Source organism: Micromonospora sp. B11E3 (genome assembly GCF_039871625.1).
GTDB lineage: Bacteria > Actinomycetota > Actinomycetes > Mycobacteriales > Micromonosporaceae > Micromonospora.
The window spans coordinates 1-54993 of sequence record NZ_JBDPMC010000019.1 but is presented as its reverse complement, the minus strand read 5'-3'; the positions used below and the strand labels follow the sequence as shown (position 1 = coordinate 54993).

Below are 54993 nucleotides of genomic sequence, written 5' to 3'. Positions count from 1 at the left end.
ATGTCGATGGTCCGGCTGATGGCGAAGGTCCCCACCATCGCGTCGTACGCGTACAAGAAGTCCATCGGCCAGCCGCTGCTGTACCCGGACAACTCCCTCGGGTACGTGGAGAACTTCCTGCGGATGACGTTCGGCGTGCCGGCGGAGGCGTACGAGGTCGACCCGGTGGTCGCCCGGGTGCTGGACATGCTGTTCATCCTGCACGCCGACCACGAGCAGAACTGCTCCACCTCCACCGTGCGGCTGGTCGGCTCCAGCAACGCCAACCTCTTCGCCTCGGTCTCGGCCGGCGTGAACGCGCTGTTCGGGCCGCTGCACGGCGGCGCCAACCAGGCCGTGCTGGAGATGCTGCAGCGGATCCAGGCCGACGGCGGCGACGTCCGGACCTTCGTGCAGAAGGTCAAGGACCGGCAGGAGGGCGTGAAGCTGATGGGCTTCGGCCACCGGGTCTACAAGAACTACGACCCGCGCGCCGCCATCGTCAAGCAGGCCGCCCAGGACGTGCTCGGCCGGATGTCCAAGCCGGACCCGCTGCTGGACATCGCGGTGCAGCTGGAGGAGATCGCCCTCGCGGACGACTTCTTCGTCTCCCGCCGGCTCTACCCGAACGTCGACTTCTACACCGGCCTGATCTACAAGGCCATGGGCTTCCCGACGAAGATGTTCACCGTGCTCTTCGCCCTCGGCCGGCTCCCCGGCTGGATCGCCCAGTGGCGCGAGATGATCAACGACCCGGAGACCAAGATCGGCCGGCCGCGGCAGGTCTACACCGGTTCCCCCGAGCGGGCGTACGCCCCGCTCGCGGAGCGCTGACCCGCAGGCTCACGACGACGGGCCGCCGACCCCAGCCGGGTTGGCGGCCCGTCGCCGTTCCGCCGTCCCTGTCCGGGTACGACCGCCGGCGCGGCCAATACCGGATAGCGGAGCGGCTGTCGCCCGGTGAGACTGTCCCGGCGATCCGGCCAGGCGTCCGTCGATGTCTTGCCGAGTCCGTCCGAGGTTCTCACGGGGAAGAGGTTTCATGACCACTGACAGATCGTCGTCACGCCCCGCCCGGGGCGTGGCCTACCCGGGCGCGCTGCGCCTGGCCGCGGCCTGCGCCGCCGTGTTGCTGCCCCTCGCCGGTGGCGCCGTGGCGTACGCGAAGCCGGGTACCGCCGTCGCCTCCGACCGACCGGCGCCCCCGACGGCGTTGTGGGGGCTGGAGGCGTACCCGGGAACGACCCAGGTGCAGGCGCTCGCCGACCGCAACGCCGCGCCCAGCGACACCCCGCTGACCGCCTCGGGCGTTTCCTGGCAGGGCGACGCCAGGCTGCTCGGCGCCCAGACGGTCGCCTTCGACGGCGCCTCGTCGTACCTGTCGGCGTCCCCCTCGGCCCTCAACACCGCCGGCACCTTCTCCCTGGCGGCCTGGGTGCGGCTCACCGACACCAGCGTCAGCCGGGTGTTCGCCAGCAAGGCCAGCTCTGGCCAGGCCACCCTCTCGGCCGGCTACGACAGCGAGACCAACAGGTGGCTCGTGCTGATGCCGTCCAAGACCGGCAAGGGCGCCAGGTGGTCGGCCGCCCGGTCCGTCTCGGTGCCTCAGGTCGGGCTCTGGGCCCACCTGGCGGTGGTGCACGACGCCTCCGCGCACACCCTCACCCTGCGGGTGAACGGGGTGGCGGAGGCGACCGTCGGCAACGTGACGGCGGTCGACGATCCCACCGGCCAGGTCCGGCTGGGCCGCGGTGACACCACCTGGTGGCAGGGCAACCTCGCCGACGCGCGGGTGTACGACCGGGCCCTGGTCGACCAGGACTTCACCGGCTGGCTCGCCTCCGACCCGGGCTCCGGCGGCTTCGACGAGCCCGGCCTGCTCCGGCCGGTCCAGGTCGGCAGATGGGCGTTCGAGCTGGCGACGCCGTGCTACGAGGAGAACCTCGACCCCAGCCTCTGCTACGCCGGGGACGCCAGCGTGTTCGGTCGCCGTCTCGCCCTGACAAAGGGCGCCGACGTCACCGCCGGGCAGCGGGGCAACGCCCTCGCCCTCGACGACACGCACTGGATCGAGGACCCGACCGACCCGCACTACGGCGAGGCCACTCAGGAGTACGGGCGGACCCAGTCGGACGTCCTCGATCCGGAGACCTTCGCCGGACAGGACGTCCCGGTGCTGCGGACCGATCAGTCGTTCACGCTGTCGACCTGGGTCCGGTTGGACCCGACGCGCGGGGCGCAGACCGTGCTGTCCCAGGACGCCGTCGACCGTAGCGTCCTGCGACTGTCCTACGAGCCGGCGGACGGCGGCCGGTGGGAGTTCGGGATGCTGGCGACCGCGACCGCGGACGAATCGACCGCCACGTACGCGACCGCGCCGGCCGCCCGGCCGGACCAGTGGCACCACCTCGTCGCGGTCCTCGACGCCACGCACCGCGAGGCGCGGCTGTACGTCGACGGGACGCTGGCCGAGGCGGTCGGGCTGAACCCTGCCTGGCAGCCTTACCAGGCCACGGGACCGCTGCTGGTCGGCCGGTCCACCACGCTGGCCGGACCGGCGGGCTGGCTGTATGGGCAGGTCGACGACCTCGGCCTGTACCAGGGCGCCCTGAGTGCGGCCGAGGTGCAGCGCCTCTTCGACGCGGAGGCGGTCCGGCCCGTTCCGCTCCCGTCTGACGGCCGTTGGCCGGGCCCGGCGCGCTGACCTCCGGCTCCGCGACGACGGTGGGCCGCCCATCCCGTACGGGGTGGGCAGTCCGATTTCCGTCTCCTGCCGGCGGAGGCGTTGTTGACAGGGGGGCCTGCCATACCGGAAGCGTTGGCAGGGGGCCTTCGCTCACCGCAGGCCCGCGGCGGCGAGCAGGTTGCCCTCGGCGATCCGCGGCGCGGCGCGGCCCTCGGCCATCCGCCGGGCGGCCCGCTCGGCCGTGAACGCCGGCGCCGAGGCGACCGCCGCCGCGTACGTCGCCGCGGTGCGCTGCGCGATCGACGCCCAGCCGTACCGCTGGTGCACCAGCGCGCGGGCCCGCCGGGCCAGTGTCCGGGCACGCTCGGTGTCCGACAGCAGCGCGTGCACCGCCTCGCTGAGCCCGTCCGGGTCCTGCGGGGCGAACGTCATCCCGGTGACGCCGGGCTCCACGATCTCGGCGAGCCCGCCGGTGGCGGAGACGGCCAGCGGCGCCCCGGCCCGCCGCGCTCCCGCCGATGTGGACCGAGTGGAACGGCAAGTACCGCGACACCGTGCGGGACTTCTGGCGGGGCGAGCCCGCCACCCTCGCCGAGTTCGCCTCCCGGATCTCCGGCTCCGCCGACCTCTACCAGGACGACGGCCGCCGCCCCTTCCACAGCATCAACTTCGTCACCTGCCACGACGGGTTCACGCTGGCCGACCTGGTGTCGTACGACGCCAAGCACAACGAGGCCAACGGCGAGGAGAACCGGGACGGCGAGAGCCACAACCGGTCCTGGAACTGCGGCGTCGAGGGGGACACCGACGACCCCGGCGTGCTGGCCCTGCGGGCGCGGCAGCGGCGCAACCTCCTGGCCACCCTGCTGCTGTCCCAGGGCGTGCCGATGATCGGCCACGGCGACGAGCTGGGCCGCACCCAGCGCGGCAACAACAACGCCTACTGCCAGGACAACGAGCTGGCCTGGGTCGACTGGGAGCACGCCGACGGGTCGCTGCTGGAGTTCGTCCGGGGGCTGGTCGCCTTCCGCCGCCGGCACCAGGTGTTCCGCCGCCGCCGGTTCTTCACCGGGCTGCCCGTGGGTGGCCGGGCCGCCGGTTCCGGCCTGCCCGACCTGGCCTGGTACACCCCCGACGGGCGGGAGATGACCGGCGAGGACTGGGGCAACGACTTCGGCCGCTCGGTGGCGCTGTTCGTCAACGGCGACGGCATCCGCGAGCGCGGCCAGTACGGCCAGCGCCACCGGGACGACTCGTTCCTGCTCTGCTTCAACGCCCACGACGGGCCGCTGGACTTCACCCTGCCCGGCCAGGAGTTCGGTCGCCGCTGGGAACTGGTGATCAGCACCGCCGAACCCGACCCGGAGAGGTCGACCCTCGTCGAGGCGGGCGGCGCGATCTGCGTCCCGGACCGCTCCCTGGTCGTCCTGGAGCGGGCGGCGTGACCACGCCCTCCGCCCCGCGACCCGCCGCGCCGGACGCGCGGGTCGGCGTCACGTACCGGTGCAGGTGCGCCCCGGCTTCGCCCTGGCCGCCACCGCCGGACGGGTCTACAGTGGCGGTGAGCTGCTGCTTTCCGACCTCCTGGCCACCTTCCCCGTCGCGCTGCTGGCGCCCGCCGAGTCCGTGGAGGCACGATGACCGAGTTCACGGTGTGGGCGCCCGAAGCCGCCCGCGTCCGGCTGCGCCTGCCCGGGGGGCGCGACCGCGAGATGATCTCCGTGCCGGGCGGCTGGTGGCGGGCGGAGGCGCCCGGCACGGGCCCCGGCACCGACTACGCCTTCGTCCTCGACGACTCCGACCGGGCGCTGCCCGACCCCCGCTCCGCCTGGCAGCCGGCCGGGGTGCACGGCCCGAGCCGGCTCTACGACCACGCGGCGTTCCCTTGGACCGACGCCGCCTGGACCGGCCGCCAGCTGCCCGGCAGCATCCTGTACGAGCTGCACGTCGGCACGTTCACCCCGGAGGGCACCTTCGACGCGGCGATCGACCGCCTCGACCACCTCGTCGACCTCGGCGTCGACATGGTCGAGCTGCTGCCGGTCAACGCCTTCAACGGCGAGCACAACTGGGGCTACGACGGCGTCTGCTGGTTCGCCCCGCACGAGCCGTACGGCGGCCCCGACGGGCTGAAACGCCTCGTCGACGCGGCCCACGCCAAGGGGTTGGGGGTGATCCTCGACGTCGTCTACCACCATTTCGGGCCCTCCGGGGCCTACGCGCCGACGTTCGGCCCGTACCTCAGCGAGCGCAGCAACCCGTGGGGGCGCGCCGTCAACCTCGACGGCCCGCAGTCGGACGAGGTACGCCGCTACATCGTCGACAGCGTGCTGATGTGGCTGCGCGACTACCACGTCGACGGCCTGCGGCTGGACGCCGTGCACGCGATGCCGGACACCCGCGCCACCCACCTGCTGGAGGAGCTGGCGATCGAGGTGGAGGCGCTGTCGACCCACCTGGGTCGGCCGCTGTCGCTGATCGCCGAGTCCGACCTCAACGATCCCCGGCTGATCACCCCCCGCGAGGCCGGCGGGTACGGCCTGCACGCCCAGTGGAACGACGACGTCCACCACGCCCTGCACACCGTGCTCACCGGGGAGCGGCAGGGCTACTACGGCGACTTCGGCTCGCTGGAGAGCCTGGCCGACGTGCTCACCGGCGGGTACTTCCACGCCGGCACCTGGTCCAGCTTCCGCAACCGCAGCCACGGCCGTCCCGTCGACCGGCAGCGCGTCCCGGGGCACCGCTTCGTGGCGTACCTGCAGAACCACGACCAGGTCGGCAACCGGGCCACCGGCGACCGGCTCTCCGCGACGATGTCCCCGGCGCTGCTCCGGGTGGGGGCGACGCTGCTGCTCACCGCCCCGTTCACGCCGATGCTGTTCATGGGGGAGGAGTGGGCGGCCAGCACACCCTGGCAGTTCTTCACCAGCCACCCGGAGCCGGAGCTGGCGGCGGCGGTCGCCGCCGGCCGGCGGCGGGAGTTCGCCGCCCACGGTTGGCCGGCGGGCGACGTGGCGGACCCGCAGGACCGGGAGACCTTCCTGCGCTCCCGGCTCGACTGGGCCGAGCTGGACAAGCCCGACCACCGCCGGATGTACGACTTCTACCGGCGGCTGATCGCGCTGCGCAGGAGCCGGCCCGACCTGTCCGACCCCCGGCTGCACGACGTCGACGTCCGCCACGGCGACCAGTTCCTGCTCGTGCGGCGCGGCGAGTGCCTGGTGGTGGCGAACCTCGCCGGCAAGCCTCAGCGGGTCACCCTGCCCGGCGTGGTGCGCAGCGTACTGCTGACCACCGGCACCGGGGTCACGGTGATGCGCGACGGACTGGAGCTGCCGGCGGAGACGGCCGCCGTCGTCGCCCTCTGATCCTCTCCCGGCGTATCCCGCCCGCTGTTCGGAGGCCATCCGCCCCGTGGTGTCGCCGACGTGAGCGTACGGTGACGGTGTCGACACGCTCCTGTCGGGGGCGTTTCACGGAGGGAACCACGGGGATGACGTTCTCTGCCCGACGCCGCGCCGTCCTGGCGTGCGCCGCCCTGGCGCTCGCCGCGCCCGCCGCCTGCACGTCCACCGACACCCCCACCCCGTCGGCCCCCGCGCCGCCCGCCTCCGCCGCCGACGCGTCGGCGGGCCCGGCCGCCACCGGCTCGTCGGACCCGGGCTTCGGGCGGTTGGAGGCCCGCTTCGGCGCGCGGCTCGGCGTGTACGCCGTGGACACCGGATCCGGCCGCACCGTCGCGTACCGCCCCGACGAGCGGTTCGCCTACGCCTCCACGATCAAGGCCCTCACCGCCGCGGCGGTGCTGGACGAGACGTCGTCGGCGCAGCTCGACGAGGTCGTCCGCTACAAGATGAGCGACCTCGTGCCGTACTCGCCGGTCACCGGCAAGCACGTCGCGGACGGGATGACGCTGCGGGCGTTGGCCGACGCGGCGGTGCGGTACAGCGACAACACCGCCGGGAACCTGCTGCTGGCCCGGCTCGGCGGGCCGGAGGGGCTGGAGCGGGCGCTGCGCGACCTCGGCGACCGGGTCACCGAGGTCGCGCGCGTCGAGCCCGACCTCAACGAGGCCGCCCCGGGCGACGTCCGGGACACCAGCACGGCGCGGGCCCTGGCGACGGACCTGCGGGCGTACGCGCTCGGTGACGCCCTCTCCGGCGAGGACCGCGCCGTGCTGGTGGACTGGCTCAGGGGCAACCCGACCGGAGCGACGCTGATCCGGGCCGGGGTGCCCGCCGGATGGGAGGTCGGCGACAAGAGCGGCACCGGCGGGTACGGCACCCGCAACGACATCGCCGTGGTGTGGCCGACCGGCGGCGACCCGATCGTGCTCGCCGTGCTGTCCCGCCGCGACGACAGGGACGCCTCCCACGACGACGCGCTGATCGCGCAGGCGGCGAAGGTGGCGGTCGCCGAGCTGCGCGGCGAGCGGGTCTCCTAGTGACTAGCGGGCGCGGTGCGGCGCGACCCCGGGAGCCGTCACGCCGGCACGCCCGTCACGGCGTCCGCGACGTTGCCCCGGTAGCAGGTGGTGGTGGAGATGCTGGGGGCGGTCACCGCCGGGCCGTAGACGACGTACCGCTGGCCCGTCTGCACGTTGCGGCACTGGATCTGGACCCGGTAGGTGCCGGTGTCGCACTGCGCGGTCCCGCGGCCGTAGTAGTGGTAGTTGCTGCCCTCGTGGACCCACTCCGCCCAGCCGATGCAACCGGTGACGCCGACGGTGGGCAGCGGGTCCTCGACGGGGTACACGCGCTCGGCGACGTTGCCGCTGTAGCAGAGGGCGGTGGCCGTGCCGGGCGCGTTCACGGCGTAGCTGCCGTAGACGACGTACCCCACGCCGGTCTGCAGGTTGCGGCACTGGAGCTTGACCTTGTAGCGGCCGGTGGCGCACTGCACGTTGCCGCGGCCCTGGTAGTAGACGTTGTAGCTTTCCTGCACCCACTCCACCCACGTCGTGCAGCCGGTGGGGGCGACCTGGACGCCGACGTCGGACTGCGCCACCGCGACGGCCGGCGCGGGGGCGGCGCCCTGCGTGGGGGCGGCCTGTGCGGGGGCGGCCACGGCGGCGAGGCCGAGGACGGCCGCCGCGAGTACCAAAAACGCGCGCTTGATCAAGTCTGTCTCCTTGTGGCCGGGGAAATTTGCCGAGCGGCAGGGACCATATTAAGAAGCGCTTCGAAAAGCGTCTATGGGTTGGCGGAAAGGTAGTCGTTCGGTGCCCTGTGGAGCTGCCCCGCCCATGCGCCCAGGCCCTTCGCCCCGGCGGGCGCGAGAATTGCGTCGGAATACGAACTCCGGATGACAAGAACCGCTTTGTCGCCAGGAGTGGCCGGAGAAGGCGCGGGGGCGGCCGGGTGAGGCGTCGGGCGCCAGGGCCGCCCATCCCGGGCAGGGGCCGGATGACCAAGAGGTTCGGGTCACGTGTGGCCGCGAATCCCGACACAAAGCTCTTGATCGACAGGGCCGAGCGGGCGGTCGTCAGGGGATGGGCCACTCGTGCACGGGGCGGTTGCTGTGCATCAGGGTGACGTAGTGCCGCACCACCTCGCGCAGCGCCTCCGGCCGGTCCAGGTGGTCGGCCGACTCCAGCCGGTGCAGCGTCTCCACCTGCCAGGTCGCGCCGTTGCGGCCCGTCAGGCAGCGCCGCTCGACCACGCCGAGCAGCCGGTCCCGCTCCGCCGGGTCGAGCCCCCAGCGGTCCAGGCCGTGGTGGGCCAGCGGCAGCAGCCGGCGCAGCACCAGCTCGGTGACCGGCAGGTATCCCAGGCCGGGCCAGAACACCTGCGCGTCGATGCCGTACCGGGCGCAGCTGGCGAAGTTCTCCTCGGCCGCGCTGAACGACATCTGCGACCACAGCGGCCGGTCGGACTCGGCCAGGGCCCGGACCAGCCCGAAGTAGAACGCGCCGTTGGCGATCGTGTCGAGCACCGTCGGGCCGGCGGGCAGCACCCGGTTCTCCACCCGCAGGTGCGGCCGGCCCCTCGACACGTCGTACACCGGGCGGTTCCAGCGGTAGACGGTGCCGTTGTGCAGCCGCAACTCGGCGAGCTTCGGCACGTCCCCGCGGGCGAGGGTCTCCGCCGGGTCCTCCGGGTCGCAGACCGGCAGCAACGCCGGGAAGTACCGCACGTTCTCCTCGAACAGGTCGAACACGCTGGTGATCCAGCGCTCCCCGAACCACACCCGGGGGCGTACGCCCTGGGCCTTGATCTCCTCCGGCCGGGTGTCGGTGGCCTGCTGGAACAGCGGTACGCGCGTCTCCCGCCACAGCTCCCGGCCGAAGAACAGCGGCGAGTTCGCGCCCACGGCGACCTGGACGCCGGCGATCGCCTGGGCCGCGTTCCAGTAGTCGGCGAACTGGGCCGGGCTGACCTGGAGGTGGAACTGGGTGCTGGTGCAGGCGGCCTCCGGGGTGATGGTGTCGGCGGTGACGGCGAGCCGCTCCACGCCACCGATCGAGATCCGCAGGTCCTCGCCCCGGGCGGCGAAGATCTGCTCGTTGAGCAGCCGGTAGCGCGGGTTGGCCGACAACGCGGCGGCGGTCAGGTGCTCCGGACGCAGGGTCGGCAGGATGCCGATCATCACCATGTGCGCCCCGATGCCCCGGGCCTTCGTCTCGGCGGCGTTCAGGCTGGCCCGGACGTTCTCCTCGAACTCCGCCGTGCCGGTGCCGGCCAGCCGGCGCGGCGCCACGTTGATCTCGACGTTGAACTGGCCCAGCTCCGTCTGGAAGCTCGGGTCGGCGATCGCGGTCAGCACGTCGGCGTTGCGCATCGCCGGCATCGAGTCCTCGTCCACGAGGTTCAGCTCGATCTCCAGCCCGGTCATGGGGCGCTCGACGTCGAAGCGGGACTCCCGCAGCATCTCGGCGAAGACGTCCAGGCACCGCCGCACCTTCTCCCGGTACCGGGCCCGGTCCTCGCGACTGAAGGTCCGCACGCCGACGTCCTGGCCCATGGTCACCACCCTGTCACCGTTGGTTCCTCTAACCTTGCACGCGGGGACTGGCCAAGGAAGACCCGAGGCTCCCTCCACGTACCCGGTGCGGCCCGGGTGATCCCTGTCGCCGTCCGGCCCGTACGCGCCCGGCCCGCGGGCCCCGCTGGATAGCATGGCCGCCGACCGGTGGGGGAGTGGGGATGCGCGAGAAACTGACCAGGCTGTTCGTCGCGGCGGCGGTCGCCGAGGCGGGTTCGTGGCTGGCGTTGCTGGCCGGCATGGCGGTCAAGTACGGCCCGCCGGCCAACGAGATCGGCGTCAAGATCTTCGGGCCGATCCACGGCGGGCTGTTCGTCGCGTACGTCGCCCTGGTGCTCGTCGTCGCCCGGCTGCACCGCTGGCGCCCGCTGCCCGTCCTCGGCGCGCTGGTCTGCGCCGTCCCGCCGTTCGCCACCCTGTTCTTCGAGCGCTGGGCCCGGCGTCGGGGCATGCTGCGCAGCGCGCCGGAGCCGGCCCGCCCGCTGACCCGGGTGGGCTGAGCTCAGGCGGCGGCCAGGAACGCCGTCAGCACGGCGGCCAGTCGCTCCGGGGCCTCCTCGGCCATGTGGTGCCCGGAGTCGATCGACGCGGTCCGCACGTCGTCGGCCCAGTCCCGCCAGATCGCCGCCGGGTCGCCGTACAGGTCGACCATGTCGTCCCGCTCCGACCAGCAGAACAGCACCGGACAGGCGATCCGCCGTCCGGCGGCCCGGTCGGCGTCGTCGGCCGCCCGGTCCGGGCCCAGGCCCGCGCGGTAGTCCTCGCACATCGCGTGCACCGTGGCCGGGTCGTGGATCGCCCGGCGGTAGTCGGCGTACGCCTGCTCGCCCATCTCGGCCGGCGACCCGCCGTACCAGGCGTCGGGGTCGGCGTTGATCACCCGCTCCGCGGGCTTGTCCGACTGGCCGAGGAAGAACCAGTGCCACCAGCGGGCGGCGAACCGGGCGTCGGCCCGGGCGAGGGCCTCGCCGATCGGCACCCCGTCGAGCACCCCGAGCCGGCTCACCCGGTCCGGGTGGTCCAGCGCCGTCCGCATCGCCACGTAGCAGCCCCGGTCGTGGCCGACCACCGCCGCCCGGTCGTGCCCCAGCGCGTCGAGCAGGCCGACCACGTCGCGGGCCATCGCCCGTTTCGCGTACGTGGTGTGTCCAGCGTCGCCCGGCGGCTTCGACGAGCCGCCGTAGCCGCGCAGGTCGGGGCAGACGACGGTGTGCGACGCGGCCAGCAGCGGCGCGACCCGGTGCCAGGTCACGTGGGTGCGCGGGTGGCCGTGCAGGAGCACCACCGGCCGGCCGGACCCGCCGTGGCGTACCCGCAGCCGGACCTCGCCGACGTCGATCTCCTCCAGCGCGAACCCGTCGAACACGCCTCCCACGGTGCCCGCCGCCGACGCGTCGGAAACCCCGCCGACGGGGAGTCAGGCGAGCACGACCAGCGCGGCCGCCGCGAACGTCAGCAGCGCGCCCAGCGTGGCCTGGATGAGCAGGGGCGGGCCGAGATGGCTCCACAGGGTGGCGTGGCGCGGTCGCAGCAGCTGCCCGGTGGTCAGGTTGACGATCCGCTCGACGCGGGGCGGCAGGTCCGGGTCCTGCGGCCGGAGCGTGACCTGGATCCAGTCGGACGGGTGCAGGGCGCTCTGCGGCAGGTGCCCGTGCAGTTCGACCTCGCAGAGCCGGTTGTCGGAGTCGCGCAGCCGCATCGGCGTCACCAGGAACTCGGGGCCCTTGCGCAGCTCCTTCCAGCTGCGCCGGGCGCCGGCCCCGCCGGTGGACAGCAGGGCGCGCACCGCCAGCAGCAGCAGGCCCATCACGGCGGCGGCGGTCACCACGGCCACCAGCACCGGCTGGCCGATCCGCAGCTCGCGGGGATAGCCGTCGAGGAGCCGGACCACCCGGCCGGTGACGATCCGCTGCGTCGGGTGGGCGATCCGCCGGTAGTCGAGGTCGCTGTCCATGTTCACCACCCAGAGTCCGGTTCCGTGCGCCGATGGTAGCCGCACCGCTGATTGAACCACATGAATGAAATCTCGTCACGTTCGCGGCCCGCCAGGTGACAAGCCCACCGGCGCGGGTAAGCGGGGGGCCGAGCTGGAAAGGGGTCGAGCATGCAGCTGTCCTTCCTGCGCCCGCTCTACGACCGTCCCGGGCCGTGGTGCTCGGTCTACCTCGACGCCTCCCGGGACACCCAGGACTCGCGCCCCGGGGTGGACCTGCGCTGGCGGGCCCTCAAGGGCGATCTGCTCAACCAGGGCGCCGACGCGGCGACGGTGGATGCCGTCGAGCGGGTGGTCCGCGGCCATGATCCGCTGCCGGGAGACTACGGCATCGCCGTGTTCGCCGCCCGGGGCCGGCCCGTGCTCACCGAGTACCTGTCCGCCCCGCCGCTGCGGGACCTGGCGTCCTGGTCCGAGCTGCCGCACACGATGCCGCTGCTCGCCGAGCGCGGCGAGCAGGTCGCCTGGGTGCGGGTGCTGGCCGACCGGACCGGCGCCGACGCCGTCGCGGTCAGCGCCGGTGGGGTGCCCCGCAAGGCGCACGTCAAGGGGCGGGAGGACTTCCAGCTGCGGCGGGTCAACCCCGGCGGCTGGTCGCAGTCGCGCTACCAGCGGGCCGCCATGGAGGCGTGGCACCACAACGCGGGCGACACGGTCGCGGCCACCGTGGAACTGGCCGAGAAGGTCGGCGCGGAGGTGCTCGTGGTGGCCGGCGACGTCCGGGCCACCGGGATGATCGCCGCCCAGCTGCCCGAGCGCTGGCAGGACATGGTGGTCCGCACCGACGCCGGGTCGCGGGCCGGCGGCGCCGACCCGATGCGGATGGACGACGTCACCGTGCAGACCATCGCCGAGGTGGCCGACCAGCGCATCAGCACCGCGCTGGACCGCTTCGGGATGCAGGAGGACGTCGGCGCCGGGCTGGACGCCGTCGTCTCGGCGTTGCGGCGCAACCAGGTCGACACCATGCTGCTCGTCGACGACCCGTCCTCGACCGAGCAGCTGTGGATCGGCCCGGAGCCGACCCACATCGCCACCGACCCGGCCCAGCTGTCCGCGATGTCGGTGCCCGACCCGCACCGGGTACGCGCCGACGCGGCGCTGGTCCGGGCACTGGTCGGCACCCACGCGGAGCTGGCCGTGCTGGGGCCCGACGAGGCTCCGGACCTGACCGACGGGGTGGGCGCCGTGCTGCGCTACGTCGACGCCGCCACCCCCGGCCGGGGCCACGACGTGCCCGGCACCTGACGGGTGGGCGGGGAATGCCCCGCGGGGTGGCGGATGCCCCGTTTAGACCCCATCGGGACGGGAAGCCGGCCCGCGTGGTGAGTGAACGAGGGCGGCCGGGACCGGCACACACGGTGCGCGGGGGACACGCGGCGGACGGGCTCGGGCTGGCCGGCGACCGCGTGGTGGTGGCCGGCAGCACCGGCCGGCTCCTGGTCGCCGCGGCCGCCCGGGCGTTGCGCGGGGAGGACTGCGCCGACCTCGGGCACCACCCGGGCACGCCGGCCCGGTTCACCGGCGCGCCGGAGCCCGTACGCCGGGCCGTCGCCGCCCGGGCCGCCGGGCGGACGGCGCTCACCCCCGACCAGGCCACCGAGGTCGACGCGGCCGGGGTGGCCCGGTGGCTCGTCGACCAGTACCCCCGCCGGAGCTACCCCGGGGCGGTGCTGGGCTCCCCGCACGGCGCGGCCATGCACCTGGCGGTGGCCATGGGCGTACCCTGGCTGCCCGCCGCCTTCGAGACGGCCGTGCACTGGACCCGGGGCGCGGTGGACCGGCCCGGGGCCGCCCTGGAGCACGGCGCCGCGCTGACCACCCGGCTGCTGGCCGGCAACCCGGACGTACACGTCCGCCAGGTGCACTGCCCCGCCAGCCGCGGACCGCTCGCCGGCGCGACCGTCTGGCTCGCGCTGCGCTGGCGGTCGCTGCCGGCGGCGTACGCCCGGTTCCTCGCCGACCGGCTCGACCCGGGCGCCCCGGTGCTGCTGCTGCGCGACGCCCGCACCTGGCCGGTGTACGACGCCGGCCCGGGGCACAGCTTCCAGGCCGGCTCCCCGGTCAGCGGCCTCGATCCGGCGGACTTCCACCCCGACTCGCACGCCCTGCGGCAGGTGCTCCGTTCCGCCGGCGGGGACGGCGCCCGGTGGGAGTCGCCGCGAATCTCCGGCCCGCAGGACCACGCCGAGCATGCCGTGGAGCCCGGCTTCGAGCTGTCCCTGCGGGACTGGGCCGCCCGGCGCGGGCACCCACTGCACCGGGTGCTGTCCCCCCGGCCCGAGGCGCTCAGCGCCGTGATCGCCGACCTGTACCGGACCTGGCTGCGCCGGGCGGGCAAGACCGGCGACCGGCTGGTGGTCGAGTGCGGCCGGCTGCTGGACCCGTGGCAGGTGGTACGCGCGGGGCTGGTGCCGTACTGGTGCGAGAACGCGGCCCGGCGCAGCGTCGAGGCCGTCGAGTGGTGGCTCGCCGGCAGTGAGCCCTTCAGCTCGGTGGACGTGCTGCCGGAGTCGCCGGGGCTGCGCTCGCCCGCGCTGGCGGGGCTGCCGCAGTGGCTGGCCGTGGCCGCGTTCGGCCGTCGCCGCCGGGCGCTGGACCGCACGGCCGCCCGGGGCTACCCGGTCGCGTCGGTGCCCACCCGCCGGGCCACCGAGGTGCTGCGGGCCCAGCCGTACGACCTGCCGGCCCCGCCGCCACTGCCCGCCGCGGCCGCCGTCGCGGCGCTGCGTGCCGGCGCGGCCCACCAGGGACTGGTGGTGTGCTGACCTGATCCGCGCGCCCCCACGGCGCGCCCGTGGCCGGTGCCACCAGCCGGCCGAAACATCCTCGCGAACCCGCGGTCGCGTGATTGAGTACCTACGGAGCGGGAACACCGCTGGCTCGACGGCCCGGCCAGGCCGCGCGGCCCGCGGTCGCCGCCCCGTCGACGTTCCCGTCACGACCCATCTTTTCCGGCCCGGTGCGTGGCCAGACCATGCGCACGACCGGTTTCCGAACCGGGCGGGGGACCTTCCTGAGGGAGGCGCGGATGTTCGGACAGACCACCACGACCACACCACCACCCACCGATCGGGGCCTGGAGGACCTCGACGCGGCGGCGCTGGCGTACGCGGCGCGGATCGAGGGGCTGCCCCCGGAACGGCGGCAGGAGGCGCGTGACGACCTGGTGCGTTTCGCGCTGCCGTTCGCCGGCCGGCTCGCCCGCCGGTACCGGGGGCGGGGGGAGCCGTTGGAGGATCTGGAGCAGGTCGCCCGCCTCGGCCTGGTCAACGCCGTCGACCGGTACGACCCGGAACGCGGTTCGTTCACCGCGTACGCGGCCATCACGATCGTCGGCGAGATCAAGCGGCACTTCCGCGACCGGACCTGGGGTGTGCACGTGCCCCGCCGGCTGCGCGACCTGATCCTGGAGGTCGGGCAGGCCACCGCGGCGCTGACCAGCGAGCTGTCCCGGGCCCCCACGGTCGCCGAGCTGGCCGCGCGGCTGGAGACGCCGGAGGAGGAGATCCTCGCGGCGCTGGAGTCCGCCGCCGGGTACAGCCCGGCATCGCTGAACGCGCCGGTCGGCGGGGAGAGCTCGGCCGAGTTCGGCGACCTGGTCGGGGAGTCCGACAACGCCCTGGAGTCGGTCGACGACCGGGTCACCGTCAGCGGGCTGCTGCACCGGCTGCCCTGGCGGGAGCGGCGCATCCTGGCGATGCGCTTCTACGGCAACCAGACGCAGGCGGAGATCGCCGCCCGGTTCGGCATCTCCCAGATGCACGTCTCCCGGCTGCTGTCCCGGGCGTTGACGTGGCTGCGCCAGGCGATGCTGGCCGACGCGCCGCCGCCCTGGCACAACGCCGCCGAGGTGGCGCCGACGAAGACCCGGAACGGTGCGGCCGCCGAACCGGTCCGCCGCGACTGAGGTGCGGGGAAGGGCCCCTCGGACGAGGGGCCCCGTCACGTCGCGGGAAGCAGTGCCCACACGACCTTGCCGTCGCCCACCGGCGCGCTGCCCCAGCGGCGGGCCAGCTCGCGTACCAGCAGCAGACCCCGGCCGCCCTCGGCGCGCACGTCGGGCGCGGCCGCGGGCCGGACCGTCCGCCGGCTGCCGTCGGCGACGGCCACCTGCAGGTACGGCCGGCGCAGCGTGAGGGTCACCTGCATCGGCGTCCCGGCGTGCCGGACGACGTTGCCGACCAGTTCGCTGAGCACCACCGTGGTCGGGACGACCAGCTCCGGCAGGTGCCACCGCGCGCAGGCCTCGGTGACCAGCTCCCGCGCCCGCCGGCAGGCGCCCGTCACCGGCTCCAGCCGGGCCTGTAGCCGGGGCGCGGCGGCGGCCCCAGCCGTCCGGGCGGCCTCGGCGACGTCGCGCCGCACGGGCAGCGCCCGCCCGGCGCGGGACCCGGCCAGCCAGCTCGCCGCGTCCGGTGACGGGGAGCACAAGACGAACGGCACGGCCGGCCAGTCGGCCGCCCGGCGGGCGGCCGCGGCGAACACGGACAGCGCCAGCCGGTCCCGGACCGTGACGTCGGCCAGGTCGACCACCAGCGCGTCCGGCTGGGCCGTGAGGCACCCGTCCAGGACGTGGTGCACGGACCGCATGGTCCGCAGGTCGAGGCCGCCGCGTAACCGTACGACCGTCACCGGCGACCCCTCGCGGACCTCGCAGGTTATCCGGCTCGGCATGCCTGGTCCTCGTCTCATCCTCCGGGTTAACCGCAGGTACCCGGCGGGCCGGAGGGCGAAACGGAGGAACCGGCGGGCCGCAGGGACCGGCGGGCGGGAGGGAGGAACGGCGGGACCGGCGGGTCGCGCGCCGCTCAGCGGCGGCCCCGGGTGGTGGCCACCCCGAGGGCGATCATCCCGACGCCGAGGCCGAGGTGCAGCCAGTTGTCGGCGCTGTTGACCGGGATGAAGTTGGCCGCCGTCCTGTGGTCGACGACCAGGCCGTAGAGCCACAGCACGAGGTAGATCGCGCCGCCGCCGACCAGGAACGTCCGGGCGTTGTGCACGGTGCGCGACAGCACCAGCCCGGCGACGCCGAAGGCCAGGTGCACGATGTTGTGCAGGACCGAGACCTGGAACACCCCGAGCAGCTTCGCCTCGGAGGTGTGCCCGGCGAAGTACAGGTCGTCGTACCGGGTGGTGATGCCGGGGACGAAGCCGAGCACCCCGATCAGCAGGAACACCACCCCGAAGACGGCGGCCGCCCGCTGTACGGGGGCGCGGCCGTCCGCCGGGTTGCGCCGGGCCCGGGAGTGAGCCATTGATCCGGTCACCGCGATCTCCTCACTGTGCGGGAAGCTCCCGCCGACGACGACGGTCGCGGCTACCCGGCGCCGGGCACCTCGAAACCCGCCGGCGGCCGTGCTCGTCGCCCGGTGGCGTGTTCCCCGGTCGCCAGCCTCAGGCGGCCTGCGGTTGGCGGGCGGCGGCGAGCCGGCGGACCCTGTCGTACAGCCCGACGTAGCGCTCGGCCATCACCGCCGGGGTGAACCGCGCCGCGGCCTCCCGCCGGCACTCGCCGGCGTCCAGCAGGCTCGCGGCCAGGACCAGATCGGCCAGTTCCCCCTCGTCGTCGGTGAGCAGCCCGGTGCGGCCGTGCTCGACCAGTTCCGGCAGGCAGCCGCGGGCGGTGGCCACCACCGGGGTGCCCAGGGCGAGCGACTCCACGACCGCCGTGCCGCCGGGCTCCTCCCAGCGCAGCGGGAACAGCGCGGCGCGGGCGCCGGCGACGAGGTCGTCGCGCTCCTGCCCGGCGACCGTGCCGACCCAGCGCACCAGGTCGCCGTCGACGTGCGGGGCCACCTCGTCGTGGAAGAACCGCACGTCCGGGTTCTGCCGGGCCTCGTCGCCCGCCGCGGCCAGGTCCTCCGGCCGGTGGTACGGCCCGAGGGGGCCGGCCAGCACCAGCGGCACGCCGACCGCCCGGGCGATCCGGGCGGCCAGGTCCTGGCCCTTGCCCGGGTAGATCCGGCCGAGCGTCACCAGGTAGTCGCCCTTGTCCACCGGACGGCGGCGGTCGGCGTCCACCGCGAGCGGTGTGGACAGGTGCACGTGCCCGACCGAGTGCTGGCGCAGCGCCAGCGGGGCGCGCGCCAGCTGCGACGCCGAGACCCCGTTGACCCGGACCCGGTCGCCGCCGTCCAGGTTGCCGTAGAGCGCGGGGTGTTTGGCCAGGTCCCAGTGCAGGGTGTGCAGCACGGGCGGGGCGTCCGGACCCATGGCGGCGAGGGTGGCCAGGCCGACGGCCTCGACGTGGTCGTGCACCAGGTCGATGTCGTCGCGGCCCTGCAGCAGCCGCACCACGCCGTTCAGGTGCGCCTGGGAGACGCCGCACACCTGGTTGTACGGCCGCTGCAACGCCGGGAACTGCCCGTCGCCGAAGACGTGGAACCGCTCGTCCACGGGCAGGGTGCTGGTCGCCACCGAGGCGAGCACCACCCGTACGCCGAGCCGCCGCAGCTCCGGTACCAGGGTGGCGATGACGTTCTCGATGCCGCCGTAGCCGGGCGGCGGCACGGACAGCCACGGGCCGGCGTTCATCAGGACGGTCAGGCTCATGCTCGGTCCTCTCCTGGCGCGCTCGCGCCTCACGCCGCCGCGACCCGCCGGCGGGGCACCCGGTGGCGGAGCTGCGCCAGCGGCGGTCGCTCCTGCACCGAGACGTCACTGACCACGATCTCCCGCTCCAGGCTGGGCAGCGCGTCGGAGCCGCCCCGCCGGAACTGGGTGAGCAGGGCCGCCGGGACGGTGCCCGGGCTGGCCCAGCCGCGCCGCTGCAACCGCGACCACGCGGTCAGCATGATCTGTGCCGACATCCGGCCCAGCGCGGCGGTGTCCTGATGGCGGTGCTTACGCTCGCCGAGGTCGACCTGGGCCAGCGCGTCGAGCCCGACCAGGTCGAGCAGGTCGATCAGCATCGCCGTCTCCACCCCGTACCCGGAGACGAACGGGACCTGCTCCAGCACCGCCCGCCGTCCGGCGTACTCGCCGGCGAGCGGCTGGACGAAGCCGGCCAGCTCGGGCCAGAACAGGTTGAGCAGCGGGCGGGCCATCAGCTCCGTCACCCGCCCGCCGCCGTCGGCCTCCACGCTGGCCGCGCCGACCAGCGGCCGGTGGTAGAAGCCCTTCACGAACTCCACCGAGGGGTCGGTGAGCAGCGGCCCGAGCAGCCCCGCGACGAAGTGCGGCCGGAAGTCGCGCAGGTCGGCGTCGACGAACGCGACCACGTCTCCCTCCGCCGCCGCGAGCCCCGCCCACAGCGCGTCGCCCTTGCCGGTGAGCCGGGGCAGCCCCCGGGTCATCTCGTCCTGGCTGACCACCTCCGCGCCGGCGGCCCGGGCCACCCGGGCGGTCTGGTCCGTCGACCGGGAGTCGACCACGATCAGCTCGTCGACCAGGGGCACCCGGTCCATTAGGTGCTGGCGGATGGTCGACACGATCGCGCCGACCGTCGCCTCCTCGTTGCGCGCCGGCAGCACCACGCTGACCCGGCTGTCGCCCTTGGCCCGCAGGAGCCGGCCCGGCGTCCAGTCGGCCGCCGAGCTGGTCCGGTACGTAGCCCATGCCTCCACCACCGGCGTGACCCTCGCATCTGTCTTCCGCACTGAGACACCCCCAGATCGTGGCGGAAACCGGGAACCATGTTCCCGGTGTGGTCCGCGCGCTAACCGGATTACCTCTACCAGCTTGATCACGGGCTCCGCGCCGCCTGTTTCCGGGTGGACGTTTGACCACGTTCCCGCTGGGCAGTGGTCCGGGTACTGGGAGCGACCGGAGGAAGGGTCAGCATGCGCGCGTGCCGGGTGGGACTGGTGGGGGCAGGCGGGGTGGCGCAGCGCCACGCCCGCGTACTGGGCGGCTTCCCGGACGTGGAGATCGTCGGCGTGACGGACGTGACGCGGGACGCCGCCGCCCGCCTCGCCGACGCGTACGGCGCGCGGGCGTTCCCCGACGTGGACGAGCTGCTGGCGGCCGGGCCCGACGCCGTCTACGTCTGCGTGCCGCCGTTCGCCCACGGTCCGGTCGAGGAGGCGGTCGTCGCCGCCGGGGTGCCGATGTTCGTGGAGAAGCCCGTCGCGGTGGATCTGGACACCGCCGAGCGGATCGCCGACCTGGTGGCCCGGCGCGGGCTGCTCACCGGCGTCGGGCACCACTGGCGGTACCTGCACGTGGTGGAGCAGGCCCGGGCGCTGCTGGCCGACCGGCCGGTGCGCATGGTCGGCGGCTCCTGGCTGGACAAGGTCCCCCCGGTGGACTGGTGGCCCCGGCGGGACCGGTCCGGCGGCCCGGTGGTCGAGCAGGCCGCGCACGTGCTGGACCTGATGCGCCTGCTGGTCGGGGAGGTGAGCGAGGTGACCGCGTACGGCGACGGCAGCCCGCCACCGGTGGACGGCGCGGACATCGACTCCGTCACCACCGCCGCGCTGCGCTTCGCCGGCGGGGCGGTGGGCACCCTGGCGGCCGCCTGCGTGCTGGGCTGGAAGCACCGGGCCGGGCTGGAGATCCTCGCCGACGGGCTGGCGCTGTCGCTGGCCGAGGACGGGCTGACCGTCTGCGACGGCGACGGGGAGCGGCACCTGCCCGCCGACCCGGACGGCGCCCGCGTGGCCGTCGACCGGGCCTTCGTCGACGCGGTCCGCGGCGTGGGCGACGACGTCCGCGTACCGTACGCCGAGGCGCTCGGCACCCAGCGGCTGGCCCTCGCGGTGGCCGAGTCCGCCCGCACCGGCCGCCCGGTGTCGCTGCCCACCGGACCGGCGGCGCTGCCGCGGGTCGCCGCCGCCGAGGCGGCGCCGGCCGGGGCGGTCGCCGATGCGTGACCGGGTGGTGGTGGTCAGCGGCCCGGGCCGGGTGGAGCTGGTCGAGCGGGACGCCGACGAGCTGCGCGACGGCACGTTCCGGGTCGAGACGCTGTACAGCGGGGTCTCCAGCGGCACCGAGCTGAGCTACGTCAAGGGCACCAACCCGTACCTGAACGCCGCCTGGAACGCCGACCTCGGGCTGTTCCAGCCGGACGGGGCGAGCAGCCCGTACCCGGTGACCCGGCTCGGCTACATGCAGGTCGGCCGGGTCGTGGAGAGCCGCACCCCGGCCGTCGCCGTCGGGGCCGTCGGCGCCATGACCTACGGCCACCGCACCGGGTACGTCGCCGACCCCGTCGCCGAGCGGTTCGTCCCGCTGCCCGCCGACCTGGACCCGCTGCTGGGCGTGTACGTCGCGCACATGGGGCCGATCTGCGCCAACGGGCTGCTGCACGCCGCCGCCGACCTGTGCGGCACCGACGTGCGGTCCCTCGGCGACGGGGTGCGCGGCCGGCGGGTGGCCGTCGTCGGCTCCGGGGTGGTGGCCCTGCTCACCGCGCTGTTCGCCCGGCGGCACGGCGCCGCGTCGGTGGTGGTGCTCGACCCCACCCCGCAGCGCCGGGCGGTCGCCGAGGCGCTCGGCCTGGAGACCCTGGACCCGGACGCCGACGACCCGGCGGTGGTGCTGAAGACCCGGTGGAACCACGCCGTGGGGGACCGGGGCGCCGACGTCGTGTTCCAGTGCCGGGGGCAGGCGTGGGCGCTGCAGCTCGCGCTGCGCCTGCTGCGGCCCCAGGGCACCGTGATCGACCTGGCCTTCTATCAGGCGGGCGCGGACGAGGTCCGGTTCGGCGAGGAGTTCCACCACAACGGGCTGTCGCTGCGCTGTGCCCAGATCGGGCGGGTGCCGCGGGGGCTCGCCCAGATCTGGGACCGGGAGCGGCTGTCGGCCGAGACGATCGAGCTGCTGCTGGCGTACGGCGACACGATCCGCAAGCACCTGGTGTCCGCCGTCGTACCGTTCGAGGAGGCGCCGACTTTGTTGACCGACCTGGCCGAGCGCCGCCGCCAGGAACTCCAGGTGGTGCTCACGGGCTGAGGCGGCGGAGATCGATCCCGCCACGGCCCGGCCGGGGGAGCGCAAGCCGGCCCGAGTCGCGTACCGTTGCCGCTCATGGGTGTGTCGCAACGGTTCAAGAGCAGGTTCCGGCGGTTCCTCCAGCGGCCCGGCACCACGGTCGAGCTGGCCCCGCTGGAGAAGCTGCTGCCGGCCATCGAGGCGCGCGAGGACGAGCTGTCGGCGCTGACCGACGCCGAGCTCACCGAGGCCGCCGGCTCCGCCTCGGGGTACGAGGAGATCTGCGCCATCGGCCGGGAGGCCGCCCGCCGCGGGCTCGACCAGCGGCCGTACGACGTGCAGCTGCTCGGCGCCATGGCCCTGCTGTCGGGCAAGGTCGCCGAGATGGCCACCGGTGAGGGCAAGACCCTGACCGCCACGATCGCCGCGTACGGGCACGTCCGGCTGGGCAACGGGCCGGTGCACGTGCTCACCGTCAACGACTACCTGGCCCGCCGGGACGCCCAGTGGATGGAGCCGGTCTACACCCTGCTCGGGCTGACCGTCGGCTGGGTCAACGAGGCGTCCACGCCCGAGGAGCGGCGCGAGGCGTACGCCTGCGACGTCACCTACGTCTCCGTCAGCGAGGCGGGCTTCGACTACCTGCGCGACCAGCTCGTCACCGACCTCGCCGACCGGGTCCAGCCGGCGCTGAAGACCGCGATCGTCGACGAGGCCGACTCGATCCTCATCGACGAGGCCCGGGTGCCGATGGTCCTCGCGGGCGCGGTCGCCGGCGAGCAGGACCCGGTGCACGCCGCCGCGGCGCTGGTCCGCGGCCTGCGCAAGGGCAAGCACTACACGGTGGCCGAGGACGGCCGCAGCGTCGCGTTCACCTCCGCCGGCCTGGCCGCGGTCGAGGCGAAGCTCGGCGGCATCGACCTCTACGACGAGGAGCACGTCGGGCAGCTCTCCGCGGTCAACGTGGCGCTGCACGCGCACGCCCTGCTGCACCGCGACGTCGACTACATCGTCCGCGACGACAGCGTGGAGCTGATCGACGAGATGCGTGGCCGGGTGGCCCAGCGCCGCCGCTGGCCCGACGGCCTCCAGGCGGCCGTCGAGGCCAAGGAGGGGCTGGACGCCACCGCCGAGGGCGAGGTGCTGGGCACCATCGCGGTGCAGGCGTACATCGGGCTCTACCCCACGGTCTGCGGCATGACCGCCACGGCGGTGCTGGTCGGGGACCAGCTGCGCGAGTTCTTCGGCCTCGAGGTCGCGGTGATCCCGCCCAACACCCCCTGCGTCCGGGAGGACGAGCCGGACCGGATCTACGCCACCCGCGCCGAGAAGGACGAGGCGCTGGTCGACGAGATCCGGCGCTGCCACGAGGTGGGCCGCCCGGTGCTGGTCGGCACCCTCGACGTCAAGGAGTCCGAGCAGCTCGCCGCCGGCCTGAACGCCGCCGGGGTGCCCTGTGTCGTGCTCAACGCCAAGAACGACGACGAGGAGGCGGCGATCATCGCCGAGGCCGGCACGTTCGGCGCGGTGACCGTCTCCACCCAGATGGCCGGCCGGGGCGTCGACATCCGGCTCGGCGGCAGCGACCAGGCCGACCGGGACCGGGTCGCGGAGCTGGGCGGCCTGTACGTCATCGGCAGCGGCCGGCACGACAGCCGCCGCGTCGACGACCAGCTGCGCGGTCGGGCCGGGCGGCAGGGCGACCCGGGCGGCTCGGTGTTCTTCGTCAGCCTGGAGGACGACCTGGTGGTCCGGCACGCCGGCGACGCCGTTCCCGCCTCGCCGCGGATGAACGCCGACGGCCTGGTCACCGACTCGCAGGTGGACTACGCGGTGGAGCACGCCCAGCGGGTCGCCGAGGGCGTCAACCACGAGATCCACCGCAACACCTGGCGCTACAGCATGGTGATCGAGCAGCAGCGCAAGGCGCTCGCCGAGCGGCGGGAGCGGCTGCTGACCAGCGACGTCGCCGCGATCATGCTGCTGGAGCGGGTGCCGGACAAGGCCGGCGAGATGGACGAGGACCTGCTGGCGCGGGTCGCGCGGTCGATCGCCCTGTACCACCTCGACCGGCTCTGGGCCGCGCACCTGGCCGAGCTGTCGGAGGTACGCGAGGGCGTGCACCTGCGGGCCCTGGGGCGGCTCGACCCGCTCGACGAGTTCCACCGGGCGGCCGTGCCGGCGTTCAACGCGCTGATCCCCGAGATCGAGACGCGCACCATCGACACGTTCACCGAGACCGAATTCGACGAGGACTGGGAGCCGGACTCCGCGAAGCTGGTCCGGCCCAGCGCCACGTGGACGTACCTTGTGCACGACAACCCGTTCGGCTCCGAGCTGGACCGGCTCATCGCCTCCGTCGGCCGCCGGCTCAGCTCCGCCTCGCGCTGATCGCCCGCGCCGGCCGCGGGGCGCCGTGGCCGGCGCCGGGGCGGCCGCCCTTACCGCCGTTGACCAGCACGGCAGGCCGTTTCGGCCCATGGTGGCAGGGGTAGTACGCCGGGTCCGACGAACCGGGAGAGAGCTGACGATGAGACATCCGAGGGCCGGCGCGGTCGCGTGCGCGTCGGTTGCGCCGACGGTGGGGGCAGTGGCCCGGTGAACCTGGAGACGCAGGCGCCCGGCAGTGAGACCCTGGGCGCGCTGGAGACGGCCGCGCTGCTGCGGGAGTTGACCGCCGGCCTGATCGCGGTGACCGATTTCGACGAGGCGCTGGCCCACCTGGTGCGGATCGCCCGGGAGGCCGTGGCCGGGGTCGCCTGGTGCGGCTTCACCGCCCTGCGCGCCGGGGAACCGGCCGGGGTGGCCGCCTCCGACCCCGCCCTCGCGGGCCTGGACGACCTGAGCCACGGCCCCGACTCGCCGGCCATGAGCGCGATCCACCGCCGCGAGATGGTCCTCTCGGAGGACCTGCGGCGGGAGGAGCGCTGGCCGTCCTGGTCGGCGCGGGCCCGCGAGCTGGGGGTGCGGGGGGTGATCTCCGCCCCGGTGGACGTCGACGAGCAGGTCGTCGGGGCGATCAACCTGTACGCCTCGGCGGCCGAGGCGCTGACCACCCGACACCAGCTCACCGCGATGCTGCTCGCCGAGCACGCCGGGCTGCTGCTCGCCGCCGTGCGCGGGCGGGAGCGGCAGGCGGCGCAGGCCGACGAGCTGGACTCCACGCTGCTCGGCGAGGGGGTCGTCGGCCAGGCGATCGGCGTGATCATGACCCAGCGGGGCTGCCCCGCGCCCGAGGCGTTGCAGGTGCTGCGCAGTGCCGCCACCTCGCTGGACATCCCGCTGCGTGAGGTGGCCGAGCGGCTGGTCGTGACCGTGTCCCGTCCCCGGGGCAGCTGAGGGGGGCCTCGGGACTGTCCGATGTGCGTCCCCATCGGCCGGTCGTTTCCCATCCCGTACCCGCGGGTAGCACTCTGGACTGGGAAGCTGACGCGACCAGGGAGGACGCCATGGAGAGCCGGCTGCGGGTGCAGGGGCAACCGATCCAACCGATGCTCGTGACGTTCCCGTACGGGCTCTTCGTCTGCGCCACGATCTTCGACCTGGCTGATGTCGTCGGCGGGCCGGTCTTCCTCGGCGAGGTGGGCTACTGGACGTGCGTGGCCGCCCTGGTGGCCGCCGCGCTGTCCACCGTGGCCGGCATGGTCGACCTGTGGGACGCCTCGGGCGGTCGCACCCGGCACACCAAGATCACGTTCAACCTGGTCAACGCCGGGATGGCGGGGCTGTTCCTGCTGACCTGCCTGAGCCGGGCGCACTCGCCGCAGCGGGGCGCGTCCGGCCTCGTGCTCGCGATCGAGCTGGTCGCCCTCGGGGTCGGCGGGGTCGGCGTGTGGCTGGGCTCCCGCCTGCTGCGCCAGTTCGAGGCCGACCGTGCCGAAGCGAGCAGCATCGGGGCGTTGAGCGGCGTCGCCGGCTCCACGGTGGAGGTCGTCCGGCCCCGCGCCTGACGCCCGCGCCCCTGCCCTCGTCGCCCTCCGCCCTCGTCGCCCTCCGCCCTCGTCGCGCCCGGCCGGCGGCGGCCGGCGTCGTCGTGACGCACGGTCACCGACCAGCGACCCCATCACCGCACCTGCCCCCGCTTTGCTCTGCACCCACCGATGCGGCAGTCACCAGGTGTCACTGCCCCGGTCGGCGACCGGTGGCGTGCCGGCGGGATCCGTGCCTGGTCATCGCCGGTGTCGCATCCTCGGGTGCAGAGCAAAGGGCCCGGAAGATCGTCGGTGCACCCGGTGGCCGACCACTGTCCGTGACGCCTCCGCCCGGCGTAACAGCGCGTGCCGGCCGGTGCCGCCTTCCTGCCAGGCGCACGCCGCTGCCGGCCACGCCGTTGCCGGCCACGCCGCTGCCGGCCATGCCGCTGCCGGCCACGCCGTGACCGGGTACGAGCGCGCGGCGACGTGATGTGGTCGCGGGGGTTGCCCGGCCGCGCGCGGCCGGCCAGGCTGGTCGGATGAGCGAGGACCGCGACTTCGAGGATCTGGTCGCCGAGGGCGCCGCGGTCCCGGTGCAGGGCTGGGACTTCTCCTGGCTGCGCGGGCGGGCCAGCGAGGAACGGCCCCCGTGGGGCTACGCCCGGCTGGTCGCCGACCGGATGGCCCGGGCCGACACGGCGCTGGACATCGACACCGGCGGCGGGGAGGTCCTCGCCGAGGTGCCCCGCCCACCGCGCCGGCTGCTGGCCACCGAGGCGTGGCCGCCCAACGTCGAGGTGGCCCGGCGGACGCTGCGCCCGCTGGGCGCGACCGTGCTGTGGGTCGCCGAGGACGCGGCACTGCCGCTGCGGGACGCCGCGCTCGACCTCGTCGTCAGCCGCCACCCCGTGCACACGGCGTGGGACGAGATCGCCCGGGTGCTGCGGCCGGGTGGTACGTACCTGTCACAGCAGATCCGCGGCGGCACCGTACGGGAGCTGAGCGAGGCCCTGCTCGGCCCGCTGCCGCCGCCTACCCGGCAGCTGCCCGAGCAGGCCGTGGCCGCCGCCCGGGCGGCCGGCCTGACCGTGATCGACCTGCGCGAGGCCACGCTGCGCACCGTCTTCCACGACATCGCCGCGGTGGTCTACTTCCTGCGCAAGGTGGTGTGGACGGTGCCAGGGTTCACCGTCGAGCGGTACCGGCCGCAGCTCGCCCGCCTGCATGCCCGGATGGCCGCCGAGGGCCCGTTCGTCGCCCACGCCCGGCGGTTCCTGATCGAGGCGGTCAAGCCCGTCTGAGCCAGCCCTCGCCGCCCGCCCTGGCGGCCGACCCCCGCGCGGCCCGTCAGCGGTGCGCCTCGGCGTGGTGTTCGGCGAGCACGTCCGCGCCGAAGTCGCTGGCCGGCCGGCGCAGCACGGTGTGCGCGTGGTTGCCGTCGTCGGCGGTGTTGTCGTACTCGATCAGCAGATCGTCGCCCTGCACCCGGTAGTAGTGGCGCTGCCCCGGCCCGGTCGGGCCGGCCCAGGCGAAGTGCAGCGGCCCTGCGGCGACCCGGCGGGCCTCCCGCGCGGCCAGCTCCGGCGGCAGCCGGTCGAGGTACAGCGCGACGAGCTGGTCCAGCAGCGCCCGGCCGGTGGGGCCGAGCCGGTCGCCCGGCACGCCGAGCGGCGCGATCGGCCCGGACACCTGCGGCCGGGTGGCGCTGACGATGTCCCCGGGGGCCTCGTCCGCGACGATCGCGGCGGCGCGGCCCGCCGGGCCCAGCGCGTCCAGCAACGCCCGGGCCAGATCCTCCTCGGGGCCCAGCGGCCGGGACACCGGACGACCGGCGTGCCGGACGGCGGCCGGGTTCGCGCCGAGGAAGATCGGGGCGGGGGAGACCTGGTCGTCGACCACCGTCATGCTCACCGACAGGTGGTGGCCCTCGAACCGCCAGGCCCACCGGTCGTCGCGGCCGGGGTCGCCGAAGACGGCCACCCAGTAGTCGCCGCTGTGCCGGCCCCGCCGCCACCCCTCGGCCCGGTCCAGCACCTCCTCCAGCGCGACGACCGCCATGGCCTGGGCGTACGCCGCCGGGCTGAGCGCGGTGGCCAGCAGCCGGTGCGCGGCCTTGCGGCCGGCCCGGTCCAGGTCGGCGAGGCAGGCGCCGGGCCGCGGGCGCGGCCGGTACTCCAGCCACCGCCGGGCAGCGTCGTCGTCGAACGGGTACGCCGCGCGGGCCCGACCCGGCTCGCCGAGCGCGTCCAGCAGCGCGGTGGCCGCCGCCCGCATCTGTTCCGGTAGGGGATCCTCCACCGCCCCTGTATACCGCGCGCCCGGACCCGCCGGGGTCAACCCCCGGTCAGCGGCGCGAGCCGGCGCCGGCTGGTAGCTTGCCGACCCGTCGGGTGGGGAGGGGCGATGGACGACAAGGTGTACGTGGGCAAGGCCGGGTTGGACGGGGCGGCCGAGGGCGGCTGGCTGCTCGGGCACTTCCGCCCGCCCGGCGACCCCCGGCACAGCACGGACGTCGAGGTGAAGTGGGGCGTGCACCCGCCGGGGGAGACCCGCTCGCAGTGGGCGACCGGCGAGCGGCGTACCGCGCTGCTGGTGCTGGTCAGCGGGCGGTTCCGGGTCGAGCTGCCCGACCGCACGGTGGTGCTGTCCGAGCCGGGCGACTACGTGGTGTGGGGCCGGGGCGTGGACCACTCCTGGTACGCCGAGCGCGAGTCCGTGGTGCTGACCGTGCGCTGGCCGTCGGTGCCCGGGTACCGGGTGGCGCCGCCGGTCCGCCGCTGAGCCGGACCCGCGGGCGGCGGATCCGTCCCATCATGCGAAATTACCTACTAAACCTATAGGCTTTATCATCTACGGTGGTGGTGCCCGCGTCGCCCCGACTCCCGCGAGGTCCGCCGATGGTCACCAGTCGCTGCCCCGAGCCCGACCTGCTCGCCGTTGCCGCCCGGTACGCCGCCGACCCGGCCGGCTGGCCGGTGCCGCTGCGCTTCGACCCCGACCAGCGCTGGTACGCCTGCCTCGACGCCCGCCCCGACCACGAGGTGTGGGCGCTGAGCTGGCTGCCCGGTCAGGGCACCGACCTGCACGACCACGGCGGCGCCTCCGGCGCGTTCCTGGTCGTCGCCGGCGTCCTCACCGAGGAGACGGTCGGCGGCGGCCGGTTGCGCGCGCGGCGCCTCGCCGCCGGGGCCGGCCGACGGTTCGGCCCGAGCCACGTGCACGTGGTCAGCAATCGCGGCGACCAGCCGGCGGTCAGCGTGCACGTCTACCGGCCCGCCCTGCGCCGGATGACCCGCTACCAACTGGTGGACGGGCTGCTCCGGGCCGCCGAGGTGGCCGTGGCCGGCGTCGCCTGGTGACATGAAGAACCGACCCCGCCCGGGCGGGCGCGACCGCCCGGCGCTTCCGGAAGGACCGAGAATGCCGTACCTGCCCGCTCCCACCCAGGCGTGTCCCGCCCCCGTGCCGCCGCCCGGCTCCCGGGGCATCGACGAGATCCTCGCCGCCGCCCGTTCCCGGCTGCGCCGGCTCGACCCGGAGCAGGCGCACCTGGCGTACCGCGGCGGCGCGCTGCTGGTCGACATCCGGCCGGCCGGCCAGCGCGCCGCGCACGGCACGGTGCCCGGTGCCCTCGCCGTCGAGCGCAACGTGCTGGAGTGGCGCTTCGACCCGCGCTGCCCCGCCCGGCTGCCCGAGGCCGTCGACTACGACCTGCGGGTGGTGGTCCTCTGCCAGGAGGGCTACACCTCCTCGCTCGCCGCCGCCGCGTTGCAGGACCTCGGGCTGCACCGCGCCACCGACGTGGTCGGCGGCTTCGCGGCCTGGCGGATCGCCGGCCTGCCCACCCTCGGCCCCACGCCCCCGCTGCCCCCCTCGCCCGTCGCGCCGCCGGTCACCGCCGGCCCGGCGCGCCACTGACCGCCGCGCCCCGCCGTCGCGGCGGGCGGCACCGCCATCCCAGGAGGCACCCATGTCCGTCGTCGCCATTTCTCCCCGCCCCGAGCCGGGCCGGGCCGAGTGGTCCCCGCAGGGCCGCCCCGACCGCGCGCCGGCGTGCCGCGTCGACCGGGTCCCGCCGCGTCACACCCGGTCCGCGCCGACGTTGACCCTGACCGTCGAACTCACGCCCGGAGGGCTGACGCCCCGGCTCGCCCGGCTCGTCGAGCTGCTGCGCGAGCTGGCCGAGTCGGGGGATGGCACGCTCGTCGCCGGACCGGCGGAGCCCCACGGCGCGACCGCGCCCTGGCCCGCCCCGGTCGAGGGGCCACCCGGCCCGTCGGAGGCGGCCGGGGTGGCCGCAGGGCCCGTCGGGGAGCCGGTCGCGCCGCGGCCCCTGGCCGTCGTGCCGCCGCCGGAGGACCCGCACGAGGTGCGCATCCTGGCCGCGTCCCGGGTTGTCCGGCAGGGGCGCCGGGCGATCCCGCTGACCCGCATCGAGTTCGACCTGCTGCTCTTCCTCGCGCAGCACCCCCGGCGGGTCTTCACCCGGCCCCAGCTGCTCGCCAACGTGTGGGGCTACGAGCACGCGGTGGCCCGGACCGTGGACGTGCACGTGCGCCGGCTGCGGGTCAAGCTCGGCGCCGCGCCCGCGGTCGACACGGTGTACGGCGTCGGCTACCGGCTCGCCGAGGAGGCCCGGGTCAGCATCGACCCGGACCGCTAGGCGCCCCGCCTCGGCGGCGACCGACGCGGCGCATCCCGCCCGGGATGCGCCGCGTTCGCGTAGCGGGGCCGCCCGCGCTTTCGCCGACGCCGGGCGGCGCGGGTTGGACAATGTGCTCCGCCCGGGCATGTACCCCCCCGTATCCGGCCATCCCGGCGGCTCTGCTGTAATCATCAGGCCTCGTACGCAGAGCGAGCATGTGGCTTCGATGTGTTCGTCAAGTGTCACATTCGCGCAACGCAGCCGCCCTTGATCCCCCCAGGGGCGCCGGGATCCTCGACGCAGCGGTGTCCCGGGCCGTGGGGGAGAACAGGACCAGCCAAGGAGGACCATGTCTGTCAGCCCCGCCTCGTCGCGCGCCGGATGGCATGCGTCCCAGCCCGCGGTTCCCGGTCGTCCCCCGGGCGGCCAGCGCCGCCCCACCACCGGCCCGGCACCCGTGCTGACCGTGACGCTCACCATCCCGCTGGCCCCTGAGGAGTCGCTGGCCCCCGCGGCGCGCCGCCTGCTCGACGCGGCGCGGGAGATGCTGGAGCAGGGGGAGGGCATCGTCTCGACCGGTGTGGCCCCCGAGCGCCGGCCCGACCAGGTGCCCGCCGGGCGTACCCCGCCCCGGCCCGCGCCCCCGGCCGTCCCGGCGCTGCACATCCTGGCGTCGTCCCGGTCGGTGCTGCGTGACGGTGAGCCGCTGCCGCTGACCCGGCTGGAGTTCGACCTCCTGCTGCACCTGGTCGCCCACCCCCGCCGGGTGTTCACCCGGCTGCAACTGCTCAACGCCGTGTGGGGGTACGAGCACGCCGGGGTGCGCACCGTCGACGTGCACGTCCGCCGGCTGCGCGGCAAGGTCGGGATGGAAGTCCCCCTGGTCACCACGGTGTACGGCGTCGGCTACCGGCTCGCCGACGACGCCAGGGTGACCATCGACCGCAGCGGCTGACCGGGCACCATGGTCCGGTGCGCGTCCGACCCATCTCCCCCGACCGACTCGTCGCCGAGCTGACCGAACGGCTGGCCGCCACCCGTGTCCCCGGGCGGTTACGGGTGGCCGTCGACGGCGCCGCGGCCGCCGCCCCCGACGAACTGGCCGCCGCGCTGGTCGACCCGTTGCGCGCGCTCGGCCGGCCCGTGCTGCACGTACGGGCCGAGGACTTCCTGCGGCCGGCGTCGGTCCGGCTGGAGCACGGCCGGACCAACCCCGACGCCTACTACGCGGGCTGGGTCGACGAGCCGGGTCTGCGCCGGGAGGTGCTCGACCCGGCCGGGCCGGGCGGCTCCGGGCGGCTGCTGCCCACCCTCTGGGACGTACGCACCGACCGGGCCAGCCGGGCGGACTACGTCACTCTCCCGCCCGAGGGCGTCGTGCTGGTCAGCGGACCGCTGCTGCTCGGCGGCGGGCTGCCCTTCGACGTCGCCGTGCACCTGGAGCTCTCCCCGGCCGCCCTGGCCCGGCGCACCGACCCCGCACTGCGCTGGACCCTGCCGGCCTTCGCCCGGTACGCCGACGAGGTCGCCCCCGCCGCCTTCGCCGACGTGGTGGTGCGCGCCGACGATCCCCGCCGTCCCGCGCTGGTGGAACCGGACGGCCCCGACTGAACAGCGCGGGCGGGACATCGACGGACCGCCCGACAATTTGCCGGTTTGGCGCGTCCGGGCCCCGGGTAATCGCCCGGCTCACAGGGCGCGGGTGATCTCACCCGCGCGCCTCACCGTCCCGGAACCGGGGCACCGCGCCCGGCGCACCAGGCTCACGAAAGGCAGGCAGCGATGCTCGTCCACGACACGGTAGGCACCGGCCGCTCCCAGGCGGAGACCGGCCAGATCCGGTCGGCCCTGCAGGCCCGCTACGACGAGCTCACCGCGGAGTACGAGCAGGCGGTGCTGCAGAGCCAGGTGCTGCGACTGGTCGAGGTCGGCGACACCGCCGGCGACGACCAGGCCGACAGCGGCACCAAGACCGCCGAGCGGGACACCGCGCAGTCCCTGCTGCGTGCCATCCTCGACCGTCGGGCCCAGTTCGAGCACGCCCTGACCCGGCTGGAGGAGGGCAGCTACGGCTTCTGCGAGGGCTGCTCGGCGCCGATCCCGGTGGAGCGGCTGGAGATCTTCCCCTCCGCCACGTCCTGTGTGTCCTGCAAGCAGCACCGGGAGCGGCGGGCCGCCTGAGACGCGCCGGATCGCCGGTCGGGACAGGACGCGACGGACGCCGGCCATGGGCGGGATCAAGGTGGGCACGGCGTCATGGACCGACCGGACCCTGCTGGACTCCGGCTGGTACCCGGCCGGCGCGGACACCCCGGAGAAGCGGCTGTCCTGGTACGCCCGGCAGTTCCCGCTGGTCGAGGTGGACGCCACCTACTACTCGCCGCCCGCCGAGCGCACCGCACGGCTGTGGGTGGACCGCACCCCGGCCGGGTTCACCTTCAACGTCAAGGCGTTCAGCCTGCTCACCGGCCACCCCACCCGCGTGGCCGCGCTGTACAAGGACCTGCGGCCGGACACCGACAAGCGCAACGTCTACCCCGACGACCTGCCCGCGCAGGCGTACGAGGATGTGTGGACGCGTTTTCTGTCGGCGCTGGACCCGCTGGTCGAGGCGGGCCGGCTCGGCGCGCTGCTGTTCCAGTTCCCGCCCTGGTTCACCCTCCGGCGCGACAACAAGCAGTACCTGCTGGAGGTGGCCGGCCGCTGCGCGCCGCTGCGGCCGGCCTTCGAGTTCCGGCACGCCTCCTGGTTCGACGGGTCCAACCGGGATGAGACCCTGGACTTCCTGCGCCGCCACGAGTTGGCGTACGTCTGCGTGGACATGCCCCAGGGGCACCGCTCGTCCGTGCCGCCCGTGCTGGAGTCCACCGCCGACCTCGCGGTGGTCCGGTTCCACGGGCACAGCGACAAATGGACGAGCAGGGACATCCACGAGAAGTTCGGCTACCGCTACTCCGACCGGGAGTTGGCCGACTGGGCGCCGAAGCTGCGCGAGTTGGCCGACCGGGCCGGGCGGACCCAGGTTCTCATGAACAACTGCTATCGGGACTACGCCCAGCGCAACGGCCAGCGCCTCCAGGCCCTCCTGGCGGAGGAAGTCACCCGCACGGGGTGAGGCCGGCTCACCCCGCCGCCGCGCAGCATGGCGGTGTGTGCGTGGTCCGCCGTGGCCGCGACGCCGACAGGTAGGGGGTGCGCAGCATGACGGTTCGGGACGTACCGGATCGACGACGCGGCAGGGTCCTGCACGTCGTCGGATCGGCCGGCGCCCGCCGTGGGGCGCGGCCCGGCCGGGTCAGCCCGACCCGGCAGTGGCGGGGCCCGTCGGGGCCGCCGCCGCGCGACGACGACCGACGGTGGCATACCGACCTACGGGGGTGGGCAGATGGCTGAGCAGCTGATTTCCGCGGTGGAGTCCTCGGTCCAGAAGACCAATCTGATCCTCAAGGACATCGAGGCGGCCTACGGCTGGCCGAAGTCGCAGCGCAACCAGTCCTACTGTGCGCTGCGCACGGTGCTGCACCTGCTGCGGGACCGGATGCCGGTGCAGGAGAGCGTGGAGTTCGCCGCGCAGCTGCCGGTGCTGGTGCGGGGGATCTACTTCGACGGCTGGCAGCCGATGGACGTGCCGGTCAAGCTGAACCGGGACGACTTCCTGTTCGAGGTGCGGCAGCGCTTCCCGTACGACGTGGAGGGCGGCACCGAGCGGGTCGTGCAGGTGGTGCTGGAGGCCCTGAGCCGGCACGTCACCCCGGGCCAGTTGGCAGACGTGAAGGACAACATGCCCAGGGACCTCGCGAAGATCTTTCCCTGACCGCAGGCCCGACCGGCCCGCCCCACGAACCGTGGAGCGGGCCGTTGGCCGTCAGCCGCGCGCCGGTCCGTCCGGGGTGCGGCTGACCGGCCGTCCCGCCCGGCGGGCCAGGTCGGCGAAGGCGACCGCGTCGACGATCGCCGCGCCGCCCGAGTCGTTGTTGAAGTACACGTACGCCGGCTCGCCGGCGCCGAACTCCGCCCCGAGGCGGCGGACCCAGGCCGTCAACGGGGCGCGGCCGTACCGGGGCCACGGGCGGGCCCGCCCCTCGTGCAGGCGCAGGTAGCCGAAGTCCGCCGTCCGCCACAGCGGGGCGACCGCGCGGCTGCCCCGGTCGGCCCAGACGAGCGCGGCGCGGCGACGCTCCAGCACCCGCCGGGTGGCGTTGGTCCACCAGCTCGGGTGCCGGGGCTCGACCGCGACCCGTACGCCCGGCGGGAAGAGGCGCAGCGCCGCGTCCAGCGCCTCGACGTCGGCCGGCAGGTTCGGGGGCAGCTGCACCAGGACCGGACCGAGCCGGTCGCCGAGCGCCGTGGCCCGGTCCAGGAACCGGGCGACGGGCTCCGCCGGGTCCCGCAACCGCTTGATGTGGGTCAGCAGCGCCAGTTCGCGTGGCAACAGCGCAAGACCACCCTCGGGGTCACCGCGCAGTGCGCCTCCTTGACTGAGGCGCGTAAGGAACTCGACTGGGTCGCGGACTTGCCGGCACAGTCCGGTCAACAGGTGTTGCGTCAACTCGACCAGGCGTACCGCAAATGGTGGGATCCGCAGCACCCCGCCGGGCCGCCGACACGCAAACGTAAGTCGGCGCGGTTGTCGGTCCCGTTCCCGGGGCAGGCGATTGCGGTGCGGCGGGTCAACCGCCGGCGGGGCGTGGTCAGCCTGCCGAAGATCGGCGATGTCAAGTTTCGCTGGTCCCGCGCCTTGGGCGGCGCGGTCCGTAACGCGGTGGTGTCCTTCGACGGTGTTGCCTGGCACGTCGGGTTCGGCGTCCATGCCGGCGTCGAGACGCCCGAGGCGCACGTCCGGCCGGGGACGGTCGTGGGCGTCGACCGCGGCGTAAGGTCGCCGTGGCGATGTCCGACGGGCGGATGTGGAACCGCACATGCGAATCGCCTCTGCACCCGGCACGCCACCATCACGCTCGAACGCCTCTGCATCTCGGCCATGACCGCCACCGCGAAGGGCACCATCGAGGAGCCCGGCATCAATGTGGCCGCGAAGCCCGGGCTGAACCGGGCGATCCTCGACAAGAGTTGGGGCATGTTCGAGGCAGCCTTGGCCAACCGTGCACGTACCACCGGCACCCGGATCGTCAAGGCGCCAGCCGCGTTCACCTCACAGCGGTGCAGCCGCTGCGGGAACACGCACCGGAACAACCGCAAAAGCCAAGCGATGTTCCGGTGTGGGTCCTGCGGATACCAGGCCAACGCTGACGTGAACGCGGCGATCAACGTCAGGGACGCCGCCGAGGCGGCGCCCCCACTCACCGGGCGGGCAGTCCGGGACAGGAGCCACCCGGCGTCCTGTCGACCACCCACACAACGCCGGCCACGTACGGCGCTGGAAGCGGGAATCTCCCGCCCTTAAGCGGGAGAGGATGTCAAGGTGTGGTTAGAGAAGATCGCGCGTGGGGTACCGCGCGCTCCACGACGAACCCCCGCCGCCCGGTCGGGCGGCACTTGGCGAGGGAGCACCGGATGGCACTCAACGACGACGACATGCAGACGACCGGCGGCGCGAGCCCGGAGGGCCCGGCCGACGGCGGTGCCACCGTCGGGCAGCGCGACGGCGGGGCCGACGGCGGCGCGGACCGCGGCGCGGAGCGCGGGGCCGACCGCGGAGCCGACCAGGGCGCCGAGGGCCCGGCCGACGGGGGCGCGACCCCGGGCCAGCAGGACGGCGGGGCGGACGGCGGCGCGGAGGGTCCGGCCGACGGCGGTGCCACGCCCGGGCAGCACGACGGCGGTGCCGACGGCAGCGCCCGCTGACCGAGCGCCGTGACGATCACCCGGCCGCCGGGCGGCGTCGTCCGCCCGGCGGTTCCGTCCGCCGCCACGGAGGCCCTGGCGCGCTGCGTGGCGGTCGAGCCCGCGAAGTTCGCCGCCGCCCACTGGGGACGCACCCCGCTGCTCTCCCGCGCCGCCGAGCTGCCCGACCCGCGCGGCTTCACCGACCTGTTCAGCCCCGCCGACGCCGACGAGCTGCTCAGCCGCCGCGGCCTGCGGACCCCGTTCCTGCGGGTGGCGCAGGACGGCCAGCTCGTGCCGGCGGCGCGGTACACCGGCGGCGGCGGTGCCGGCGCCGAGATCGCCGACCAGGTCCTCGACGAGCGGGTCCTGGAGCTGTACGCCTCCGGCGCCACCCTCGTGCTGCAGGGGCTGCACCGCACCTGGCCCGCGCTCGTCGACCTCGCCCGCGACCTGGGCGCCGCCCTCGCGCATCCCGTGCAGGTCAACGCCTACCTGACCCCGGCCGGCAACCAGGGGTTCGCCACCCACTACGACACCCACGACGTCTTCGTCCTCCAGGTCGACGGCCGCAAGCACTGGCGCGTTCACCCCCCGGTGCTGCCCGACCCGCTGGAGAGGCAGCCCTGGGGCGGGCTGGCCGACGAGGTCTCCGCCACCGCCGCGGGCCCGGCCGCGCTCGACGTGGCGCTCGAACCGGGCGACGCCCTCTACCTGCCGCGGGGCTGGCTGCACAGCGCCCAGGCGCAGGAGTGCAGCTCGCTGCACCTGACCGTGGGGGTCCGGGCACTGACCCGGTACGCCATCGTCGAGGAACTGCTCGCCCTCGCCGCCGCCGACCCCCGGCTGCGCGCCGGGCTGCCGTTCGGCACCGACGTCGCCGACCCCGAGGCGATCGAGCCGGAGCTGACCGAGACCGTCGAGGCGCTGCGCGACTGGCTACTGCGGGCCGACCCCGCCGCGGTCGCCGAGCGGCTGCGGGCCCGGGCGTGGCCGGCGGCCCGGCCCGCGCCGATCCGGCCCCTCGCGCAGGCCGCGGCCCTGTCCACCCTCGACGCCGACACCCGGCTCACCGCCCGCCCGGGGCTGCGCTGGCGGCTCGAACCGCAGGGGCGCGAGCGGGTCGCGCTGCGCCTGTTCGACCGTACGATCACCCTGCCCGCCCAGTGCGGGCCGGCGGTACGCGCGCTGCTGACCGGCGCGGTGAGCCGGGTCGGCGACCTGCCCGGCCTCGACGACGACGCCGACCGGGCGGTACTGGCCCGCCGCCTGCTCCGCGAGGCCGTCGCCGTCCCCGCCGAGGGGTGAGGGCCCTTTCCTAACGGCCGAGGACCAGCAGCAGCGCGGTGGTGACCAGGCCGGCCACCAGGACGATCGTGACCGGCCGGGGCGCCAGCACCGCGTGCCGGCGGTCCGCCAGCTGCCTGGCCAGGGCGAGTCCGAGCAGCGGGCCGAGCAACGTCACCACGAGCGCCAGCACGGGCAGCCCCACCGCCAGGTCGCCGCCGTACCGGGCGCCGGCCGCTCGGGCGCCCGCGCCCACCGCGAACATCGCCACCGCCCCCACGATCCCGCAGAGCACCAGCAGCGGGTTGGCCGAGGCCGGCAGTTCGCCCGGCTGTCGGGCGCGGTCCAGCAGCCCGCGCGCCCCGTGCAGCAGCAGCAGGGGGTCGCCGGACGCGCCCAGGGCCGGGCCGGGCGGGTCGCCGAGCCGGCGGGCGCCGGAGCCCAGCCGCAGCCGCAGCTGCTGCCACAGGTGTGCCGCCTCGGCGTCCACCCGCTCCACCAGCTCGCGCGCCGCCACGACCTCCTGCTCGGCGTACCGCAGGTCTTCCTCGGCCTCGGCGACCGCCCGGTCGGCGGCCGCGCACTGCTGCGCGTGCCAGGTGTGGGCCTCGGCGCGTTGGACGCGCACCCGTTCGGTCAGCTCCGCCAGGCGGCGCAGCTGCGCCGCGTACGTCTCGCTGGTCACCGGCTCGTTCACTGTGTCGATCCGTAGGGGATGATCACCTGGCCGGTGCGGTGCACCGCCCGGTCGAAGAAGAGCCCCCGCCACGGCCGGGGGTACCAGTCCGGGCCGCCGGTGCCCGGGTAGAGCGACGCGCCCAGTTCGGCGCCCTGCACGTCCAGCGCCACCCACGCCCCGATCTGGTCGGTGCGGGCCGCCGGCCCGCCGAGGTCCACCCGCATCCGGGCCACCCCCCGCCACCAGGCCAGCACGTGCGTACGCCGCTCCGGCCCGTCGTGCAGGATGCGGCGCAGGTGCTCCAGCCCGGTACGCCCACCGGCGCGCGCGGCCAGCCGTCCGGCCGCGGCGTCGACCGCGTACAGCAGCAGGTAGTGCGGGACGGCCGGGGTGCCGGGGCGGTCCAGCCCCGCGGACGTCTCGGCCATCAGCTCGCCGACCGTCTCCTCGTCGTACCAGGCGGCGTCGTCGGCGAGGTCGGCGTAGAGCTCCCGGGCGGCCGGGTCGGCGTCCGGGTCGAGGCAGGCGAGGGAGAACCGGGCCGTGCCGGGGGGGTGCTGGCGGGCCAGCGACCGGGCGGCGGCGTCCAGCACGGCGCACGCCTCGTCGACGCGGGTGCCCAGCACCGCCAGGTTCCGTCCGGGCGCCCGGGGCAGCCGCAGCGCCGCCGAGCGGGCCTGCACGTCGATGATCTCCCCGAGCAGCGCGACCGGGCTGCGCGGCGCGCCGCCGTCGTCGGGCGGGGTCAGCGACCGGAAGTCCGGGGCGTCGGCCAGCCGGGGGATGGCGTCGCCGTCGAAGAGGCGGGCCGGCTTCGCGTCCTGCGGGCGCATCCGCCACAGCCGGTGCTGCAACTCGCTCCAGGCGTCCCAGTCGCTGGCCGACGGGATCCGGGCCACCTGGTTGCCCTCGACGAGGCCGGACTCGGCGTTGACCACCGCGTGGTGGCGCGGCAGCGACTGGGCCGCGTCGTTGCGTTCGGCGAGGATCCGCAGCGCCTTGGGCAGCGCGATCCGCAGGGTGAACTGGGCGACCAGGGCCGGCCGTCCCCACAGCGCCTCGATGCCGCGGACGTCCTGCGACGCCAGCACCAGGTGGATGCCCTGGGAGCGGCCCCGCCGGGCGAGGTCCTCCAGCAGGTCGGCGGCCTCCCGGGCCACCACGTCCCGGCCCGCCAGCAGCGCCTGGAACTCGTCGACCACGGCGACGATCCGCGGCCAGTGCCCGGTCGGGTCGACCGCCCGCAGCTCGGCGAGCTTGGTCACCTCGTGCTTCTTCGCCGCGTCGGCGCGGCGACGCAGTTCCTCGGCGAGGAAGCGCAGCAGGGCGAGCCCGAACTCGCGGTCGGTGTTGACGTTGATCCCGACCAGCCGCATGTGCGGCAGCCAGCTCGGGTCGCGCCGGCCCTGGGCGAACCGGGCGAAGGACACCCCCTCCTTGAAGTCGAGCAGATAGAACTCCAGCTCGGCGGGGGAGTAGCGGGACGCCAGCGCGCCGATCCAGGCGAAGATCAGGTTGGTCTTGCCGGTGCCGGACGGACCGCCGATCAGCGCGTGCGGCGGGTAGTCGCCGAGGGTGAGCAGGACGGGCCGGCCGTGCGGGCCCTCGCCGATCGGCGCGCTCAGCCCGGTGGACGAGTCCTCCCGCCACATCAGCTCGGGCGGCGGGAGCAGGTCGGTGAACGGCGCCGGCGGCGGGCCGGCGTTGACCCGGGCGGCGAGCTGCCGGCACGTCTCGGTGACCAGCGCGGACGGGGGCGGCGGGTCCAGGGCCACCGGCAGGCCGCGCGGGCCGCCGACGCGCGCGCCGTCCGGCTCCACCGCGATCCGGGTCACTGTCGGGTCGTCGGGCACCGGAATGCCGCGTACGACCAGGTGCACGCCGCACGCCGCGCCCGTGCGCACCACCCGGTCGAGCTGGCCCCGCTCGTGCCGGGACAGCTCGTCCCCGCCGAGCAGCACGGCCACCCGCCACGGCTCGGGGCGACGCCCGGTGGCGGCGGCCAGCTCGCGCAGGGAGCGGTACTCGCCGGCGAGCACCGTCTCGTTGATCCGCCGGATCTGCTCCACCAGGTCGTCCAGCAGTCGGGCCAGCCCGCCCGGCCCGACGAAGGTCAGCAGCCCGGCGGTGCCCAGCGGCGCGAACCCGGCCAGCCCGCCGCCGAGGTGTTCCGGGTCGTACCCGAACAGCCGCACCGCGCCCGGGTCGGCCCGGCCGAGGCTGCGCAGCAGCAGGGCGGGCACCAGCGCGGCGCCGCCGTCGGCCTCGGCCCCGGACAGGTGCACGTGGCCGGCGTCGAGCAGCGGAACGAGCGCCGGCACCGGCTCCGCGCCGGGGATGCGGACGGTGCCGATCCGTACGGCGCCCGGCGGTTCGCCCCGACCGGCCGGAGCGGCCCGCCAGTCCGCCCAGTCCGCCGACGCCGCACCGGGTGCCTCCCGGCGGGCCGCCTCGACGGCCCGGTGGGCCAGCTCGGCGAGCCGCGTGGCGTGCCTGGCGTCGATCTCCGCCAGCCGCCGGTCCCGCTGGGCACCCACCCTCTCCGGTACGCCCGCCGCCGCCCGCCGGACGCGGGCCAGCCGGTCCCGGGCCGCGGCCAGCTCGGCGTCGGCGTCGGCCAGGCGGCTCCGGGTGGCGCCCAGCGCCTCGGAGAGCATCCCCCGCACCCGGGTCACCAGCTCGGCGCGCCGGTCAGCCATCGGAACCCCGGCGGGCGGACCCGTTGCCGGCGGAGTTGCCGCCCAGGCCGGCGCGGGCGGCCCCGGCGGGGCGGTCCGCGCCCGCGCGGTTCCCCGCCGGGTTGCCGGCGGCGCCGGTGCCCGCCGCGGCCGGGTCGTCGGCGTCACGGGGCAGGTCGCGGCCGAGCCGGGCCAGCAGCACGCCGGTCACCACACCGGCGGTGACTGCCGGGTCGGCGGCGTGCGGCTGCTCCCCGGAGCGCTGCGGCGGGGGCATCCGGCAGACCCGGGTCAGCAGGGTGTCCAGTACGGGCGGGGGGAGGCCGGGCAGCAGGTCCCGGATCCGGCCGTCCAGCTCCCGGCGCAGCCGGGCCAGGTCGTCGGCGCGGGGCGGGTGCCCGAGCAGTTCCCCGGCCAGCTCGCGCAGCAGCGGCGGGGCGATCGCGGCCAGGCCCAGCCCGACGTCCGCGTGCGCGGCGCGCAACTCGCGGTGCAGCCGGTCCCGGTCCCCGGCACGGACCCCGTCGGCCACCCGACGCAGCAGCTCCCGGGAGTCGCCGATCCGCTCGTCCGGTTCGTCCGGCGCGCCCTCCCGGCCCCCGGTCAGCTCCGCCACCCGGACCGCCCACCATCGGCGCAGCACCGGGTTGTCGTCCCCGGCGGCCGGCGGCGGCGCGGCGACCGGCGGCGGGGCGTCGCGGGGCGCGTCGTGCGCCGGCCGCCGGTCGCCGTCGGGCCGGGGCGCGGGGGCGCCGTCCGGGGCCAGCCCGATCGCGGCCAGGTACGCCGACAGCTGCTCCTGGGCCACCCGTAGCGCGTGCCCGGCGGACTCGGCGTGCTCGGTCGCGGCGGAGAGCTCGGGCACCCCCATCGGGTTGGCCGACTCCTGCCGCACCCAGCGCAGCCGCTCCGTGGCCTGGCCGAACTTCTCCAGCGCCACGGTGAGCTGGGCGAGCGGAAACTCCTCGGCGGCGGCCCGCACCCCGGCCCCGACGTCCTCGATGATGGACACGCCCGCCCCTACAGCGTGGAGACGTAGAGCTGCGCCTGCTCCACCGCGACCAGGGTCGCCGCCAGGCACTCCTCCAGCTCCTGGCTGGCCTGGGTCAGCGAGGCCTGCGCCGCCTCGACCGTCTCGTGACCGCTGCCCTCCAGCGCCCCGGCCAGGGTCTGTTGCGCCTCGGCCAGCTTCTCGCCGGCCGCCTGAACGGCTGTCTGTCCCTCGCCGATCTGTTGGAGGGCGACATCGATGGCTGCCTTCAGCTCGGCGACGCTCGCCACGGGACCTCCTGGGGGCGGGGAGATCTCCATTACAACCCATCCCCGTCGGGGAGAGAACATCCGCCCTGTCGCTGTTGCTGCCCCGGTGTCCGGTTGTGCCCCTGACGTGCGCGAAGTCGACTCCCCGGCCCGGGGGCGGTCCCGCCGAGGGATCGGCGGGTCCCGTCCACGGGACGACCCGGTCCCCCGGCCGGGCGGTGCCGGTGCCGCCATGTCGCCGACATGGCGGGGTCCGGGCGGCCCCGACACCGCCACGTCGCCGACATGGCGGGGCGGGGGCGGGGCATGGCGAGGCGGGGCACGGCGCGGCGCGAGGCCCGTGCCTACGCCTCGCCGCGCAGCCAGCGGGGGCCGTACACCTCGGCGCCGAGCGCACCCACCCGGCCGCGCAGCTGCCGGTCTGCCGTGACCACCAGCCGGCGGCGCCCCGGCGCCGCCCCGACCAACTCGACGATGGCGTCGTCGCCGGACCCCCTGGCGGCCACCACCCGGACGCCGGGCGCGCCGGGCACCCCCCGGGCCGCCCCCTCGACGACCAGCACGACCTCCGCCGGGCCGGCCAGTAGCGGCGGCACCCCCTGCTCGGCCACCGGAGCGAGGGCGTCGCGGAGCCGGGCGGTCGCCCCGGCCCGATCCCGCCACCAGCCGTCGGGGCGGGAGCCGACGACGTTGGCGGCGTCCACGATCAGCAACGGCCTCGGGTCCATGGCCCTCAGCCTGCCATCCGGGCCCGGAAGCGGCGCGCGGCGCCGCGCGGCCCGCCGTCGGCGGCGCCGGGAGCGGGCGTTTGCCGCGCCGACCGTCGGGTAGCCACGGCCGACCGTGCCGGCCCGACGGTACGGCGAGCGCGCCGACCCGACCGCGGAGGACAGAGATGATGGGACCCGGTGACTTCGGCTCCGACCCGTGGGACGAATTCCTGGCCCGGTACTTCGGCCGGGCCGAGGGTGGACGCCGGCCGGCGCACCGGGTCGACATCACCCGGCTGATGACAGCCGACGCGCGGGAGATGCTCGCCGACGCCGCCCGCCGGGCGGCCCAGCGGCGCAGCAACGACCTCGACACCGACCACCTGCTGTGGGCGGCGCTGCAGCGGGAGCCGTTGCGCGACCTGATCCGGCGGGCCGGCGCGGACCCCGACGCGCTGCTCAACGCGCTCGGCGGGCGCGGCGACGGCGCGCCGCGGGGTGAGGTGCCGCCGAACCTGTCGCTCACGCCGGCGGCGAAGCGCGCGCTGCTCGACGCCCACCAGCTGTCCCGGGCGATGGGCGCCAACTACATCGGCCCCGAGCACATCCTCATGGCCCTGCCGCTGAACCCGGAGTCGCCGGCCGGCCGGATGCTCGCCGCCGGCCGGATCCAGCCGGAGTCGCTGCAGGCGGCCAGCGCCGAGCGGGGCCCGCTGCCCGGCCCGCGGCCCGACCGGGGCACGCCCACCCTCGACCAGTACGGCCAGGACCTCACCGAGCTGGCCCGCAATGACCAGATCGACCCGGTGATCGGGCGGGCCGACGAGATCGAGCAGGCCGTGGAGATCCTCTCCCGGCGGACCAAGAACAACCCGGTGCTGATCGGCGAGGCGGGCGTCGGCAAGACCGCCATCGTGGAGGGGCTGGCCGAGCGGATCTGCGACGGCGACGTGCCCGAGACCCTGCTCGGCAAGCGGGTGGTGCAGCTCGACCTGGCCGGCCTGGTCGCCGGCACCCGCTACCGGGGCGACTTCGAGGAGCGACTGAAGAAGGTCATCGACGAGATCCGCGCCCACCGGGACGAGCTGATCATTTTCCTGGACGAGATCCACACCCTGGTCGGCGCGGGCGGGGCGGGCAGCGAGGGCGGCATGGACGCGTCCAACATGCTCAAGCCGGCGCTGGCCCGTGGCGAACTGCGGGTGATCGGCGCGACCACCCTGGACGAGCACCGCCGCAGCATCGAGAAGGACGCCGCGCTGGCCCGCCGGTTCCAGCCGGTGCTGGTGCCCGAGCCGACCGTCGACGACACCGTCGCCATCCTGCGCGGCCTGCGGGACCGCTACGAGGCGCACCACCAGGTGCGGTTCACCGACGAGGCGCTGATCGCCGCCGCCGAGCTGTCCGACCGATACATCACCGACCGGTACCTGCCGGACAAGGCCATCGACCTGATCGACCAGGCCGGCGCCCGGGTCCGGCTGCGTACCCGCACCCCCGCCGCCGACGTACGGGACCTGGAGCGGCAGCTCGACGAGGTGCGCCGGGACAAGGAGCAGGCGGTCGCCGACGAGCAGTACGAGCGGGCCTCCGCCCTGCGGGACCGGCTCGCCGACCTGGAGGGGCAGGTACGCCGGACCCGCGGCGAGGAGAACGGCGAGAGCCGGGTGCCCTCGGTCGGGCCGCAGGAGATCGCCGAGGTGGTCTCCCGGGCGACCGGCATCCCCGTCGCGCAGCTCACCGAGGAGGAGCGGGACCGGCTGCTGCGCCTGGAGGGCTACCTGCACGAGCGGGTCATCGGCCAGGACGACGCGGTCGGCGCGGTGGCCGAGGCGGTGCGGCGGTCCCGGACGGGGCTGGCCGACCCGGACCGCCCGATGGGCAGTTTCCTCTTCCTCGGCCCGACCGGCGTCGGCAAGACCGAGCTGGCCAGGGCTCTCGCGGAGGCGTTGTTCGGCGAGTCGGACCGGATGGTCCGGCTGGACATGAGCGAGTTCCAGGAACGGCACACCGTCGCCCGGCTCGTGGGCGCGCCGCCCGGCTACGTCGGGTACGAGGAGGCCGGCCAGCTCACCGAGGCGGTGCGCCGCCGCCCGTACGCGGTGGTGCTGCTCGACGAGATCGAGAAGGCCCACCCCGACGTGTTCAACATCCTGCTGCAGGTGCTCGACGACGGTCGGCTCACCGACAGCCAGGGCCGCACGGTGAACTTCAAGAACACCGTGCTGATCATGACCAGCAACCTGGGCTCGGAACTGATCACCGGCACCCAGCGGACCGTCGGGTTCGCGGGGGGCGGCGAGGGTGGCCGGCAGGAGAGCGACGAGCTGCGCGAGCGGCTGAACCGCCGGCTTCAGGAGAACTTCCGCCCCGAGTTCCTCAACCGCATCGACGAGGTCATCATCTTCCGCCGGCTGGAACAGCAGCAGCTGCGCCAGATCACCGAGCTGCTGCTGGAGGAGACCCGCCGCCGGCTGCACGCCCAGGACATCGAGGTCGACTTCACCGTCGCCGGCATCGACTGGATCGCCGAGCACGGCTACCAGCCGGAGTACGGCGCCCGCCCGCTGCGCCGGGTGATCCAGCGGGAGGTCGACAACCGGCTGTCCCGGATGCTGCTGGAACACGCGGTCTCGCCGGGGCAGAGGATCACCGTGGACGCCCGGCACGGGAACCTGGCCCTCGACGTGGCCGCCGGTGACCGGGGGCACACCGCCGCCGACACCTCCCACCCGCGATGAGCGAGCGGAGGCCGAAGATGACCGAGCCCGAGGAGGGCCGTGAGGAGACCGAACCCGAGTCGGAACGATCCAGGCCCATCGTGACCCCGCCGACGGCCAATCCCGGCCGGGTTCGGGTGCCGCCGGAGGGCGTGGGTCCCCAGCGCGGCGGCGAGCCGGAGCGACCCGGCCCGCCGTCCGGAGAGGAGGCGTGATGGCACGAGAGCAGCGGATCGACCCGGAGGTCGACGTGCTCTGGGACGACTTCCACGCCGAGGTGAACGTCCCCTCGGAGCAACTGCGGCGGTGGCTGCTCACCCGCGGCTCGGGGGAGGAGGCGTTCGGGCCGGACCCGGACCTCGGCCTGCCCGAGCCGGGCCGGCAGATCCTGCACGTGCTGGGCAAACGCAAGGTCGACCTGACCCGGGAGGACGTCGAGGTGATGCGGGAGACGGTCGACCGGATCCGGTCGCTGACGGCCGCGCGGCCCGAGCGCGGCAACGCCGACGACGAGTGGCGGCGTTCCCTGCTCGACCTCGGCCACGACGTGCTCGTCGAGCGCTGACGGCGGCGCGCCGTCCCGACAGGGCGCTGACGTCGGCACGCCGTCCCGACAGGGCGCTGACGTCGGCACGATCTCAGGGGTCCGCGGCACCGCCGCGGGCCCCCTGACGCACACCGCGCCGGGTCACTCGGACTCCATGGTGCCGATCTGCAGGCCGGCGGCGTCGGCGGCGGCCTGCCGCGCGCCGCGCGCCCGCTCCTCCCGGCTGAGCAGGGTGGCGTACTCGGTGAGGTCGGCCGGGTCGGGCACCTGCGGCAGGCGGCGGAGGAACGCCTCCACGTCCTGGGAGGCGGCGCTGTGCGCGGCGGCGGCCCGCCGCAGCGTCTCCCGGTCGTCCGGGGTCGGCTGGAGATCGGTCATGCGGGCTCAGTTACCCGCCGTCAGGCGGTTCGCACCCCGGAAGCGGCGCCTCCGGCCACCGGCCCCACCCGCCGGACCCCGAAGCCCGGGTTGCGCAGCAGCCAGGCCAGGTAGTCCGGGTGCGCGGCCAGCGAGTCCCGGTACGCCGCCAGGGCCGCCTCGAACACCTCGTCGGCGAAGTCCGCGCCCGCCGAGTCCGGGTGCCAGCCGAGCAGCAGCCGCCAGCGCAGGGGCGCCCCCGCCAGCCGCCGGGTCACCAGCCCGGGCACCGGGCGGAACGTGGCCTGGCACAGCGCGACCGCCACGCCGGCCTCCACCAGGTCCATGCAGCCGCGCACGTCGGCCTCGTACATCTTGCGCGGGGTGAAGCCGGCCCGGGCGCACGCGGCGGCGAAGCAGTCGCCGAAGCAGCCGTCGCCCGGGGCGGCGACCCACTGCTCCCGGCGCAGCTCCTCCAGCCGCACCTCGTCCCGGCCGGCCAGCGGATGTCGCTCCGGCAGCAGCACCTGCACCGGTTCGAGGGCCACCTCCCGCCAGGTCAGCCCATACCCGACCGGGGGGACGGCGTCGCCGCAGACGCCGAGCAGCACGTAGTCCAGCCGGCCACCGCCGACCTGCTGGGCCAGACCGTCGGCCGACCAGGAGGCGTACGTGGTGATCTGGGCCTGGGGGTGCTCGGCGGCGAGCCGGCGCACCAGCGGCCCGAGGATCGGGCTGTTCACCCCGCCGAAGCGGTACCGGGCGGGGGTCGGGCCGGCGCCGGCCAGCCGGGCCGCCTCGTCCTGCAGCCCCTGCATGGCCGGCAGCAGCACCCGGGCCCGGGACAGCACCAGCTCGCCGAGGGCGGTGGGCCGGGCGCCCCGCCGGTCCCGCTCGAACAGCGGGCCGCCCAGCGCCCGCTCGATGCGTTGGAGCTGGGCCGTGAGCGCCGGCTGGGCCAGGCCGAGCATCGACGCCGCCTTGGTCACGCTCCCCGTCTCCGCGATGGCGCAGACCACCCGCAGGTGTCGCAGCTCCAGATTCATACGGTGACGGTAGGACCACCGAGGCGATCGGCGGAAGGGTTGGAACGGATCGGGCTCGGCCGATATCTCTGGCTGTCCGGCCGGTGTCGCCTCAGGCCGGCGGCTGGTCCAGGTCCGACAGGTAGGTCGGCCGGCCGGTCACCGCGTCGCGCACCTTGTCCACCACGCCCAGCGCGGGCTCGACGACACGGTTCCACGGCGGGGTGCCGGGAGCGCCCGGGTGCGGTCGCGTCGGCGCGGCCTCCTCGGCGATCTCCCACCGGTTGCCCAGCCGGATCAGCTCGGCCTCGGTGGCCACCTCCCGCAGCGCCGCGAGCAGGGGGGCGACGGCGTCGACGTGCCGGCGTACCCGGTCGGCGACCGCGGCCAGCGCGGGGTCGGCCGGGCCGGTCAGGGCCTGGAGGGCGGTCAGCAGGTCGGCGTCCGCGGCGATCTCCCGGTCCACCTGGCCCGACCGGTCCGGCAGCGCCGCCCGGGCGGCGGGGAACAGGTACTGCTCCTCCGCCGACAGGTGCCGCGACAGCGCGGCGGTCAGCACCTCGACCGCCTCGCGCAGCCGCTCCGGCGCGATTCCCGGGTCGGTCATCCGGTACGACAGGTCGCGCAACTGCCGATGCTCGCGCTCGACGATGTCAACGAGGCTGCGCCCGCCGGGTCGGTAGCCCTCCTCGGGCACGGGCGGCAGCGGGGGCAGGGGAACGGTCATGCTGGTGCCCTCCTCGGTTGGCGGGCGGGGCGCCCCCGGGGTGGGGAGGGGGTGCCCGGCGGGGCGTGGGACGGCAACGGCGGTACCCGCGCCGCGCCCGGGCGAAACGGGGGCGCCGGCCGGGGCGCCCCGGCCCGGCCCGGCTGGTATGAAGAAGCGTTGACATCCTCCCCGTCCTAATGGGCGGGGGTTCCCGTGGTCGCCCTTGGGTTTTCCTGCTTCATCGCCGGTCGCCCCGTCCGGGAGGACTCCCCTTGAGGTCTTACACCAGCTCCACAGGCAGACACCGCCAGCCCGGCGGCCAAAATGTTGCGGGCCGCGTTGACGTCGCGGTCGTGGGCGGCGCCGCACCGGCACGTCCACGTCCTTACGTTCAGCGGCAGCTTCTCGGCCAGCTTCCCGCAGGCCGAGCACAGCGGAGGACGGAAACCAGCGGTCGACGGTGATCAGGTCGCGTCCGTACCAGTTGGTTTTGTACTCCAGCATGGTGCGGAACTGCCGCCACGCCGCGTCCGAGATGGCACGGGCCAACGTATGGTTGGTGACCATGTTGCGGACGGTCAGGTCCTCGATCACGATCGTTTGGTTGTCACGAACGAGTCGAGTGGTCAGCTTGTGCAGGTGATCCCGGCGCCGGTCAGTGATCCGGGCGTGGACGCGGGCGACCTTCAGCCGTGCCTTGGCCCGGTTGTGGGAGTCCTACTCCTTACGAGCCAGCGCCCGCTGGGCGCGGGCCAGCCGCGCCCGGTCGGCGCGTTCATACCGCGGGTTGACGACCTTCTCCCCGGTGTAGAGGGTGAGCAGGCTGTCGAGCCCGGCGTCGATCCCGACCGCGCCGGACGTGGGGGCAACGTTGACCCGGTCGTCGCACAGGAGGGACACGAACCAGCGTCCGGCCGAATCCTGCGACACGGTCACCGTCGACGGTGTCGCCCCGTCGGGCAGCGGCCGGGACCACACGATGTCCAACGGTGCGGTCATCTTCGCCAACGTCAACCAGCCGTCACGGTAGCGGAACGCGCTGGTGGTGTACTCCGCCGACTTCCGGGACTTCTTCCGGCTCTTGAACCGGGGGTAGCGGGCCCGGCCGGCGAAGAAGTTCGTGAACCCCGTCTGGAGGTGCCGCAGCGCCTGCTGCAGCGGTACCGACGACACGTCGTTGAGGAACGCCAGTTCGTCGGTCTACTTCCATCCGGTCAGCATCGCCGAGGTGGTGTTGTAGTTGATCCGCTCCTGGCGCAACGTCCACGCCTCGGTGCGAGCGGCCAACGCCAGGTTGTAGACCTTCCGGACGCAGCCGAACGTGCGCGCCAGCTCAGCGGCCTGCCCGCCGGTCGGGTAGAAGCGGTACTTGAACGCCCGCTTCACGGCCTTGGTCACGCCTCACGAACTAGCAAGCCAACCAGTGAACGTAACGTTGGCGCGCCGGTCCGCCTGGGCGGCGCATCGGCTGCCCCTGCCCTGCTCTGCAGGGTTCGGTTTCCTTCCCGGCCTGAAGGTCGGGTATCCACGGAAGGTGATCTGATGACGAGCGACCCCGCCCCCGCCCGACCCGATCCCACCGACGAGGTCGTCGACCTCTGCCGCGACCTGCTGCGCATCGACACCACCAACACCGGGGACAACGAGACCAGCGCCGGGGAACGCGCCGCGGCCGAGTACGTCGCGGCGAAGCTGGCCGAGGTCGGCGTCGACGCCGAGATCCTCGAGTCCGCCCCGGGCCGGGCCAACGTCGTCGCCCGCATCCCGGGTACCGACCCCGGCCGGGACGCGCTGCTGGTCCACGGCCACCTCGACGTGGTGCCCGCCGACGCCGACGAGTGGTCGGTGCACCCGTTCTCGGGGGAGATCCGCGACGGCTACCTGTGGGGCCGGGGCGCGATCGACATGAAGGACTTCGACGCCATGGTGCTGGCCGTGCTGCGGCACTGGCAGCGCACGGGTGTCCGCCCGGCCCGCGACATCGTGCTGGCCTTCACCGCCGACGAGGAGGCCGGCAGCGACTACGGCGCGCACTACCTCGTCCAGCGCCACCGCAGCCTCTTCGAAGGTTGCACCGAGGCGGTCGGGGAGGTCGGCGGCTTCTCGTACTCGATCGACGAGCAGCAGCGGCTCTACCTGATCGAGACGGCCGAGAAGGGCATCGACTGGCTGCGGCTGCACGCCAAGGGCCGGCCCGGCCACGGCTCGTTCGTCCACGACGACAACGCGGTGACCGCGCTCGCCGAGGCGGTCGCCCGCATCGGCCGGCACCGCTTCCCGGTCACCGTCACCCCGACCGTGCGGGCCTTCCTCGAGGAGGTCTCCGACGCGCTCGGCATCGAGGTGGACCCGAACGACCCGGAGACGGCGATCGCCAAGCTGGGCCCGATCGCCAACATCATCGGCGCGACCGTCCGCAGCACCGCCAACCCGACCCGGCTCGCCGCCGGCTACAAGGACAACGTGATCCCCGGCCGGGCCACCGCCACCATCGACTGCCGCAGCCTGCCCGGCCAGTCGGAGATGCTGGAGGCGCAGCTGCGCGAGCTGATCGGCCCGGACATCGACATCGAGTACATCCAGCGCCAGCCCGCCCTGGAGACCACCTTCGACGGCGCACTCGTCGAGGCCATGTCGGCGGCGCTGCGCGCCGAGGACCCCGGCGCCCGACCCGTGCCGTACATGCTCTCCGGCGGCACCGACGCCAAGGCCTTCGCCCAGCTCGGCATCCGCTGCTTCGGCTTCGCGCCGCTGCGGCTGCCCGCGGACCTCAACTTCTCCGGCCTGTTCCATGGCATCGACGAGCGGGTACCGGTGGACGGACTACAGTTCGGCGTGCGGGTTCTCGACCGGTTCCTCCGGTCCTGCTGACCGTGTCCGCCGCCCGACCGCCCGGCGCGGACCATCCCCCACTGCGAAGGGAACGCACATGACCGACCAGCACGGGGAGCTGGATGCTGCCCTGGAGCGGGTGATCGACGCCGCCCGCCGACACCTGGCCGCCGTTCGGGCCGCCGAGGGCCGCATCGACGACGACGACGTCTGGCAGGCGTACGTCGCCCTGAACAACGCCTCGTTCGCGTACGACGAGCTGCTGCTCGACGCGTTCGGCGAGGTCACCCCCTGGGACGTGGAGTCCATCGATCCCGACGAGGTCGACGAGCGCCTCGCCGGCGGGCCGGAGGGCGCCGAGCCGACCGACCCGCACCCCCGGGTCATCTCGGTGCGCCAGCGCCGCGACTACCGGGTCCCCAGCGTCTCCGCCCTGATCCGCGTGGCCGAGGCGGCCCGCCGCGAGGGCACCCCCGAGGAGGACGAGCCCGCGCCCGTTGAGGGCGTCGGCGAGGCCGTGCTGGAGCTGCTGCAGAGCGGCGACGGCTCGCTCAGCGCGCTGGACGTTCCCGAGCTGGAGCCGCTCGACGGGGTGGTGATGGTCAGCGAGGTGGGCAGCCCGGTCGACCTGGAGTCCTTCGACGACGACGACGCGGTGGGCCCGTTCCAGCCGGCCGCCGACGACCGGCTCATCGGCCGCCTCGACGAGCACCCCTTCCTCGACGTCGACGACGAGGAGCACGACCACGCGGGGCACCGCCACTAGGCCGCGAACGCCCCGGGGCCCGACCATCCGGCCGGATCCCGGGGCGACGCCGTACGGCGGCGACCCGACGTCAGTACGACAGGCCGGGCTGGGGCTGGTTGACCCGGCGGCGCCGCAGCACGATTTGCCGCGTGCCGTCCCGGTACAGCCGCACCCGGGCCAGCTCCCATCCGGAGAACTCCGCCTGGATCGCCAGCTGCGCCGCGGCGGTCAACCGGTCGACGTTCGAGGGCAACCGCAGCGGCGCGTATTCGTAGTCCATGCGCTCCATGCTGCCCAAACCCGGGGGCCCACCGCCACCCCCGGCGGCGTGACGCCTTCCAGGACGCGCGCCACCGCGGCCCGGAGGCGGCCGGCCCGGCTCAGCCGTCCCGTTCCGGGTAGCCGACCGGCACGGCCGACACGTCGTCCAGCGCCACGATGATCTCCTCGGGCAGGGTCATCCGCTCTACCTGCAGCGCCCCGAGCAGCTGCCCGACCGTCCGGGCGCCCAGGATCGGCGCGGTCACCCCCGGCCGGTCCCGGATCCAGGCCAGCGCCACCTCCAGCGGCGACACCCCCAGCCCGCCGGCCGCCGTGGCCACCGCCTCCACGATGCTCGAGCAGCGCGGCTCCAGGTACGTCGCCACGAACCGCTCGAAGTGCGGCGACGCCGCCCGCGAGTCCGCCGGCCGGCCGTGCCGGTACTTGCCCGTGAGCACCCCCCGGCCGAGCGGCGACCAGGGCAGCACGCCCAGACCCAGCGCGGCGCAGGCCGGCAGGACCTCCCGCTCCACCCCCCGCTCCAGCAGCGAGTACTCCACCTGGGCGGCCACCACCGGAGCCCGCCCCGGCCAGGCCGCCTGCCACGCCGCCGCCCGCGCCGTCTGCCAGCCCGAGAAGTTCGACACCCCCACGTAGCGCACCCGGCCGCTGGCCACCGCGTGGTCCAGCGCCGCCAGGGTCTCCTCCAGCGGGGTGTCCGGGTCGTACCCGTGGACCTGCCACAGGTCGACGTGGTCCGTGCCGAGCCGGCGCAGCGAAGCGTCCAGCGTACGCAGCAGGTGGCCCCGGGAATTGTCCCGGCGCCGGCCGCTGCCGGGCCGCAGCCCCGCCTTCGTCGCGATGAGCACCTCGTCGCGGGGCACCAGGCTGCCCAGCAGCGACCCGATCACCGACTCCGCGTCCCCGTCGCCGTACACGTCGGCGGTGTCCACCAGGTTGCCGCCCGCGTCGAGGTAGCTCTTCAGCTGGGCGGCCGCGTCGTCGGCGTCGGTGTCCCGGCCCCAGGTCATGGTGCCGAGCGCGAGCCGGGAAACCGCCAGCCCGCTTCGGCCGAGCGGTCGCTGTTGCATGGTTGAACCTTATTTCGAACCCGCCGCCGCCGATATCCTCGCCTCCGTCAAGTTCCTGCTCGCCCTCCCGGCCGGGGTCCGGCACCCGGCCCGTCCGGCCCGCCCCATGGTGCGCGGCGTTCGGGTGAGCCGGTGATCCGCCGCGCCGCCGGCATTGCGTAACCTGGTGCGACCTTGTGGTGCGGGATGGGGAGGACCAGTGCGACTCGGGCTCAGCCTCGGATATCAGACAGCGTGGAGCACACCGGCCGACCACCTGGCGCTCGCCCAGGAGGCGGACCGGCTCGGCTACTCGGTGGTGTGGGCGGCGGAGGCCTACGGCTCGGACTCGCCCAGCATGCTGGCCTGGATCGCGGGCCAGACCGAGCGGATCGACGTGGGCAGCGCCGTGATGCAGATCCCCGCCCGCACCCCGGCGGCGACCGCGATGACGGCCGCGACGATCGACACGCTCTCCGGCGGCCGGTTCCGGCTCGGCCTGGGCGTCTCCGGCCCCCAGGTCTCCGAGGGCTGGCACGGGGTACGGTTCGCCAAGCCCCTCGCGCGCACCCGGGAGTACGTCGACATCGTCCGGCTCGCCATGGCGCGCAAGGAGGTCGCGTACGACGGCGAGTTCCACACGCTGCCGCTGCCCGACGGCCCGGGCAAGGCGCTGCGGCTGGGCTTCCACCCGACGCGCGAGCGGATCCCGATCTACCTCGCCGCCGTCGGCCCGAAGAACCTCGAACTGGCCGGCGAGATCGCCGACGGCTGGCTGGCAATCTTCTACGCCCCCGACTTCGCCGACGAGCAGCTCGCCGCCGTCCGCGCCGGGCGGGCGAAGGCCGGCAAGGAACTGGCCGGCTTCGACGTGGTGCCGTCGGTGCCGGTGGTGGTCGGCGACGACGTCGCCTCCTGCGCCGAGCTGGTCCGCTGGTACGCCGCGCTCTACGTGGGCGGCATGGGCAGCCGGCAGCAGAACTTCTACAACCAGCTCGCCACCCGGATGGGCTACGGCGACGCGGCCCGCGAGATCCAGGACCTCTACCTGGCCAAGCGGCAGCGCGACGCCGCCGCCGCGGTGCCGTTGGAGTTCGTCGACCGCACCTCGCTGCTCGGGCCCAAGCAGCGCATCGCCGAGCGCATGCGGGAGTACGCGGCCGCCGGGGTCACCACCCTGTCGGTGACCCTCTTCACCGCGGACCGGGACAGCGGCGTGCAGACCCTGCGTACGGTCGCCGAGGCGCTCGAGCTCTCCGGGGTGGGCGAGTGACCTGGGTGGAAGCCATCGTCCTGGGCATCGTCCAGGGCCTGACCGAGTTCCTGCCGGTCAGCTCGTCGGGGCACCTGCGGATCACCTCCGCGCTGTTCTTCGAGCGCGACGCCGGGGCCTCCTTCACGGCGGTCACCCAACTCGGCACCGAGGCCGCCGTACTGATCTACTTCGCCAAGGACATCTGGCGCATCGCCCGCACCTGGCTCGTCGGGATCGTCGACCGCTCGGTCCGCAGCAGCCTCGACTACCGCATGGGCTGTTACGTCATCATCGGCTCCATCCCGATCGGGCTGTTCGGCTTCCTGTTCAAGGACGCGATCCGCGAGACGGCCCGCAACCTGTGGGTGGTGGCCACCACGCTGATCGTCTTCGCGTTCGTGCTGGCGTTCGCCGAGTACTGGGGCCGGCAGTCCCGCACCCTGGAGCACTTCCGGATGCGCGACGGCGTCGTCATGGGCTTCGCCCAGGCGATGGCCCTGATCCCCGGCGTGTCCCGCTCCGGCGGCACGCTCACCGCCGGCCTGCTGCTCAACCTCACCCGCGAGGCGGCGGCCCGGTACTCGTTCCTGCTCGCCATCCCGGCCGTGGTGATGTCCGGGGTGTTCAGCATTCCCGACGTGTTCGAGCCGTCGGCGCCCGGCACCGCCGCGCCGAGCGGGGCGCAGATGGTGGTGGCGACCCTGGTCGCCTTCGTCATCGGCTACGCCGCCATCGCCTGGCTGCTGCGTTACGTCGCGCACCACACCCTGTACGTCTTCGTGCTGTACCGGGTCGCGGTGGGCACCCTGGTCCTTGCCCTCCTGATGACCGGCACCATCGCCGCTACCTGAGGGCTGGTCGCTGTTCGCTGGCTGGTGGTTGCTGGCTGCTGGTGGTTGCTGGCTGCTGTTGGGGCTGGTTGCTGTTGGGGGCTGGGGGCGACCGTGCCCGGCTCCGGGCGGTCAGGCTTGATCCCTACGCCGGGCACGGT

General features: G+C 74.8%; 56 protein-coding genes and 2 pseudogenes (1 of these 58 only partly in view). 35 read left to right on the top strand and 23 right to left on the bottom strand.

The features are described from left to right. Both ABGB16_RS12940 and ABGB16_RS12935 read left to right on the top strand, forming a co-directional pair. A protein-coding gene (locus ABGB16_RS12940) for a citrate synthase (protein ID WP_347668256.1) crosses the window boundary here: on the top strand, positions 1-813 show its 3' portion. 471 nt of this gene lie to the left of the window's left edge; 813 of the gene's 1284 nt are visible here — the last part of the coding sequence; its start codon lies off the left edge, out of view; its stop codon occupies positions 811-813. Positions 814-1021: 208 nt separating this feature from the next. After that, entirely contained in the window at positions 1022-2683 is a 1662-nt protein-coding gene (locus ABGB16_RS12935; RefSeq protein WP_347668255.1) for a LamG domain-containing protein, read from the top strand. Positions 2684-2815: 132 nt separating this feature from the next. On the opposite strand, the gene ABGB16_RS12930 is transcribed toward ABGB16_RS12935, so the two are convergent. Further along, positions 2816-3118 (bottom strand): glycosyltransferase, encoded by a 303-nt coding sequence (locus tag ABGB16_RS12930; RefSeq protein WP_347668254.1) that lies wholly within the window; start codon positions 3116-3118, stop codon positions 2816-2818. A 59-nt stretch (positions 3119-3177) separates the two neighbouring features. Between ABGB16_RS12930 and ABGB16_RS12925 the strand changes: the two are divergent. The 4 genes and pseudogenes from ABGB16_RS12925 to bla all read left to right on the top strand — a co-directional run. Then, a pseudogene (locus tag ABGB16_RS12925) lies at positions 3178-4110 on the top strand (glycogen debranching enzyme); the annotation flags it as partial. 58 nt (positions 4111-4168) lie between these two features. Then, positions 4169-4306 carry a hypothetical protein gene (locus tag ABGB16_RS12920; protein ID WP_347668253.1) on the top strand — a complete coding sequence of 46 codons (138 nt, stop codon included), beginning with the start codon at positions 4169-4171 and terminating at the stop codon, positions 4304-4306. Continuing rightward, positions 4303-6036, top strand: coding sequence for a malto-oligosyltrehalose trehalohydrolase (gene treZ, locus ABGB16_RS12915; RefSeq protein ID WP_347668252.1), 1734 nt, complete (start codon positions 4303-4305; stop codon positions 6034-6036). The genes ABGB16_RS12920 and treZ overlap by 4 nt, the downstream gene beginning before the upstream one ends. A gap of 125 nt (positions 6037-6161) precedes the next feature. Then, positions 6162-7112, top strand: coding sequence for a class A beta-lactamase (gene bla, locus ABGB16_RS12910; RefSeq protein WP_347668251.1), 951 nt, complete (start codon positions 6162-6164; stop codon positions 7110-7112). Between the two features lie 38 nt (positions 7113-7150). Here bla and ABGB16_RS12905 read toward each other — a convergent pair whose 3' ends face one another. Together ABGB16_RS12905 and ABGB16_RS12900 are read right to left on the bottom strand one after the other, a co-directional pair. After that, complete coding sequence (locus ABGB16_RS12905) at positions 7151-7789, bottom strand: hypothetical protein (RefSeq protein ID WP_347668250.1); 639 nt, start codon at positions 7787-7789, stop codon at positions 7151-7153. A 363-nt stretch (positions 7790-8152) separates the two neighbouring features. Further along, positions 8153-9631: a glutamate--cysteine ligase gene (locus ABGB16_RS12900; RefSeq protein ID WP_347668249.1), complete on the bottom strand. Its 1479-nt coding sequence runs from the start codon at positions 9629-9631 to the stop codon at positions 8153-8155. A 182-nt stretch (positions 9632-9813) separates the two neighbouring features. Here ABGB16_RS12900 and ABGB16_RS12895 point away from each other — a divergent pair, with 182 nt between their 5' ends. Continuing rightward, on the top strand, positions 9814-10152 hold the full coding sequence (locus ABGB16_RS12895; protein WP_347668248.1) for a DUF3817 domain-containing protein: 339 nt from the start codon (positions 9814-9816) through the stop codon (positions 10150-10152). A 2-nt stretch (positions 10153-10154) separates the two neighbouring features. Here the strand turns inward: ABGB16_RS12895 and ABGB16_RS12890 are convergent, their stop codons facing one another. Both ABGB16_RS12890 and ABGB16_RS12885 read right to left on the bottom strand, forming a co-directional pair. Beyond that, positions 10155-11018: an alpha/beta hydrolase gene (locus ABGB16_RS12890; RefSeq protein ID WP_347668247.1), complete on the bottom strand. Its 864-nt coding sequence runs from the start codon at positions 11016-11018 to the stop codon at positions 10155-10157. A 51-nt stretch (positions 11019-11069) separates the two neighbouring features. Next, complete coding sequence (locus ABGB16_RS12885; protein ID WP_347668246.1) at positions 11070-11615, bottom strand: hypothetical protein; 546 nt, start codon at positions 11613-11615, stop codon at positions 11070-11072. A 141-nt stretch (positions 11616-11756) separates the two neighbouring features. On the opposite strand from ABGB16_RS12885, the gene ABGB16_RS12880 reads away from it, so the two are divergent. From ABGB16_RS12880 to ABGB16_RS12870, 3 genes are all read left to right on the top strand, one after another. Continuing rightward, positions 11757-12893, top strand: coding sequence for a Vms1/Ankzf1 family peptidyl-tRNA hydrolase (locus ABGB16_RS12880; RefSeq protein ID WP_347668245.1), 1137 nt, complete (start codon positions 11757-11759; stop codon positions 12891-12893). A gap of 74 nt (positions 12894-12967) precedes the next feature. Next, positions 12968-14413 (top strand): hypothetical protein, encoded by a 1446-nt coding sequence (locus ABGB16_RS12875; RefSeq protein WP_347668244.1) that lies wholly within the window; start codon positions 12968-12970, stop codon positions 14411-14413. Between the two features lie 263 nt (positions 14414-14676). Beyond that, positions 14677-15555 (top strand): SigB/SigF/SigG family RNA polymerase sigma factor, encoded by an 879-nt coding sequence (locus tag ABGB16_RS12870; RefSeq protein ID WP_347668243.1) that lies wholly within the window; start codon positions 14677-14679, stop codon positions 15553-15555. Positions 15556-15590: 35 nt separating this feature from the next. On the opposite strand, the gene ABGB16_RS12865 is transcribed toward ABGB16_RS12870, so the two are convergent. From ABGB16_RS12865 to ABGB16_RS12850, 4 genes are all read right to left on the bottom strand, one after another. Next, the gene (locus ABGB16_RS12865) at positions 15591-16322 is read right to left on the bottom strand and encodes an ATP-binding protein (RefSeq protein ID WP_347668242.1); all 732 of its coding nucleotides are present in this window, start codon (positions 16320-16322) and stop codon (positions 15591-15593) included. A gap of 134 nt (positions 16323-16456) precedes the next feature. Beyond that, positions 16457-16903 (bottom strand): DUF4383 domain-containing protein, encoded by a 447-nt coding sequence (locus ABGB16_RS12860; RefSeq protein ID WP_347668301.1) that lies wholly within the window; start codon positions 16901-16903, stop codon positions 16457-16459. A 139-nt stretch (positions 16904-17042) separates the two neighbouring features. After that, positions 17043-18200, bottom strand: coding sequence for a glycosyltransferase (locus ABGB16_RS12855; protein ID WP_347668241.1), 1158 nt, complete (start codon positions 18198-18200; stop codon positions 17043-17045). Between the two features lie 29 nt (positions 18201-18229). Beyond that, complete coding sequence (locus tag ABGB16_RS12850; protein ID WP_347668300.1) at positions 18230-19213, bottom strand: glucosyl-3-phosphoglycerate synthase; 984 nt, start codon at positions 19211-19213, stop codon at positions 18230-18232. Between the two features lie 216 nt (positions 19214-19429). On the opposite strand from ABGB16_RS12850, the gene ABGB16_RS12845 reads away from it, so the two are divergent. The 6 genes from ABGB16_RS12845 to ABGB16_RS12820 all read left to right on the top strand — a co-directional run bounded on the left by ABGB16_RS12845 (position 19430) and on the right by ABGB16_RS12820 (position 26736). Beyond that, positions 19430-20461: a Gfo/Idh/MocA family oxidoreductase gene (locus ABGB16_RS12845; protein WP_347668240.1), complete on the top strand. Its 1032-nt coding sequence runs from the start codon at positions 19430-19432 to the stop codon at positions 20459-20461. Beyond that, positions 20454-21542, top strand: coding sequence for a zinc-binding dehydrogenase (locus tag ABGB16_RS12840; RefSeq protein ID WP_347668239.1), 1089 nt, complete (start codon positions 20454-20456; stop codon positions 21540-21542). The genes ABGB16_RS12845 and ABGB16_RS12840 overlap by 8 nt, the downstream gene beginning before the upstream one ends. A 75-nt stretch (positions 21543-21617) precedes the next feature. After that, positions 21618-23912 (top strand): accessory Sec system translocase SecA2, encoded by a 2295-nt coding sequence (secA2, locus tag ABGB16_RS12835; protein ID WP_347668238.1) that lies wholly within the window; start codon positions 21618-21620, stop codon positions 23910-23912. A gap of 207 nt (positions 23913-24119) precedes the next feature. Then, positions 24120-24860, top strand: a complete 741-nt coding sequence (locus ABGB16_RS12830) for a GAF and ANTAR domain-containing protein (RefSeq protein ID WP_347668237.1) — start codon at positions 24120-24122, stop codon at positions 24858-24860. Positions 24861-24970: 110 nt separating this feature from the next. Beyond that, positions 24971-25471, top strand: coding sequence for a DUF2231 domain-containing protein (locus ABGB16_RS12825; RefSeq protein ID WP_347668236.1), 501 nt, complete (start codon positions 24971-24973; stop codon positions 25469-25471). A 503-nt stretch (positions 25472-25974) separates the two neighbouring features. Next, positions 25975-26736 (top strand): class I SAM-dependent methyltransferase, encoded by a 762-nt coding sequence (locus ABGB16_RS12820; protein ID WP_347668235.1) that lies wholly within the window; start codon positions 25975-25977, stop codon positions 26734-26736. A gap of 46 nt (positions 26737-26782) precedes the next feature. Here the strand turns inward: ABGB16_RS12820 and ABGB16_RS12815 are convergent, their stop codons facing one another. Beyond that, positions 26783-27733 carry a DUF3500 domain-containing protein gene (locus tag ABGB16_RS12815; RefSeq protein ID WP_347668234.1) on the bottom strand — a complete coding sequence of 317 codons (951 nt, stop codon included), beginning with the start codon at positions 27731-27733 and terminating at the stop codon, positions 26783-26785. A 105-nt stretch (positions 27734-27838) separates the two neighbouring features. Here ABGB16_RS12815 and ABGB16_RS12810 point away from each other — a divergent pair, with 105 nt between their 5' ends. The 9 genes from ABGB16_RS12810 (at position 27839) to ABGB16_RS12770 (ending at position 33894) form a co-directional block, all read left to right on the top strand. Next, positions 27839-28216: a signal peptidase I gene (locus ABGB16_RS12810; RefSeq protein ID WP_347668233.1), complete on the top strand. Its 378-nt coding sequence runs from the start codon at positions 27839-27841 to the stop codon at positions 28214-28216. A gap of 116 nt (positions 28217-28332) precedes the next feature. After that, entirely contained in the window at positions 28333-28794 is a 462-nt protein-coding gene (locus tag ABGB16_RS12805) for a cysteine dioxygenase family protein (RefSeq protein ID WP_347668232.1), read from the top strand. 61 nt (positions 28795-28855) lie between these two features. Then, the gene (locus ABGB16_RS12800; RefSeq protein WP_347668231.1) at positions 28856-29353 is read left to right on the top strand and encodes a rhodanese-like domain-containing protein; all 498 of its coding nucleotides are present in this window, start codon (positions 28856-28858) and stop codon (positions 29351-29353) included. Between the two features lie 52 nt (positions 29354-29405). After that, positions 29406-30098 (top strand): winged helix-turn-helix domain-containing protein, encoded by a 693-nt coding sequence (locus ABGB16_RS12795; RefSeq protein ID WP_347668230.1) that lies wholly within the window; start codon positions 29406-29408, stop codon positions 30096-30098. A gap of 331 nt (positions 30099-30429) precedes the next feature. Next, on the top strand, positions 30430-31035 hold the full coding sequence (locus ABGB16_RS12790) for a winged helix-turn-helix domain-containing protein (protein WP_347668229.1): 606 nt from the start codon (positions 30430-30432) through the stop codon (positions 31033-31035). A 17-nt stretch (positions 31036-31052) separates the two neighbouring features. Next, positions 31053-31691, top strand: a complete 639-nt coding sequence (locus ABGB16_RS12785) for a uridine kinase (RefSeq protein ID WP_347668228.1) — start codon at positions 31053-31055, stop codon at positions 31689-31691. Between the two features lie 171 nt (positions 31692-31862). Continuing rightward, positions 31863-32261 carry a TraR/DksA C4-type zinc finger protein gene (locus ABGB16_RS12780; RefSeq protein ID WP_347668227.1) on the top strand — a complete coding sequence of 133 codons (399 nt, stop codon included), beginning with the start codon at positions 31863-31865 and terminating at the stop codon, positions 32259-32261. A 46-nt stretch (positions 32262-32307) separates the two neighbouring features. After that, the gene (locus ABGB16_RS12775; protein ID WP_347668226.1) at positions 32308-33195 is read left to right on the top strand and encodes a DUF72 domain-containing protein; all 888 of its coding nucleotides are present in this window, start codon (positions 32308-32310) and stop codon (positions 33193-33195) included. A gap of 270 nt (positions 33196-33465) precedes the next feature. Then, the gene (locus ABGB16_RS12770; protein WP_347668225.1) at positions 33466-33894 is read left to right on the top strand and encodes a DUF2267 domain-containing protein; all 429 of its coding nucleotides are present in this window, start codon (positions 33466-33468) and stop codon (positions 33892-33894) included. 51 nt (positions 33895-33945) lie between these two features. Here the strand turns inward: ABGB16_RS12770 and ABGB16_RS12765 are convergent, their stop codons facing one another. After that, entirely contained in the window at positions 33946-34512 is a 567-nt protein-coding gene (locus tag ABGB16_RS12765; protein ID WP_347668224.1) for a DUF72 domain-containing protein, read from the bottom strand. Here ABGB16_RS12765 and ABGB16_RS12760 point away from each other — a divergent pair. From ABGB16_RS12760 to ABGB16_RS12750, 3 genes are all read left to right on the top strand, one after another. After that, a complete protein-coding gene (locus ABGB16_RS12760) occupies positions 34483-35484 on the top strand; it encodes a transposase (RefSeq protein WP_347668223.1) in 1002 nt (333 codons plus the stop codon). The two genes, ABGB16_RS12765 and ABGB16_RS12760, sit on opposite strands and share 30 nt — an antisense overlap. A gap of 110 nt (positions 35485-35594) precedes the next feature. Then, positions 35595-35885, top strand: coding sequence for a hypothetical protein (locus ABGB16_RS12755; RefSeq protein ID WP_347668222.1), 291 nt, complete (start codon positions 35595-35597; stop codon positions 35883-35885). Between the two features lie 15 nt (positions 35886-35900). Continuing rightward, positions 35901-37172 (top strand): cupin domain-containing protein, encoded by a 1272-nt coding sequence (locus ABGB16_RS12750; RefSeq protein WP_347668299.1) that lies wholly within the window; start codon positions 35901-35903, stop codon positions 37170-37172. Positions 37173-37182: 10 nt separating this feature from the next. Here the strand turns inward: ABGB16_RS12750 and ABGB16_RS12745 are convergent, their stop codons facing one another. From ABGB16_RS12745 to ABGB16_RS12725, 5 genes are all read right to left on the bottom strand, one after another. Continuing rightward, positions 37183-37848, bottom strand: a complete 666-nt coding sequence (locus ABGB16_RS12745) for a hypothetical protein (RefSeq protein WP_347668221.1) — start codon at positions 37846-37848, stop codon at positions 37183-37185. Further along, on the bottom strand, positions 37845-40529 hold the full coding sequence (locus tag ABGB16_RS12740) for an FtsK/SpoIIIE domain-containing protein (RefSeq protein ID WP_347668220.1): 2685 nt from the start codon (positions 40527-40529) through the stop codon (positions 37845-37847). Before ABGB16_RS12740 ends, ABGB16_RS12745 begins: the two co-directional genes overlap by 4 nt. Further along, complete coding sequence (locus ABGB16_RS12735) at positions 40522-41520, bottom strand: hypothetical protein (RefSeq protein WP_347668219.1); 999 nt, start codon at positions 41518-41520, stop codon at positions 40522-40524. Before ABGB16_RS12735 ends, ABGB16_RS12740 begins: the two co-directional genes overlap by 8 nt. 8 nt (positions 41521-41528) lie before the next feature. Further along, entirely contained in the window at positions 41529-41789 is a 261-nt protein-coding gene (locus tag ABGB16_RS12730; RefSeq protein ID WP_091462511.1) for a hypothetical protein, read from the bottom strand. 323 nt (positions 41790-42112) lie between these two features. Next, positions 42113-42496: a hypothetical protein gene (locus ABGB16_RS12725; RefSeq protein WP_347668218.1), complete on the bottom strand. Its 384-nt coding sequence runs from the start codon at positions 42494-42496 to the stop codon at positions 42113-42115. A gap of 167 nt (positions 42497-42663) precedes the next feature. Here ABGB16_RS12725 and ABGB16_RS12720 point away from each other — a divergent pair, with 167 nt between their 5' ends. Both ABGB16_RS12720 and ABGB16_RS12715 read left to right on the top strand, forming a co-directional pair. Further along, positions 42664-45219 carry an ATP-dependent Clp protease ATP-binding subunit gene (locus ABGB16_RS12720; protein ID WP_347668217.1) on the top strand — a complete coding sequence of 852 codons (2556 nt, stop codon included), beginning with the start codon at positions 42664-42666 and terminating at the stop codon, positions 45217-45219. Positions 45220-45412: 193 nt separating this feature from the next. Beyond that, positions 45413-45763 (top strand): DUF3140 domain-containing protein, encoded by a 351-nt coding sequence (locus tag ABGB16_RS12715; RefSeq protein WP_347668215.1) that lies wholly within the window; start codon positions 45413-45415, stop codon positions 45761-45763. Between the two features lie 123 nt (positions 45764-45886). Here ABGB16_RS12715 and ABGB16_RS12710 read toward each other — a convergent pair whose 3' ends face one another. From ABGB16_RS12710 to ABGB16_RS12690, 5 genes and pseudogenes are all read right to left on the bottom strand, one after another. Continuing rightward, positions 45887-46123, bottom strand: a complete 237-nt coding sequence (locus ABGB16_RS12710) for a hypothetical protein (protein WP_347668214.1) — start codon at positions 46121-46123, stop codon at positions 45887-45889. Between the two features lie 20 nt (positions 46124-46143). Beyond that, positions 46144-47148, bottom strand: coding sequence for a LysR family transcriptional regulator (locus ABGB16_RS12705; protein ID WP_347668213.1), 1005 nt, complete (start codon positions 47146-47148; stop codon positions 46144-46146). 91 nt (positions 47149-47239) lie between these two features. After that, entirely contained in the window at positions 47240-47854 is a 615-nt protein-coding gene (locus ABGB16_RS12700) for a hemerythrin domain-containing protein (RefSeq protein WP_347668298.1), read from the bottom strand. Between the two features lie 429 nt (positions 47855-48283). Beyond that, positions 48284-49027: pseudogene (locus tag ABGB16_RS12695) on the bottom strand (RNA-guided endonuclease TnpB family protein); the annotation flags it as partial. 9 nt (positions 49028-49036) lie between these two features. Continuing rightward, the gene (locus tag ABGB16_RS12690) at positions 49037-49234 is read right to left on the bottom strand and encodes a helix-turn-helix domain-containing protein (protein ID WP_347668212.1); all 198 of its coding nucleotides are present in this window, start codon (positions 49232-49234) and stop codon (positions 49037-49039) included. Positions 49235-49378: 144 nt separating this feature from the next. Between ABGB16_RS12690 and ABGB16_RS12685 the strand changes: the two genes are divergently transcribed. Together ABGB16_RS12685 and ABGB16_RS12680 are read left to right on the top strand one after the other, a co-directional pair. Continuing rightward, the gene (locus ABGB16_RS12685; RefSeq protein WP_347668211.1) at positions 49379-50707 is read left to right on the top strand and encodes a M20/M25/M40 family metallo-hydrolase; all 1329 of its coding nucleotides are present in this window, start codon (positions 49379-49381) and stop codon (positions 50705-50707) included. A 58-nt stretch (positions 50708-50765) separates the two neighbouring features. Beyond that, on the top strand, positions 50766-51434 hold the full coding sequence (locus ABGB16_RS12680) for a hypothetical protein (protein ID WP_347668210.1): 669 nt from the start codon (positions 50766-50768) through the stop codon (positions 51432-51434). Between the two features lie 70 nt (positions 51435-51504). On the opposite strand, the gene ABGB16_RS12675 is transcribed toward ABGB16_RS12680, so the two are convergent. Together ABGB16_RS12675 and ABGB16_RS12670 are read right to left on the bottom strand one after the other, a co-directional pair. Further along, on the bottom strand, positions 51505-51696 hold the full coding sequence (locus ABGB16_RS12675) for a DUF5703 family protein (protein ID WP_347668209.1): 192 nt from the start codon (positions 51694-51696) through the stop codon (positions 51505-51507). 100 nt (positions 51697-51796) lie between these two features. Then, positions 51797-52768 carry an aldo/keto reductase gene (locus ABGB16_RS12670; RefSeq protein ID WP_344750565.1) on the bottom strand — a complete coding sequence of 324 codons (972 nt, stop codon included), beginning with the start codon at positions 52766-52768 and terminating at the stop codon, positions 51797-51799. Between ABGB16_RS12670 and ABGB16_RS12665 the strand changes: the two genes are divergently transcribed. The 3 genes from ABGB16_RS12665 to ABGB16_RS12655 all read left to right on the top strand — a co-directional run bounded on the left by ABGB16_RS12665 (position 52767) and on the right by ABGB16_RS12655 (position 54853). Continuing rightward, a complete protein-coding gene (locus ABGB16_RS12665; protein ID WP_347668208.1) occupies positions 52767-52904 on the top strand; it encodes a hypothetical protein in 138 nt (45 codons plus the stop codon). The genes ABGB16_RS12670 and ABGB16_RS12665 overlap by 2 nt on opposite strands. A 63-nt stretch (positions 52905-52967) precedes the next feature. Beyond that, positions 52968-54020: an LLM class F420-dependent oxidoreductase gene (locus ABGB16_RS12660; RefSeq protein WP_347668207.1), complete on the top strand. Its 1053-nt coding sequence runs from the start codon at positions 52968-52970 to the stop codon at positions 54018-54020. Then, positions 54017-54853, top strand: coding sequence for an undecaprenyl-diphosphate phosphatase (locus ABGB16_RS12655; RefSeq protein WP_347668206.1), 837 nt, complete (start codon positions 54017-54019; stop codon positions 54851-54853). Before ABGB16_RS12660 ends, ABGB16_RS12655 begins: the two co-directional genes overlap by 4 nt. Positions 54854-54993: the final 140 nt, after the last annotated feature.

Coding starts and splice junctions, on each gene's coding strand:
- ABGB16_RS12870 (WP_347668243.1), top strand. CDS start 14,677: ATGTTCGGACAGACCACCACGACCACACCACCACCCACCGATCGGGGC.
- ABGB16_RS12700 (WP_347668298.1), bottom strand. CDS start 47,854: ATGACCGTTCCCCTGCCCCCGCTGCCGCCCGTGCCCGAGGAGGGCTAC.
- ABGB16_RS12705 (WP_347668213.1), bottom strand. CDS start 47,148: ATGAATCTGGAGCTGCGACACCTGCGGGTGGTCTGCGCCATCGCGGAG.
- ABGB16_RS12880 (WP_347668245.1), top strand. CDS start 11,757: ATGCAGCTGTCCTTCCTGCGCCCGCTCTACGACCGTCCCGGGCCGTGG.
- ABGB16_RS12715 (WP_347668215.1), top strand. CDS start 45,413: ATGGCACGAGAGCAGCGGATCGACCCGGAGGTCGACGTGCTCTGGGAC.
- ABGB16_RS12825 (WP_347668236.1), top strand. CDS start 24,971: ATGGAGAGCCGGCTGCGGGTGCAGGGGCAACCGATCCAACCGATGCTC.
- ABGB16_RS12800 (WP_347668231.1), top strand. CDS start 28,856: ATGCCGTACCTGCCCGCTCCCACCCAGGCGTGTCCCGCCCCCGTGCCG.
- ABGB16_RS12840 (WP_347668239.1), top strand. CDS start 20,454: ATGCGTGACCGGGTGGTGGTGGTCAGCGGCCCGGGCCGGGTGGAGCTG.
- ABGB16_RS12865 (WP_347668242.1), bottom strand. CDS start 16,322: ATGCCGAGCCGGATAACCTGCGAGGTCCGCGAGGGGTCGCCGGTGACG.
- ABGB16_RS12680 (WP_347668210.1), top strand. CDS start 50,766: ATGACCGACCAGCACGGGGAGCTGGATGCTGCCCTGGAGCGGGTGATC.
- ABGB16_RS12685 (WP_347668211.1), top strand. CDS start 49,379: ATGACGAGCGACCCCGCCCCCGCCCGACCCGATCCCACCGACGAGGTC.
- ABGB16_RS12710 (WP_347668214.1), bottom strand. CDS start 46,123: ATGACCGATCTCCAGCCGACCCCGGACGACCGGGAGACGCTGCGGCGG.
- ABGB16_RS12790 (WP_347668229.1), top strand. CDS start 30,430: ATGTCTGTCAGCCCCGCCTCGTCGCGCGCCGGATGGCATGCGTCCCAG.
- ABGB16_RS12665 (WP_347668208.1), top strand. CDS start 52,767: ATGGTTGAACCTTATTTCGAACCCGCCGCCGCCGATATCCTCGCCTCC.
- ABGB16_RS12820 (WP_347668235.1), top strand. CDS start 25,975: ATGAGCGAGGACCGCGACTTCGAGGATCTGGTCGCCGAGGGCGCCGCG.
- ABGB16_RS12805 (WP_347668232.1), top strand. CDS start 28,333: ATGGTCACCAGTCGCTGCCCCGAGCCCGACCTGCTCGCCGTTGCCGCC.
- ABGB16_RS12845 (WP_347668240.1), top strand. CDS start 19,430: ATGCGCGCGTGCCGGGTGGGACTGGTGGGGGCAGGCGGGGTGGCGCAG.
- ABGB16_RS12740 (WP_347668220.1), bottom strand. CDS start 40,529: ATGGCTGACCGGCGCGCCGAGCTGGTGACCCGGGTGCGGGGGATGCTC.
- ABGB16_RS12810 (WP_347668233.1), top strand. CDS start 27,839: ATGGACGACAAGGTGTACGTGGGCAAGGCCGGGTTGGACGGGGCGGCC.
- ABGB16_RS12795 (WP_347668230.1), top strand. CDS start 29,406: ATGTCCGTCGTCGCCATTTCTCCCCGCCCCGAGCCGGGCCGGGCCGAG.
- ABGB16_RS12670 (WP_344750565.1), bottom strand. CDS start 52,768: ATGCAACAGCGACCGCTCGGCCGAAGCGGGCTGGCGGTTTCCCGGCTC.
- treZ (WP_347668252.1), top strand. CDS start 4,303: ATGACCGAGTTCACGGTGTGGGCGCCCGAAGCCGCCCGCGTCCGGCTG.
- ABGB16_RS12855 (WP_347668241.1), bottom strand. CDS start 18,200: ATGAGCCTGACCGTCCTGATGAACGCCGGCCCGTGGCTGTCCGTGCCG.
- ABGB16_RS12770 (WP_347668225.1), top strand. CDS start 33,466: ATGGCTGAGCAGCTGATTTCCGCGGTGGAGTCCTCGGTCCAGAAGACC.
- ABGB16_RS12775 (WP_347668226.1), top strand. CDS start 32,308: ATGGGCGGGATCAAGGTGGGCACGGCGTCATGGACCGACCGGACCCTG.
- ABGB16_RS12755 (WP_347668222.1), top strand. CDS start 35,595: ATGGCACTCAACGACGACGACATGCAGACGACCGGCGGCGCGAGCCCG.
- ABGB16_RS12780 (WP_347668227.1), top strand. CDS start 31,863: ATGCTCGTCCACGACACGGTAGGCACCGGCCGCTCCCAGGCGGAGACC.
- ABGB16_RS12720 (WP_347668217.1), top strand. CDS start 42,664: ATGATGGGACCCGGTGACTTCGGCTCCGACCCGTGGGACGAATTCCTG.
- bla (WP_347668251.1), top strand. CDS start 6,162: ATGACGTTCTCTGCCCGACGCCGCGCCGTCCTGGCGTGCGCCGCCCTG.
- ABGB16_RS12935 (WP_347668255.1), top strand. CDS start 1,022: ATGACCACTGACAGATCGTCGTCACGCCCCGCCCGGGGCGTGGCCTAC.
- ABGB16_RS12895 (WP_347668248.1), top strand. CDS start 9,814: ATGCGCGAGAAACTGACCAGGCTGTTCGTCGCGGCGGCGGTCGCCGAG.
- ABGB16_RS12860 (WP_347668301.1), bottom strand. CDS start 16,903: ATGGCTCACTCCCGGGCCCGGCGCAACCCGGCGGACGGCCGCGCCCCC.
- ABGB16_RS12725 (WP_347668218.1), bottom strand. CDS start 42,496: ATGGACCCGAGGCCGTTGCTGATCGTGGACGCCGCCAACGTCGTCGGC.
- ABGB16_RS12675 (WP_347668209.1), bottom strand. CDS start 51,696: ATGGACTACGAATACGCGCCGCTGCGGTTGCCCTCGAACGTCGACCGG.
- ABGB16_RS12900 (WP_347668249.1), bottom strand. CDS start 9,631: ATGGGCCAGGACGTCGGCGTGCGGACCTTCAGTCGCGAGGACCGGGCC.
- secA2 (WP_347668238.1), top strand. CDS start 21,618: ATGGGTGTGTCGCAACGGTTCAAGAGCAGGTTCCGGCGGTTCCTCCAG.